At 65.8% G+C, this 57,671-nt stretch carries 40 protein-coding genes (2 of these 40 cut by a window edge); 19 read left to right on the top strand and 21 right to left on the bottom strand.

Annotated elements, in window-relative coordinates:
* The 4 genes from VGN62_RS21310 to VGN62_RS21295 all read left to right on the top strand — a co-directional run.
* A protein-coding gene (locus VGN62_RS21310; protein WP_327457746.1) for a TonB-dependent receptor crosses the window boundary here: on the top strand, positions 1 to 231 show its final stretch. The gene continues 2,085 nt to the left of window position 1, outside the view; 231 of the gene's 2,316 nt are visible here — the last part of the coding sequence; its start codon lies beyond the left edge, outside the window; it ends in the stop codon at positions 229 to 231.
* Positions 232 to 285: 54 nt separating this feature from the next.
* Positions 286 to 1,494 (top strand): MFS transporter, encoded by a 1,209-nt coding sequence (locus VGN62_RS21305; protein ID WP_327457744.1) that lies wholly within the window; start codon positions 286 to 288, stop codon positions 1,492 to 1,494.
* Between the two features lie 130 nt (positions 1,495 to 1,624).
* Complete coding sequence (locus VGN62_RS21300) at positions 1,625 to 2,818, top strand: amidohydrolase family protein (RefSeq protein WP_327457742.1); 1,194 nt, start codon at positions 1,625 to 1,627, stop codon at positions 2,816 to 2,818.
* Between the two features lie 96 nt (positions 2,819 to 2,914).
* Entirely contained in the window at positions 2,915 to 3,820 is a 906-nt protein-coding gene (locus VGN62_RS21295; protein ID WP_327457739.1) for a LysR family transcriptional regulator, read from the top strand.
* Here VGN62_RS21295 and VGN62_RS21290 read toward each other — a convergent pair.
* Positions 3,817 to 5,349, bottom strand: a complete 1,533-nt coding sequence (locus VGN62_RS21290; protein WP_327457737.1) for an MFS transporter — start codon at positions 5,347 to 5,349, stop codon at positions 3,817 to 3,819. The genes VGN62_RS21295 and VGN62_RS21290 overlap by 4 nt on opposite strands.
* 125 nt (positions 5,350 to 5,474) lie before the next feature.
* Between VGN62_RS21290 and VGN62_RS21285 the strand changes: the two genes are divergently transcribed.
* The 7 genes from VGN62_RS21285 to VGN62_RS21250 all read left to right on the top strand — a co-directional run bounded on the left by VGN62_RS21285 (position 5,475) and on the right by VGN62_RS21250 (position 11,427).
* Positions 5,475 to 6,350 (top strand): LysR family transcriptional regulator, encoded by an 876-nt coding sequence (locus VGN62_RS21285; protein WP_327457776.1) that lies wholly within the window; start codon positions 5,475 to 5,477, stop codon positions 6,348 to 6,350.
* A 155-nt stretch (positions 6,351 to 6,505) separates the two neighbouring features.
* Positions 6,506 to 7,516: a Rieske 2Fe-2S domain-containing protein gene (locus VGN62_RS21280; protein ID WP_327457734.1), complete on the top strand. Its 1,011-nt coding sequence runs from the start codon at positions 6,506 to 6,508 to the stop codon at positions 7,514 to 7,516.
* Between the two features lie 68 nt (positions 7,517 to 7,584).
* Positions 7,585 to 8,385 (top strand): acetoacetate decarboxylase family protein, encoded by an 801-nt coding sequence (locus VGN62_RS21275; protein ID WP_327457732.1) that lies wholly within the window; start codon positions 7,585 to 7,587, stop codon positions 8,383 to 8,385.
* Positions 8,385 to 9,254 (top strand): SDR family NAD(P)-dependent oxidoreductase, encoded by an 870-nt coding sequence (locus VGN62_RS21270; RefSeq protein WP_327457730.1) that lies wholly within the window; start codon positions 8,385 to 8,387, stop codon positions 9,252 to 9,254. The genes VGN62_RS21275 and VGN62_RS21270 overlap by 1 nt, the downstream gene beginning before the upstream one ends.
* Positions 9,248 to 10,585: an MFS transporter gene (locus VGN62_RS21265; protein WP_327457728.1), complete on the top strand. Its 1,338-nt coding sequence runs from the start codon at positions 9,248 to 9,250 to the stop codon at positions 10,583 to 10,585. Before VGN62_RS21270 ends, VGN62_RS21265 begins: the two co-directional genes overlap by 7 nt.
* 254 nt (positions 10,586 to 10,839) lie before the next feature.
* Positions 10,840 to 10,977, top strand: coding sequence for a hypothetical protein (locus VGN62_RS21255; RefSeq protein WP_327457726.1), 138 nt, complete (start codon positions 10,840 to 10,842; stop codon positions 10,975 to 10,977).
* Between the two features lie 3 nt (positions 10,978 to 10,980).
* Positions 10,981 to 11,427 carry a nuclear transport factor 2 family protein gene (locus tag VGN62_RS21250; protein ID WP_327457724.1) on the top strand — a complete coding sequence of 149 codons (447 nt, stop codon included), beginning with the start codon at positions 10,981 to 10,983 and terminating at the stop codon, positions 11,425 to 11,427.
* A 248-nt stretch (positions 11,428 to 11,675) separates the two neighbouring features.
* On the opposite strand, the gene VGN62_RS21245 is transcribed toward VGN62_RS21250, so the two are convergent.
* Positions 11,676 to 12,818 (bottom strand): helix-turn-helix transcriptional regulator, encoded by a 1,143-nt coding sequence (locus VGN62_RS21245; RefSeq protein WP_327457722.1) that lies wholly within the window; start codon positions 12,816 to 12,818, stop codon positions 11,676 to 11,678.
* Positions 12,819 to 12,979: 161 nt separating this feature from the next.
* On the opposite strand from VGN62_RS21245, the gene VGN62_RS21240 reads away from it, so the two are divergent.
* Positions 12,980 to 14,536: a FadD3 family acyl-CoA ligase gene (locus tag VGN62_RS21240; protein WP_327457720.1), complete on the top strand. Its 1,557-nt coding sequence runs from the start codon at positions 12,980 to 12,982 to the stop codon at positions 14,534 to 14,536.
* A 151-nt stretch (positions 14,537 to 14,687) separates the two neighbouring features.
* On the opposite strand, the gene VGN62_RS21235 is transcribed toward VGN62_RS21240, so the two are convergent.
* The 13 genes from VGN62_RS21235 to VGN62_RS21175 are packed head-to-tail and all read right to left on the bottom strand — an operon-like array spanning position 14,688 to position 26,871.
* Complete coding sequence (locus VGN62_RS21235) at positions 14,688 to 15,152, bottom strand: MaoC family dehydratase (protein ID WP_327457718.1); 465 nt, start codon at positions 15,150 to 15,152, stop codon at positions 14,688 to 14,690.
* Positions 15,149 to 15,931 carry an SDR family oxidoreductase gene (locus tag VGN62_RS21230; RefSeq protein WP_327457716.1) on the bottom strand — a complete coding sequence of 261 codons (783 nt, stop codon included), beginning with the start codon at positions 15,929 to 15,931 and terminating at the stop codon, positions 15,149 to 15,151. Before VGN62_RS21230 ends, VGN62_RS21235 begins: the two co-directional genes overlap by 4 nt.
* A 12-nt stretch (positions 15,932 to 15,943) precedes the next feature.
* Positions 15,944 to 17,125 carry an acyl-CoA dehydrogenase family protein gene (locus VGN62_RS21225; RefSeq protein ID WP_327457714.1) on the bottom strand — a complete coding sequence of 394 codons (1,182 nt, stop codon included), beginning with the start codon at positions 17,123 to 17,125 and terminating at the stop codon, positions 15,944 to 15,946.
* On the bottom strand, positions 17,122 to 18,186 hold the full coding sequence (locus VGN62_RS21220) for an acyl-CoA dehydrogenase family protein (RefSeq protein WP_327457712.1): 1,065 nt from the start codon (positions 18,184 to 18,186) through the stop codon (positions 17,122 to 17,124). Before VGN62_RS21220 ends, VGN62_RS21225 begins: the two co-directional genes overlap by 4 nt.
* Before the next feature lies 1 nt (position 18,187).
* Positions 18,188 to 19,090 carry an SDR family oxidoreductase gene (locus VGN62_RS21215; protein ID WP_327457710.1) on the bottom strand — a complete coding sequence of 301 codons (903 nt, stop codon included), beginning with the start codon at positions 19,088 to 19,090 and terminating at the stop codon, positions 18,188 to 18,190.
* A gap of 5 nt (positions 19,091 to 19,095) precedes the next feature.
* Entirely contained in the window at positions 19,096 to 20,247 is a 1,152-nt protein-coding gene (locus VGN62_RS21210) for an acetyl-CoA C-acetyltransferase (RefSeq protein ID WP_327457707.1), read from the bottom strand.
* A gap of 11 nt (positions 20,248 to 20,258) precedes the next feature.
* A complete protein-coding gene (locus tag VGN62_RS21205; RefSeq protein ID WP_327457705.1) occupies positions 20,259 to 21,272 on the bottom strand; it encodes an acyl-CoA dehydrogenase family protein in 1,014 nt (337 codons plus the stop codon).
* Positions 21,273 to 21,279: 7 nt separating this feature from the next.
* The gene (locus tag VGN62_RS21200) at positions 21,280 to 22,431 is read right to left on the bottom strand and encodes an acyl-CoA dehydrogenase family protein (RefSeq protein WP_327457703.1); all 1,152 of its coding nucleotides are present in this window, start codon (positions 22,429 to 22,431) and stop codon (positions 21,280 to 21,282) included.
* Positions 22,431 to 23,186 (bottom strand): enoyl-CoA hydratase family protein, encoded by a 756-nt coding sequence (locus VGN62_RS21195; protein WP_327457701.1) that lies wholly within the window; start codon positions 23,184 to 23,186, stop codon positions 22,431 to 22,433. Before VGN62_RS21195 ends, VGN62_RS21200 begins: the two co-directional genes overlap by 1 nt.
* 3 nt (positions 23,187 to 23,189) lie before the next feature.
* A complete protein-coding gene (locus tag VGN62_RS21190; protein WP_327457699.1) occupies positions 23,190 to 24,269 on the bottom strand; it encodes a nitronate monooxygenase in 1,080 nt (359 codons plus the stop codon).
* Positions 24,269 to 25,177, bottom strand: coding sequence for an enoyl-CoA hydratase (locus VGN62_RS21185; RefSeq protein ID WP_327457697.1), 909 nt, complete (start codon positions 25,175 to 25,177; stop codon positions 24,269 to 24,271). The genes VGN62_RS21190 and VGN62_RS21185 overlap by 1 nt, the downstream gene beginning before the upstream one ends.
* Positions 25,178 to 25,181: 4 nt before the next feature.
* Positions 25,182 to 25,982: a ketoacid CoA transferase gene (locus VGN62_RS21180; RefSeq protein ID WP_327457695.1), complete on the bottom strand. Its 801-nt coding sequence runs from the start codon at positions 25,980 to 25,982 to the stop codon at positions 25,182 to 25,184.
* A gap of 13 nt (positions 25,983 to 25,995) precedes the next feature.
* Positions 25,996 to 26,871, bottom strand: a complete 876-nt coding sequence (locus VGN62_RS21175; RefSeq protein WP_327457693.1) for a CoA transferase subunit A — start codon at positions 26,869 to 26,871, stop codon at positions 25,996 to 25,998.
* Positions 26,872 to 27,022: 151 nt separating this feature from the next.
* Between VGN62_RS21175 and VGN62_RS21170 the strand changes: the two genes are divergently transcribed.
* Positions 27,023 to 27,787, top strand: coding sequence for an SDR family oxidoreductase (locus VGN62_RS21170; protein WP_327457691.1), 765 nt, complete (start codon positions 27,023 to 27,025; stop codon positions 27,785 to 27,787).
* 128 nt (positions 27,788 to 27,915) lie between these two features.
* On the opposite strand, the gene VGN62_RS21165 is transcribed toward VGN62_RS21170, so the two are convergent.
* From VGN62_RS21165 to VGN62_RS21140, 6 genes are all read right to left on the bottom strand, one after another.
* On the bottom strand, positions 27,916 to 29,997 hold the full coding sequence (locus VGN62_RS21165; protein ID WP_327457689.1) for a beta-glucosidase family protein: 2,082 nt from the start codon (positions 29,995 to 29,997) through the stop codon (positions 27,916 to 27,918).
* Position 29,998: 1 nt separating this feature from the next.
* Entirely contained in the window at positions 29,999 to 31,417 is a 1,419-nt protein-coding gene (locus tag VGN62_RS21160) for a glycoside-pentoside-hexuronide (GPH):cation symporter (RefSeq protein WP_327457687.1), read from the bottom strand.
* A 76-nt stretch (positions 31,418 to 31,493) separates the two neighbouring features.
* Positions 31,494 to 32,153 (bottom strand): TetR/AcrR family transcriptional regulator, encoded by a 660-nt coding sequence (locus VGN62_RS21155; protein ID WP_327457685.1) that lies wholly within the window; start codon positions 32,151 to 32,153, stop codon positions 31,494 to 31,496.
* A gap of 73 nt (positions 32,154 to 32,226) precedes the next feature.
* Positions 32,227 to 33,603, bottom strand: a complete 1,377-nt coding sequence (locus tag VGN62_RS21150) for a sulfatase (RefSeq protein WP_327457683.1) — start codon at positions 33,601 to 33,603, stop codon at positions 32,227 to 32,229.
* A complete protein-coding gene (locus VGN62_RS21145) occupies positions 33,603 to 35,858 on the bottom strand; it encodes a TonB-dependent receptor (protein ID WP_327457681.1) in 2,256 nt (751 codons plus the stop codon). The genes VGN62_RS21150 and VGN62_RS21145 overlap by 1 nt, the downstream gene beginning before the upstream one ends.
* 143 nt (positions 35,859 to 36,001) lie before the next feature.
* Positions 36,002 to 36,499, bottom strand: coding sequence for a PilZ domain-containing protein (locus VGN62_RS21140; protein ID WP_327457679.1), 498 nt, complete (start codon positions 36,497 to 36,499; stop codon positions 36,002 to 36,004).
* 540 nt (positions 36,500 to 37,039) lie between these two features.
* Here VGN62_RS21140 and VGN62_RS21135 point away from each other — a divergent pair.
* The 6 genes in view from VGN62_RS21135 to VGN62_RS21110 are tightly spaced (at most 55 nt apart) and all read left to right on the top strand, a layout consistent with a single transcriptional unit that may run on beyond the window.
* Complete coding sequence (locus tag VGN62_RS21135) at positions 37,040 to 52,075, top strand: DUF5801 repeats-in-toxin domain-containing protein (protein WP_327457677.1); 15,036 nt, start codon at positions 37,040 to 37,042, stop codon at positions 52,073 to 52,075.
* Positions 52,076 to 52,130: 55 nt separating this feature from the next.
* A complete protein-coding gene (locus tag VGN62_RS21130; RefSeq protein WP_327457674.1) occupies positions 52,131 to 52,850 on the top strand; it encodes an OmpA family protein in 720 nt (239 codons plus the stop codon).
* On the top strand, positions 52,850 to 54,244 hold the full coding sequence (locus VGN62_RS21125) for a TolC family protein (RefSeq protein ID WP_327457672.1): 1,395 nt from the start codon (positions 52,850 to 52,852) through the stop codon (positions 54,242 to 54,244). The genes VGN62_RS21130 and VGN62_RS21125 overlap by 1 nt, the downstream gene beginning before the upstream one ends.
* A gap of 37 nt (positions 54,245 to 54,281) precedes the next feature.
* Entirely contained in the window at positions 54,282 to 56,429 is a 2,148-nt protein-coding gene (locus VGN62_RS21120) for a type I secretion system permease/ATPase (protein ID WP_327457670.1), read from the top strand.
* On the top strand, positions 56,426 to 57,517 hold the full coding sequence (locus VGN62_RS21115; protein ID WP_327457668.1) for a cell wall hydrolase: 1,092 nt from the start codon (positions 56,426 to 56,428) through the stop codon (positions 57,515 to 57,517). Before VGN62_RS21120 ends, VGN62_RS21115 begins: the two co-directional genes overlap by 4 nt.
* Before the next feature lies 1 nt (position 57,518).
* Positions 57,519 to 57,671 carry the 5' end (the start) of an HlyD family type I secretion periplasmic adaptor subunit gene (locus VGN62_RS21110; RefSeq protein WP_327457666.1) on the top strand. It continues 1,107 nt past the right edge of the window, so the window shows 153 of its 1,260 coding nt (coding positions 1–153); it begins with the start codon at positions 57,519 to 57,521; its stop codon lies beyond the right edge, outside the window.

Here is a 57,671-nt window from a genome sequence, read left to right as displayed (position 1 = left end):
TCGATCACCCCCGACCCACTTGCGAAGATGCCGTCCTACGGGCTGCTCGACGGGCGCATCGCGCTCGCGGGGATCGAGCTTGGCGGCGGCACCACGGCCGAACTCGCGCTGTGGGGCAAGAATCTGACCGACAAGGAATATAAGGTCAGCGCGATCAACCTCGGCGTGCTGACGCTCGGTCAGTATGGCGATCCGCGCAGCTTCGGCGGAGAGCTGCGTATCCGCTTCTGATCGGGCGGTCCGGTGCCGGCGCTTTCGTCCCCGTCGTCGATGGGGTCACGATGGGTGCTGCCCTTTCTGGGGGCGGTGACCTTCCTGACCGCCATCGGCAACATCGGCCTCGTGTCGGTGATGCCGGCGATCGGCCGGATGCTGCGCATCCCCGATTTCCTCGTCGCGGGCATTTTTTCGGTCTCGGCGCTGACCTGGGCGGTCAGCTCGCCCTTCTGGGTGTCGCGGATCGGGCGCGCGGGGCCGGCCTTCTATATTCGGGCCGGCCTCGTCGGCTTCGTGCTTTCGATGGGCGGCTGTGCGCTGGCGGTCGAGCTCGGCCTGCTGGCCATCCTGCCGCCGCTTGCGACCTTCGGCTGCTTTGCCGTGCTGCGGTCGATCTATGGCTTGCTGGGGTCCGCGGCGGCGACGGCGACGCAGGCACTTGTCGCGGCGCGGACCGAGGGCGCGCAGCGCACGCACGCGATCGCCGGCCTCGCGGGCGCGCTCAGCCTCGGGACGATCATCGGTCCCGCGATCGCACCGGCGCTGATGATCGACCCCTTGGGGCCGCTGGGGCCGATGCTCGGCTTCGCGCTGCTCGGCGCGCTGGCGCTCGCGGGATCGTGGCTTTTCCTACCCGCCGCCTCGCCGGTGACCGCGGCCGCATCGAGCGACCCGAATGCGCCGACCATGTCCGATGTCTGGCGCAGAAAGGCGATCGGGCGGCACCTCAATTTCGGGCTGCTCCTCTGCTCGGCGCAGGCGATCAACCTCTATACGATCGGTTTCGTGATCATCGACCGGATGCCGCCGGGCGCCGCGGCGGCGCAGCAGATGATCGGCATCGCGATGACCGCGGGCGCGATCTCCGCGCTGCTCGCGCAATGGGGGCTGGTGCGGCTGCTGTCGCTGTCGACGCGGACGATGATACGCGCGGGCGTGGCGCTGGCCTGCGCCGGCAATGCTGCGGCGATGCTCGGCGGCGTCTGGGCGGCGGCGGCCGGTTTCGCGCTCGCGAGCTTTGGTTACGGGCTGGCGCGGCCGGGCTTCAGCGCCGCGGCGTCGCTCGCGGGATCGGCGAAGGAGCAGGTCGGCATCGCCTCGGCGATCACGTTGATCGCGGGCGCGTCGATCACGCTGCCACCGATTCTCGCGTCGATGGCCTATCAGGTTTGGCGGCCCGCACCCTTCGCGGTCGCGGCGGCGATCTGCGCGGCCTTGCTGCTTGACCATCTGGCCCGGCCGTTATCCGACCCGGCCATTGTTCATGACGAGCGATAGTGCGTTGCCGCCGGACCGCTTTTTCCCGCGCGCGAAGCGCATAGTGTCGGACCATCGTCATGCGCCCGATCCGATCCGCGAGAGCGGCCGGGCAGGGGATGCATTGTAAAGAATGAAGCGGAGAGGAAATATGGATCGTTACCTTGTCATTTCGTCGGACGGCCACGTCGGCCTCCCGCCCGAGCGTTATCGCGACTATCTCGAATCGAAATATCACCAGCAGTTCGACGAGACCGTCCAGCTCGAGATCAAGGCGCGCGAAGAGCATGAAAAGCGCTTCCTGATCGACGACTTCAACACCAAGTGGCGCGCGCGCGTGGGCGACGGGCTGGAAGGTGCGTGGGACGGCACGATCCGCAACCGCGTGCTCAATCAGGACGGGGTCGCGGCCGAGGTGCTGTTCCCTGACGGCATCACCGAACGCAACGCGCCGCCGTTCGGCGCCGACATCGGGCTGAAGCCCAATGCCGCACGCGCCGAGCTGCAATGGGCCGGCGCCCGCGCGCACAATCGCTGGCTCGCCGAATTCTGCCAGGACGATCCGCACCGCCGCATCGGCCTCGCGGTCATTCCCGCGCTCTACGATCTCGACGAAACCGCGAAGGAGATCGAATGGGCACGCAAGAACGGCCTGAAGGGCGTGTTCTTCCCTGCGGTGACCGAGGGGTACGACCTCTACAACCACACCAAATATCACCGCATCTGGGCGATGCTCCAGGACTATAACATGCCGCTGCATTTCCATTCGGGCGGTGCGCCGGCCTATGACACGACGCAGCCCGGCTGGATCGGCACCTATTTGTGCGAATTCGCCTTCTGGATGACGCGGCCGCTGTGGTCGATGACCTTTGGCGGGGTTTTCGAGGAATATAAGCAGCTCAAGGTCTGCTTCACCGAGGCGGGCGGCGAATTCTGGTTCCCGTGGGTGATGCAGCTGATGGACATTCGCGCGTCGGCGAAGCACACGAGCGGCAAGCTCGGCGATTATTATGCCAATATGAGCATGAAGCCGAGCGAGTATTTCGCGCGCAACGTGTGGGTCGGCTGTTCGGCGCTGCCCGACGAGGAAACGACGCAGGCCTATTACGACATCGGCGTCGACCGCATCCTGTGGGGCACCGACTATCCGCACCCCGAAGGCACATGGCCGAGCACACTCGAAAAGATGACGGTCAGCCTCGGCGGCCTGCCCGACGACGATATCCAGGCGATGCTGGGGATCAACGCGCTCGATGTCTATGACGTCGATGCCGACGCGCTGTGGAAGGTCGCGGGCGAAATCGGCCCGCGCCGCGAACTGTTCGTCAAGCAGGCAGCGGAATGAGCGAGACGAGCCCTTCCCCTTAGGGGGAGGGGCTTGTAGTCAATTGCACTCGGGCGCCTGCTTGATAGAGCATCCCGGCCTTTTGGGGATGGGATGATGTCGAGCTGGCGCGGAATCGAGGAATTTCTGGCGGTTGTCGAGCAGGTCAGTTTCACTGCCGCGGGCGATCATCTGGGGGTTTCCAAATCCTATATCAGCAAGACGGTGCACGAACTGGAAGAGCGGCTGGGGGTCCAGCTGCTCGTCCGCACCACCCGCCGCCTGTCGCTGACCGGCGCGGGCGAAAGTTTCCACCGCGAATGCGCCGACCTGCAGACGCGCCTCAGCGAAGTCGAAAAGCAGGTCGGGCGTTACAGCACCGAACCCGTCGGGCGCCTGCGCGTGGGACTCAGCGACATCTTCGGGTCGGACTTCATGTCCGCGCTGCTTGCCGAATTCAGCACCGACCATCCGGGCATCGTGATCGAGCCGATCGCCTATCTCAACGAGAATGAGATCGTGCAGGAGCGGTTCGACGTTGTCATCCGCTATGGCATCCTGCCCAATTCGAACCTGCGCGCACGCACCTTCGGCTATCTGTCCTATTGCCTGTGCGCCGCGCCCGAATATGTCGCCGCGCGCGGCTGGCCCGAAACCCCGCAGGACCTGCTCGAACACGACTGCCTGACCGACCTCAGCGCGACGATGAGTTTCAACGACGACGTCAGCGTCAAGGTGGGGCCGCGCTGGATGAGCAACAGCGGCATCGCGCTGCGCAGTGCGGCGCGCAAGGGGCTCGGCATCGCGAGCCTGCCGGTCAGCATCGTGCGCCAGGACCTCGCCAGCGGCGGGATGCTGGCGCTCGATGCCGAATGGTCCTTTTACGACCGCAAATGCTGGGTCGTCTATTCGCCGGGAATCATGTCGGTCGCGACGCGCGCCTTCATCGACTATCTGGTCCGCCAGTTCAGCCGCGTGAAGGTGCGACCGTCGATGGCGGCGTCGCTCGCGGCGCGATATTAGAGCGCATAGCCGCTACCCGTTCCGTCGTCCGGGCAGAGGCGAGGGGCCTGCCGACCTGACCGGAAGAGGACGAGGCTCAAAATCGCCAGTATCAGCGCCGCGACACCGCCATAGATCATGACGAGGCCGAAGCCGGCGGTGAGTCCATGCTGTATGGCGCCCTCCGGCAGGTTGCCGATTACTGCCTGACCGGCCGCGATTGCCTCTGCCACCGTCCGCAACTGGATCAGCCCTGCACCCGTCGGGGCGGCGCGTTGCAGCGCCGCGGCGATTCCTTCGACGAGAATGATGCCCATGAGCGCAATGTTCACGGCGAGCGTGATCAGCCGCGCGCTCATGTCGATGCCCGATGCCATGCCGGCCCGGCTCGGGAGGACCGATGCCGTCGTGGTGTTGGTCACGGGGGTATTGGTGATGCCGATCCCGATGCCCGCAAGAAGCAGGCCGGGTAGCATCGTCAGCCAACTGGGCTGCGCCGCGATGCTGCCGAGCTTCATGGCGATAAAGCCAAGCCCGATCGTGGCGAGGCCCGACGGAATGACGGCGCCCGGCCCGTATCGCAGCGACAGGCGCTCGCCCAGCGGGGGAAAGATCAGCGCGGGCAATGTATAGGCGAGCAGGCACAGGCCGGTCGCGAGCGTGTCGTAGCCGAGGCCGGTCTGAAGGTAGATCGGCAGATAGATCATGAAGGGCCAATAGCTGACGTTCATCGCGATGCAGCCGAGGATCGCGCCCGAAAAGCTGCGGTTCCGAAAGACCGAAAAATCGAACATCGGATGCGCCTGGCGCCGCTCGGAAAACAGGAATGCGGCGAAACAGATGGCCGTGGCGGCAGCGATCGCGACTGACGTCGGCAGGCCAAGCGTCGCGCCCTGCGTGATGAGATAGACAAGTCCGAATACCGCCAGCGAAAGCGTCAGGATTCCCGCCGCGTCGAGGTGGCTCGCGTCGGGGTCGCGCGATTCGGCTATCGTGCCCGCCGCGATCGCCAGCGTCACCAGCGCGAGCGGAAGGTGGACAAGAAATATCCATTGCCAGCCGGCCAGCGCGATCGTCGCGCTCCCGACGAGCGGACCGAAACCAAGCCCGATTCCCGAAACGACACCCCAGATCGCAAAGGCGCGGCCCCGTTCGCGCGCATCCTGAAACTGGTGCGAGAGAAGCGCAATCGAGCAGATCAGCATCGCCCCGCCGGCAAGGCCCTGAAGCAGCCGACCCGCGATGAGCAACGTCATATTGTCGGCGAGGCCGCACAGCGCCGAGGTGGCGCCGAAGGCTGCCACGCTGATCATGAAGATGCGCTTGCGGCCAAAGCGATCGGCCAGCGTGCCGGTGGCCATCAGCACGGTCGTGCAGGCGAGCGTATAGGCGTTCATGACCCACTGCAGTTGCTGGAAGTCGCCGTGAAGCACTTTCTCCAGGCTTGGGAGGATCACCGGGACGCTTGTGATTTCGAGGCCGAACATCAGCGCGCCGAGGCACATGGCGAACAGGGCCAGCGTGTTTTTGCGGGCGGGGGAGTGGGTCATGGGCGGCACCTTTCGAACGTCCGGGCCCGTTTGCCCGGCAGGTGCGCTATCTGGGGAGGGGCAAGAAATTACAGAAATGATTTTATTTTCTGGAATCTATAACTAATCATAATTAATTGACCGTCATGGACATCGATCCGGTCCTACTGCGCGCATTTGTCGCGGTCAGCGAGACGGGTGGCTTCACGCGGGCCGCGCGTCGGTTGAATCTCACCCAGCCCGCAGTGAGCCACCAGATCCGGCGTCTCGAGGAGCAGGTCGGACGCGCGCTGATCCGCCGGACGACACGGCGATTGATCCTGACCGACGATGGCGAGGACTTCCTGCTGCACGCGCGCCAGATCCTCGCCAGCCTCGACGCGCTTGCGCAACGCTTTCGCCCTTCGTCGGTGACTGGTGCCGTGCGTTTCGGCGCTCCGGAGGCGTTCATGGGCGAGCGATTGCCGGCGCTGCTCTGTCAATTCTCGCGCGCCTTTCCCGCGGTGCGGCTCGATGTCCATGTGAGCACCTATCTCGACCTCAGCACGATGATCGCGGCCGAGGAGCTGGACCTTGCCGTCGTGCTCTCGACCGCCGGGGGTGAGAATGGCGGAATCCCTCTGCGGCGAGCGGAGTTCGGGTGGGTCGCGGCCGACAATTTCCTGTTGTCCGACGGCGCGTCGCTGCCGCTCGCCTTCCATCCCCCGAATTGCATCAACCGGCTGATGGGGGTTGCCGCGCTCGAAGCGACATCGATCGATTGGCACATCGCCTTTACCTCGCCGAGCGAACAGGGCCTGCGCGCGGCGGTCCGATCGGGATTGGCGGTCGCGGTGCTGACGCGCGGCGACCTCGAACCCGGAATGCGCCTGCTCGACGGCGATTATGGCCTTCCCGCCCTGCCCAGCGCCGATTTCATGCTGATCCGCAGTGGGGGCGCGGCCTCCCCGGCGGCGCGCGCTTTCGGCGAAATGCTCGTCGCGATGGAGGCGCCGGGGGTAGCAGTGGACAACGGGCTTTGATCGGCCGCGAATAAGGGGTTCGGGCGCCGACCCTGCTTCATTGTTCGTCACGACGCACAAACTGTGCGCCATTTGGGTCTTACCTCGCGCGGCGCAATCGATACACTCGCCCGACAAGAGCCGCCCGGAAAGGACGGCCATCCGGGAGACTGACAGTGCCACAGGTTGAACGCTTTCCGATGCCCATCCCCTATGGCTGGTTCGGGGTCGGCTATGGTGCCGAGCTGGGTGTCGGCGATGTCCGGCCGGTTCATTATTTCGGGCGCGACCTCGTCCTGTTCCGCAACGAGAGCGGCGAGGCGGGGCTGCTCGATGCCTATTGCCCGCATCTTGGCGCGCATATGGGGCACGGCGGCACGGTCGAGGGCGACAGCCTGCGCTGCCCCTTCCATCACTGGGCGTTCCGTCCCGACGGCTTTTGCAGCAAGATCCCCTATGCCAAGGCCTTTCCGCCGCGCGCGAAGCGCGAGCCGCTGGCGAAATCTTACCCGGTGACCGAAAGCAGCGGCGTGATCTGGGCCTGGTACCATCCCGACGATGTCGCGCCGATGTTCGACGTCATAGACTATCCCGAATTCACCGATCCGGCTTTCGCCGAGCCGGTCAAGCGCGAATGGCGCTTTGCCAGCAACCCCCAGGAAATTGCCGAAAACGGCGTCGATGTCGCGCATTTTGCCTATGTCCACGCGATGGACGCGGTACCCGAGGGCGAGACCGACTATGAGGGCGTGCGCCGGCGCAGCGTCGCGCGCGGCCACCGCACGATCGACCTGCCGACTGGCGAGCGCAAGCAGCTCCCCTATTCGGTCGAGACGGTCCAGAACGGTGCGGGGCAGAAATTCACGCGGCTGAGCGGGCTGGTCGAGCTGTCGCTGCTCGTCATCGCGACCCCGGTCGAGGCTGACGATGTCGAGCTGCGCTTCTGCTTCACCCATCCGAAGGTCGCGCCGGGTTCGCCTGAGGAAAAGGCGATCGAGGCGGCGATCGAGAATACGTGCGGGCAAAAGGGCGTCGAGGGCGACATTCCGATCTGGCACAACAAGATCCATCGTGCACGGCCGTACCTGTGCGACGGCGACGGCCCGATCCTGCGTTTCCGCCGCTATTTCGAGCAATTTTACGCCGACGGGCCCGACGGAAGCCGCCTCGTCGAAGCGGCCGAATAACAGCCCATTTTCGTTTCATGCGGATCGATCCGCTTATTGCGCCCGCGGGCGCCATCGGGAGAATTGCGATGTCGAGATTGCGTTATGTCCAAGGGCCCGTCGAAACGCGCGCACCGGGGATGCTCAAGAATACTGTCTATGGCATCCGCGCCACCTATGAGACCGATCCCGAAGTGATCGCGGCGCTGCTGCCGCAGCCGCTCGTCGCGGTCGAACGCCCCGAAATCTGGCTGCAGATGGTCCATGTCGCGATGCACATCACCGAAACCGACACGGTCGAGATCGGGGCGCTGACGGTGGGCGTCAACTGCACCCATGAGGGCGCGCCGGGCGCCTATTGCTTCCACATGGCGATGGAGGGCGAAACCGTCGTCACCTCGGGCCGCGAACGTTTCGGTGAGCCGAAGAAGATCGCCGAGACGCATTTCGAGCGCAACGGCGACCATCTGCGCGCAACCTGTTCGCGCCACGGCGTCGCCTATTTCGAGATCGAGGGCACGATCGGCGAGGCGATCGACGCGCCGCTGACCTTCGAGGAACATCTCTTCTGCTACAAGGGCATGCCGTCGATCGACACGCCGGGCGAGTTCGACGGTGACGTCTTCCTCACTCGCCTCAACTGGCAGCGCAATTACAGCGGGCGCCGCGCCATGACGGGAACGATCACCTTGCGTGAATCGGCGTACGACCCGCTCGCCGACATCCCCGTCCGTCGCCTTGTCGGCATGGAATATGTCGAAGGCGGCACGGCGACCGGCGGCACGCTGCTGCGCAAGGTGCCGGGCGAATGGATCGCGCCGCACTGGGTCGGGCGCCACGACGACCCGCGCAACACCGGCTTCGAACTCGGCGCGCGGAAGGCCGCCTGATGCAGGATTTTTCTGGCCGGGTGGCGGTGGTTACCGGCGGGGCGAGCGGGGTCGGCAAATGTCTGTGCGCCGACCTCGCGCGCGCCGGCGCGCATGTCGTGATCGCCGACATCGATCCGGCGCGGCTCGAAGCGGTACGCGCCGAGATCGACGCACTGGGCAGCGGGGAGGTGCTCGCGATCGCGTGCGACGTGACGAAAGAAGCGTCGGTACGCGCGCTCGCCGACCGGGTCTTCGAGAAGTTCGGCACCGTGCACCTGCTCTTCAACAATGCCGGCGTCGGATTGGGCGAGGCGCAGCGCAAGATCTGGACGCTGCCGCTCAGCGACTGGCGCTGGGGGATCGACGTCAATGTGCTCGGTGTCGTCCACGGGATCGCGGCGTTCGTGCCGCGGATGATCGAGGCGGGCGAAGAGGGGGTGGTGATCAACACCAGCTCGACCAACGGCGGACTCCGCTCGCTTCCCAATACGCCGATCTATGCCGCGACCAAGGCCGCGGTCACCAGCATCTCCGAAGTGCTGCACCAGCAGCTCTTGCGCGAAGGCGGCAAGCTGCGCGCGGCCGTCCTCTTTCCCGGTCCGCACACGGTCAACACCGCGATCATGGCGTCGGGCGAAGTGCGTCCCGCCGACTATGTGGAGAATGAGGCGCAGACGAAGGTCGCGTACCGCACGATGGAGGATCTGGTCCGCACCACCGGGCTCCAGCTCAAACTCACCGAGCCCGGCGAAGTTTCGGCCTTCGCGCTTGACGGCGTGCGCGCGGGGCGCTTCTGGCTGCTGCCGGAGAGCGGGGAGAATGATGTGCTGATTGCGGCGCGCACCGAACAGATATTGGCGCGGCGGGATCCGCCCTCGGCATGGTGAGCGCGGCGGCGTCCGACGCGCCGGTGGTAGGCGCTGCGCCCTCTCGCGGCGTCTACCGCTGGTTCGTCGTCGCGATTCTGTTCATCGGCTATTGCTTCAGCGCGATCGACGCGCGTGTGCTGACCTTGATGGTCGAGCCGATCCAGCGCGACCTGAACCTCAGCGATTTCGAAATCAGCCTGCTCCAGGGCTTTGCCTTTTCGCTTCTCTACAGCATCGCCGCGCTGCCCATCGGCCGCTTTGTCGATCGCACCAAAAGGCGCGCGACATTGATCGTCTGGGGGGTGCTGTTCTGGTCGGCGATGACCGCCGCGTGCGGCTTTACCAGCAGCTTCATCGGCCTCTTCCTCGCGCGCGTTGGCGTCGGGGTGGGTGAAGCGACGCTCAGCCCGACCGCCTATTCGCTGATCAGCGACTATTTCGAGCGGCGTCGGCGGGCGCTCGCGATCAGCTTCTATGCGATCGGTTATCCGATCGGCGGCGGCCTCGCGCTATTGATCGGCGGCTGGCTGCTCGCGCGATTCACCAAAGCCGGCGGCGCGACACTGCCCTGGCTCGGCAGTTTCGAACCGTGGCAGATGGTGTTCCTCTGTGTTGCGGTACCCGGATTGATCGTCGCCGCGCTGATGATGATGATCCGCGAGCCGGCGCGGCAGGAGCTGGCGGCGAACCTGTCGGTGCAAAGCAGCCTGCGCGAAGGATTCGACTATATTTCCGAACGCTGGGCGCTGTTCGGCTCGCTGATCGGTTCGCTCGCCCTGATTGCGCTTCTGGCGATCGGCACGGCGCTGTGGTTTCCGACCTTCCTGATCCGCAGCTATGGCATGAGCCCCGCCGAGGTCGGCATGTCTTACGGGATGATCATGCTGACCTGCGGCACGGTGGGCACGCTGTCGGGCGGCTGGCTCGCAGGGCGGTTGATGCAGGGGGGGAGGGCCGACGCGAATATGCGCGTCGTGCTGATCGCCACCGTGCTGAAAGGCGTGCCGCTGATCATCGCGCCGTTGATGCCGACGGCCTTCCTGTCGCTGACGATGATGGCGATCGGCACGTTGATCGGGCAGGCGTCGCAAGGGGTGATGCTGACGGCGATCCAGGATGTGACGCCCAATCAGCTGCGCGGACAGGTCACCGCCATCTCGCTCTTGTGCGTCAATCTGGTGGGCATGGGACTCGGTGCCAGCGTCATCGCGGCGATCACCGATTTCGGTTTCGGCGATCAGGCGGCGCTCGGCTATTCGATCGCGATCGCCGGTGCGGTCGTCCTGCCGTTGATCGTCGCATTGCTGCTGGTCGCGCTGCCGCACTACCGCCGCGCGGTCGAAGGCTGACGCGCGCGGCAGCGTGTCGCGATATGGTCCGTTTGAGTGATGTGGGCTCCGCTCGGGCCGCTTAAGGCCTGGGACCCTTGGATCAGAGCCAGAAGAGGACGGCCGCGGCAGGGGCGATGGCAGAGAAGATTCTGGGCCATCGGTCGTAGCGCGTAGCGACACGCCTCCAGCCATATGCGGCTTCGATGCGTTGCGGCCCTGGTAGCGACGCCCGTCGTATTCAGCGGTCCTATTTCGCATTTTCCGGCCGGGGGATGGCCGGGTCGATCGAAGCCAGCAAGCGCGAAGATCGCGCGCCGCATAAATATGCCCTTGAAGATTTCGGTCTGGTCCGCTCCGATGTCGAACAGCGTTTCGCGGCCTATCGAGCCGCCTTCCTGGAGGGGAATTGAATCATGACCGAAGCCGTCAATCTCGCCGCGATAGAAGAGATCAGGCTGCTCAAAGCGCGTTACCTGCGCGCGCTTGACACCAAGGACTGGCCACTGCTGCGCAGCCTGCTCACCGATGACATGGTCGGCGACTTCCGCGAGATGCCGGGTGAAACCGACGAAGCCTTGCTGACGACCGGCGCCGACGCATTCGTCGCTGGGGTCACTGCGGCGCTCGAAAATGCCACGACGGTCCATCATGTTCACAGCTTCGAGATCCGGTTCACCGGCGCGCGCGACGCCGAAGGGATATGGGCGATGGACGACCATTTCTGGGCGGGCGAAGGAAGCGACCTTGCCGGCCGTTCGCGCCACGGATTTGGACATTATCACGACTGTTACCGCAAGGCGCGCGGGCGCTGGCTCATCGCCAGGACCCGGCTCAGCCGCATCCGCGTCGAGCGCGACTGACGCGCTCTCCGGCTCATCCTGGCATCGGCGGATAGCTGGCGGGGAAGCCCGCATCGGCGATGATTTCCTGCCCGTTGATCCGGCCCGAGCGCGGGCTAGCCAGAGGCCGCAGCATGCCTCGGCGGGGAGCGCCAACGCGCCGGCAGGCTGGATCAGTGCAGATTCGGTCGCGCCGAGGATCATGGGCGGCGCCCCGTTGGGGGGCTGCCGGCGAGCCTAGGGGATCGCCCAATTGGACTAGATGGCGATCAGCCGAGAACCGCGACACTGCGCAGGATCAGGCGGACGAGGTCGGCCTGGCGCCCGACGCCGGTCTTGCTGAGGATCGTCTTGCAATAGCTGCGTACGGTATTTTCGGTAAACTCCAGCTTTTCTGCCGCTTCGGACAGGCTGAGGCCCGACGCGAGCAGCGCCGCGAGTTGCGCTTCCGACGGGGTCAGGTCGAAAATCTGCGCGACGAGCCCCTCGAGCGGCTGGCTGTTGTCGAGCCCCGAGACATAGACGACCGCTGCCGGCCCCGCTTCATTGCCATAATGCGATCGCGCCTCGATTGAGCGGACAAGGATGCCGAGATGTCCGTCGAAATCGGCCTCGACGCGCAATCCCTCGGCGAAGCTGCCGCCGTCGCGGTGCGCGGCGACGGCATGGCCGATCAGTTTCTGGAGCTGCGTGTTGCCTGACTGGTTGGCGAGTGCGAGCCGCTCGCCCGCGGTGCGGAGGCCCTTGTTCGCCCGCGCGAGCGTGCGGCCCGCGCTGTTGCTGCGCAGGATGCGGCCCGCGCCGTCGAGGATGAAGGTGCATAGCGTCAGCCGGTCGAGTGTGTCGATCATCACCTGCACCTCGGTCTCTTCGCGCCGGAGGCGGGCGAAAAGCGCGAGCGACAGTTCGAGGTGCGGGCGCAGCGCGATCAGCATCGCCTTGTCGTCGTCGGAAAAATCCTCGCCGTCGGGGCCGTCGGTCAGCCCGACATTACCCTCCCACCCGCCGGGTTCGGAAATATACATGCCGAGCTGATATTCGATGCCATAGGGTTGCAATATTTCGGCATAGAAACGGCTGGCATGGAGGGCGTCGGGCGAGACGATCTCGCTCAGTCGGTAGATGTCGCCGGGCCGCGCGAGCGCGTTGCGCAGCGGGTCGAGGTCGCCGAGTTCGGCGTGGATGCGATGGATGCGGCGCGCTTCCTGCTCGCCGATCGGCGGCGGAGGCGCCCAGATGATGAAGGGAGGCATGCCGGGGCGGCTGAGGCGCAACGTGATCGCGGCACTCTGCCGCTGCATCCGCCGGTTGAGCGCCTCGAGGAAGCTTTGCCAGGGCGTTTCTTCGAGCGCACCGCGATAGATCAGCGTCACCAGCTCGTCGACTTCGGCAACAGGCTTGTAGCTGGGCATTCCGACTCCGTTCCCCCGATCCCCGTTCCCACTCTATAGGCTGCCTCCTTGGCGCGGCAACATCGACGCCGAAGCCCCCGAATAGGGGTTGTGGCGCGGCGCGCGGCGCGTCACCGGAAGCGATGGAAACATGGCGTGCGACGCGCGCGAACGGAGAGACGATGGCCGTGTCCGAACCGAAGACGACGATCCCGCACATGATCCTCGAAGCCGCGGCCGCCTATGCCGATCGCGTCGCGATCCGCGGCGAGGACGGCCGGGCCGTCACCTATGACGATCTGCCGTCGCTGATCGGTACCAGTGCTCGCGCCTTCATCGCCGCAGGTGTATCGGCGGGCGACCGCGTCGCGATCTGGGCGCCCAATTCGGTGGAATGGATCGTCGCCGCGATCGGCGCGCAGGCGGCCGGCGCGGCGATCGTGCCGCTCAACACGCGGCTCAAGGGGCGCGAGGCCGGATATATATTGCGCGCTAGCGGGGCGAAGCTGTTGCTGACTGTCGCCGAATTCCTTGGCACCGCCTATCCGGCGCTGATCGCGGACGAAGAATTGCCCGACCTTGCCGGCATCGTGCTGCTCGACGGCGAAGCGGGCGGCCAGCCGTGGCAGGCGTTTCTGGAGCGTGGCGCGGAGGTCGCCGAAGACGAGGTCGCCGAACGGCTCGACGCGCTGGACGAAGATGATGTCTGCGACATCCTCTTCACCTCGGGCACGACGGGGAATCCCAAGGGCGCGGTGACGACACACGGCCAGAATGTCCGGCTTTACCGTGCCTATGGCGGCGGGCTCGGCTATGGACCCGATGACAATTTCCTGATCATCAACCCCTTCTTTCACAGCTTCGGTTACAAGGCCGGCTGGCTCGTCGCGCTGATGCACGGCGCAACTGTGCTGCCGCACGCGGTGTTCGACACAGAAATAGTGCTGAAGCGGATCGAAGCCGAACGCGTGACGCTGCTGCCGGGGCCGCCGACCATTTTCCAGAGCCTGCTCGCCGGACCCTATGAAGCCCATGATCTGTCCTCGCTGCGCGTGTCGATCACCGGCGCGGCATCGGTTCCGGTGACGCTGATCGAGGAGATGCGCGGCAAGCTCGGCATCGATATCGTGCTCACCGCCTATGGGCTGACCGAGACGTGCGGGGTCGTGACGATGTGCAGCGCGGGCGACGATGCGGAGACCGTTGCGAACACCGCCGGGCGGCCGCTCGCCGGAATCGAGGTCCGGCTCGTCGATCGCGACGGGGCCGATGTCGCGACGGGTGAAGCGGGCGAGCTGCTGGTGCGCGGCCCCAACGTGATGCGCGGCTATTTCAACGACCCCGGCGCCACCGCTGCCGCGATCGACGCCGAAGGCTGGCTGCGGACGGGCGACATCGCGGTGCGCGACGCGCGCGGCAATGTGAAGATCACCGACCGCGCGAAGGACATCTTCATCGTCGGCGGCTTCAACGCCTATCCCGCCGAGATCGAGGGCCTGCTCGCGGCGCATCCCGCGGTACTGCAGTCGGCGGTGATCGGCGTTCCCGACGAACGGCTGGGCGAGGTGCCGATCGCGTTCGTCGTGCTGCGTCCCGGCGCCGTGGCATCGGCGGAGGAGATCGTCGCCTGGTGCCGCGAGAATATGGCGAACTACAAGGTCCCGCGGCGGGTCGAGATATTGGACGCGCTGCCGATGAACGCCGCGGGCAAGGTGCAGAAGTTTTTGCTGCGGGGGTGATCGGGGCGGGGCGTTTTCGACTGGAGGCCGACCTCCCGATAATCGTCACCCCGGACTTGATCCGGGGTCCATGACTTCAGCGCCGCGCGATCCCGGATCAAGTCCGGGATGACGAAAATGGGGGAAGGCAGCTTCCCACCCCTACGGCAACTCACTTTTCCGGGTAAAAACGGCTGATTGTGTCTACGACGCACGCGGGCTTTTCGACGCCCTCGATCTCCACCGTCACACGCACCACCGCCTGCACGCCGCCCTTGGCTTCCTCGGCCTTGACCAGTTCGCCGACGCCGCGGATGCGGCTGCCCGACCGGACGGGGTTCAGGAAGCGGAGGTTGTCGGTGCCGATGTTGATCCCCATCGAAACGCCGCGCACTTCGACAAGCGCGGGAAGGAAGCGGTTGACGAGGCTCATCGTCAGATAGCCGTGCGCGATCGTGCCGCCGAACGGGCCATCCTTCGCGCGCGCGGGGTCGACGTGGATCCACTGGTGATCGTCGGTCGCCTTCGCGAACAGGTTGATGCGGTCCTGCTCGATCGCCACCCAGTCGGTCGGGCCGAAACGCTCGCCGACGGCCGCCAGCAGCGCCGCGGGGGTTTCGAAGACGCGCGCGCTCATGCCTGCTGGCTCGATACCGAAACGACTTCGCCCGCCATATAGGAAGACAGGTCGCTCGCGAGGAACAGCATGACGTTCGCCACTTCCCAGGGCTCGGCATAGCGGCCGAACGCCTCTTTTTCGGTCAGCTCCTCGAGCAAGCCCGGCGGCGTCACCTTCGACAGCGAGGCGTGCATCGCGAGGCTGGGCGATACGGCGTTGATGCGGACCCCCTGTTCGGCGGCTTCGAGCGCCGAGCAGCGCGTGAAGGCCATCACCCCGGCCTTGGCCGCGGCATAATGCGCCTGCAGTTTCTGCGCGCGCCAGCCGAGCACCGAGGCGTTGTTGACGATCGCGCCCTTCTGGCGTTCGTACATGTGCGGCAGCATAGCGCGGGTCATACGGAACACGCTGGTCAAGGTCACGTCGAGCACCTTGTGCCACTGATCGTCGGTCATCTCGACGACGGGCGCCGCGCCGCCCAGCCCGGCATTGTTGATCAGCACATCGACATGGCCCATCGCGCCGATCGCGCCCTGCACAAGCGCTCGAACCTGCGCCTCGTCGGTAACGTCGCAGACGAGCGTGCCCGGCCGCGCGAAGCCCAGGCCCGCGATGCGGTCGGCGGTCTCGCCGAGCCGGCGCTCGTGCATGTCGGAGAGGAAGAGGGTCGCGCCTTCCTCCGCCGCGCGCTGGGCGACCGCGCCGCCGATGCCGCTGCCCGCAGCGGCGGTGATCAGCACGGTCTTGCCCTTCAGGAGGCCGGTGGGGGTGGGGTATTCGGGGGCGGGTCGTGCCACGCTTGAATTCCTTTACTTGAGGTCGCCGCGCGGCTCGCGCGGAAGGCCGAGTGCGCGCTCGGCGATGATGTTGCGCTGGATCTCGTTGGTGCCGCCGTAAATCGTGTCGGCGCGGCTGTAGAGGAACAGGTTGGGCAGTGCCGGGAAGGCATAGTCGCCGCCCGCGATGGTCTCGCCCGCCTGACCGAGCACATCCATCGCGAGTTCGCCAAGGTCGCGGCGCCACGTCGCCCACTGGATCTTGTAGGTGAGCGCGGCGAGGTTGAGCTTGCCACCTTGCGTCTCGCTGAGCATCCGGAGCGCGCCGTAGCGCATCAGCCGGAGGCCGATTTCGGCCTTGGCGATGCGCTGGCGGATCAGGGGATTCTGCGCCTCGCCATTGGCGCGCGCCGCAGCAATGACCGCGTCGAGTTCGTTGCGGAACCCCATCTGCTGCGCGAGCGTCGACACGCCGCGCTCGAAACCGAGCAGCCCCATCGCGACCTTCCAGCCGTCGCCCGGTGCCCCGAGAATATTTGCCGCGTCGGTGCGCGCGCCGTCGAAGAAGGTCTCGTTGAATTCGGCCTCGCCGGTGATCTGGTGGATCGGGCGGACGGTAACGCCGGGCTGATCGACGGGGACGAGCAGGAAGGACAGGCCCTTGGGGCCCTTCGAGCCGTCCTCGCTGCGCACGATGACGAAGATCCAGTCGGAAAATTGCGCGAGGCTGGTCCAGACCTTCTGCCCCTCGATCACCCACTCGTCGCCCTCGCGCCACGCGCGCGTGCGGACGTTGGCGAGGTCGGACCCCGCGCCGGGCTCGGAATAGCCCTGGCACCAGATTTCCTCGCCCCTCGCGATTTTGGGCAGGAAGTGCGCTTTCTGATCGTCGGTGCCAAAGGCGAGGATCGTCGGGCCGGCGAGTTCGATGCCGATATGGTTGAGCCGCGGCGGCGCGCCCGCACGCGCATATTCCTCGGCGAAAATGACCTGCTGTGCGAGCGTCGCGTCGCGGCCGCCATACGCCTTGGGCCAGCCGACGCAGCTCCAGCCGGCTTCGCCCAGCCGTTTTTCCCAGTCGCGGCGGCGTTCGGGCATTTCGGTGAGGCTGGTCAGCCCGCGGACATCGGCGAAGGGACCGCTCAATTCGGCGTTCAGCCATGCCGCGGCGTCGGCGCGGAAAGCCTCTTCGGCGGGAGAGAATCCAAGGTTCATGCGGCGTCATCCAGTCCGGCGAGGGCGGCGATCTGCTCGCGGTGCCAGTCGGGGGTGCCGAGCAGGCCGCGGTTGCTGCGCGCGCGCTTGAAATAGAGGTGCGCGTCATGCTCCCAGGTGAAGCCGATGCCGCCGTGGAGCTGGATCATCTCGCCCGCCGCGTCGCTATAGGTGTCGCAGGCGAAGGCCTTGGCGGCGTGGACCGCGAAGGCGGCCTCGTCCGATCCTTCGTCGATCGCGCACGCGGCCCAATAGACCGCCGAGCGGGCCTGCTCGACCGCGACCATCATGTCGGCAAGCCGATGCTTGACCGCCTGGAAACTGCCGATCGCGCGGCCGAACTGGACGCGTTCGCGTGCATAGGCGACCGTGCGGTCGAGACAGGCTTGCGCGCCGCCCAAGGCATCGGCGGCGATGACGAGCGCGCCGGTGCGGCGCGCGGCGACGAGGGCTGCGGCAGGGTCGGCGAGCGGCTCCGCCGACACCGCGCCGAAATCGAGCCGCGCATAGGGGCGCGTCTGGTCCATGCTGGTGAGCGGCGTGACGGTGAGGCCGGGTGCGTCGCGCTCGACAAGGACCGCGCTTTCGGCGACCGCCACCACGAACAGATCGGCGCGCGCGCCGTGCGGAACGTGCAACGCGGCGCCGGTCAGGGCGCCGTCGATCCATGTCGTGCCGGGCGCGGCCTCGGCGAAGCTCGCGACCAGGTCGCTCGCGGCGAGGCGGGGGAGGAGGCGCGCCTTGTGTCCGACGCTGCCCCCGGCGAGGATCGCGGGGACGGCGAGGCCGATGCTGGCAAGCAGCGGCAGCGCCGCCACGTGCCGCCCCGCTTCTTCGGCAAGGATGGCGAGTTCGACCATACCGAGCCCGACGCCGCCCTCGCTCTCGGGCACCGCGACCCCGGCGAGGCCGAGTTCGGCGGCGAACGCCTGCCACAGCGCGTCGTCGGCACCCGTCCGCGCCATCGCGGCGCGCGTGCGTTCGCTCGTCGCCTGCTCGGCGAAGAACGCCTTCGCCGTCTCGGCGATCATCGCCTGTTCGTCGGTGAAGGCGAAACGCATCCTAGCTGCCCCAGACCTTGCGCGGTTCGGCGCGCTCGGACAGCAGCTTATCGACCGCGCCGCCAACGTCGGCGGGGACCCATTTGGCTTGCTTGTCGACCGTCGGGCCGAGCTTCCAGCCATCCTCGATCGTGATGCGGCCGCCTTCGAGTTCGAAGACGCAGCCGGTGACGTGGCGCGACTGCGCCGAACCCAGCCAGACGACGGTGGGCGCGATATTGTCGGGATCCTGCACGTCGAAACCGCTTCCGACCGCCGCCATCTTGTCGGCGAAGGCGCCTTCGGTCATTCGCGTGCGCGCCGCGGGGGCGAGCGCGTTGGAGGTGATGCCATAGCGGCCGAGTTCGGCCGCCTGTACGAGCGTCAGCGCGGCGATGCCGCCCTTGGCGGTCGAATAGGCCGCCTGCGCGATCGAGCCCTGAAGGCCCGCGCCGCTGGTGGTGTTGATGATGCGCGCGTCGACGGGATTGCCCGCCTTCTGCTGCGCACGCCAATAATCGACCGCGTGGCGGCTGACGCAGAAATGACCGCGCAAATGGACGTGCATCGTCGCATCCCATTCTTCGGGGGTCGCCGAGACGAACATGCGGTCGCGGACGATCCCGGCATTGTTGACGACGATGTGCAGGTCGCCGAACGCTGCGACCGCGGCATCGACGATCCGCTTTGCGGCATCCCAGTCGGTGATGTCCTCATAATTGGCGATCGCGTTGCCGCCCGCCGCCTCGATTTCGGCGACGACATCATCCGCTGCCGAGGTGTCGCGGCCTTCGCCCGACAGGCTGGTGCCGATGTCGTTGACGACGACATTGGCGCCCTCGGCGGCGAAGGCGAGCGCATAGGAACGCCCAAGCCCGCGCGCCGCGCCGGTGATGATGACGGTCCGTCCGTCGCAGATACCCATGGGTCTTACAGCCTTTCGATGATGGTGACGTTAGCCTGACCGCCGCCTTCGCACATGGTCTGGAGGCCGTAGCGGCCGCCGGTGCGTTCGAGCGCGCCGAGCAAGGTGGTCATCAGGCGCGCGCCGGTCGCGCCGATCGGATGGCCGAGCGCGATCGCGCCGCCTTGCACATTGACCTTTTCGTGCGGGACGCCGAGTTCCTGCATCCACGCCATCGGGATGCTTGCGAAGGCCTCGTTGCATTCGAACAGGTCGATGTCGCCCACCGTCATGCCCGCCTTTTCGAGCGCGTATTTCGTCGCGGGGATCGGGCCGGTGAGCATCCACACCGGATTGTCGGCGCGCACCGACAGGTGATGGATGCGCGCGCGGGGTTTCAGGCCGTGCGCCTTCACCGCCGCTTCGCTTGCGATCAGCAGCGCGGCGGCGCCGTCGCAATTCTGGCTGGCTATCCCTGCGGTGATGACGCCGTCCTCGTTGACGGTCTTGAGTGTCGCGAGGCCTTCGGGAGTCGTCTGCGGGCGGACGGTTTCGTCCTGCTCCAGCCCCTCAAAGGGCGCGATCTCGGCCTTGAACCAGCCATTGTCGATGGCGGCCTGCGCACGGCGGTGCGATTCGGTGGCAAAGGCTTCCATCGCTTCGCGGCTGATCTGCCACTTGTTCGCGATCATCTCGGCCGACTTGATCTGGTTGATTTCTTGCGCGCCATAGCGTGCGTCCCAGCCTTTCGCGCCGATGAAGGGGCTGTCGAAGCCATAGGCCTGCCCCGCGTACATCGCCGCCGAAATCGGAATCGCGTTCATCGCCTGGCTGCCGCCCGCGACGACCAGATCCTGCGTCCCGCTCATCACGCCCTGCGCGGCGAAATGCACCGCCTGCTGCGACGATCCGCACTGGCGGTCGATCGTCGTGCCCGGAACATGCTCGGGAAGCCCCGCGACGAGCCATGCGGTGCGGCCGATGTCGCCCGCCTGCGGGCCGATCGTGTCGCAGCAGCCCCAGACGACGTCGTCGACTTCGGCTGCGTCGATACCGGTGCGTTCGACGAGCGCCAGAATCGGATGCGCGGCGAGGTCGGCGGGGTGGACGGCGGCGAGGCTGCCCTTCTTGCGCCCGATGGGGGTGCGGACGGCGTCGATGATATAGGCTTCAGCCATATTCTTGTTCCTTATGCGAAGCTGTGGCCGGGGCCGATCGGCAGCGTGCCGCCGATGACGGCGGCGTCGATGCGCGCGAGGTGGAAGGCGCGGTCGCCCCATGCACCGGCGAGCGCCCAGGCGCGCTTCATCCAGAAATGCAGGTCGACTTCATAGGTGTAGCCCATGGCGCCGTGCGTCTGGATCGCGGTCTCGCTCATCGCCCAGGCGGCGTCGGCGGCGGCGAGCTTGGCATGGCTGACATGGACGGACGCGCTGGCGGCCCCCTCGAAGAGCGCGACGGCGGCACGCTGGATCACCGGCTTGGCGAACTCGATCTTCACGACCGCAGTCGCGAGGTGATGCTTGACGGCTTGGAAGGCACCGATCGGCTGACCGAACTGGCTGCGGTTCTTCGCATAGTCGGTCGCCTGTTCGAGCATCGCGTCGGCGACGCCGACCAGCTGTGCGGCGGCGATCAGTGCGGCATGATCGAGGAGGGCGTTGGCCGAACCGACTTCTGCGCCCGTGGGTGCAACGGGCGCATAGAGGCGGCGGAGCGGGTCGACGCTGTCGATCAGCTCGGCGGCGCCGCTCCTTTCGGCGAGCAGCAGCGCGCCGTCCTTGACCGACAAGAAGTGCATTGCGCCGTCGAGGTCCGCGACCCACGGATTGGTTGGATGCTGGAGCGCGACCTTTGCCTCACCGGCGGCGATCGCGGAAAGCAGCGCGCCCTGACCGCCGGCCTTGGCGAGCAGCGGCGCGGCGACGAGCGCGGTGTCGGCGAGCGGCTCGGCGACCCCGGCGCGGCCGAGTTCGGCGGCGATCAGCACCGCGTCGAGCAACGACAGGCCGAGCCCGCCCTGCGCCTCGGGGACGAGCAGGCCGGGCAGGCCCATTTCGACGAGACCCTGCCAGACGTCGGTCGAGCGGCGGCTTTCACTGACGTCGAGCGCGCGCAGTACTTCGGGCGTGTGGACGCCCGCCAGATAGTCGCGCACGCCCTGTGTCAGCGTCGCCTGATCTTCGGTGATGGTGAAATCCATGACCCGCTTACCTCGGCAGACCGAGCAGGCGCTCGGCGATGATGTTGCGCTGAATCTCGTTCGACCCGGCGTAGATCGGGCCCGAGAGCGAGAAGATATAGCCTTCGAGCCACGCGTTGAGTGCGCCGCCGTCGAGGTGACGCAGCTCGGCAGAGGCACCGAGGATCTGCATCGCGGTGCGATGCGCGGCGCGGTCGAGTTCGGACCAGAAGATCTTGTTGAGGCTCGCCTCGGCGCCGATATGCCCGCCCGCCATGATCTTCGACGCGACGGCATAGGTGTTGTAGGCATAGGCTTGGGCATCCATCCACGCCTGCATCACCTGTTCGCGCGCGGCAGGTGCCACCTTGGCCTCGTGCGTGCGGAACAGTTTGACGAGGCGTTCGGCGGCGGCCTGAAAACGTGCGGGCGAACGCAGCATCAGCCCGCGCTCGAAGCCCGCGGTCGCCATCGCGACGTTCCAGCCTTCGCCTTCGCCCGCGATGCGGTTCTCGACCGGCACGCGCACTTCGTCGAAGAACAGCTCGGCAAAACCCGGATCGCCGTGAAGCTGGCGGATCGGGCGGCGCGTCACGCCGGGCGCGTTCAGATCGAACAGGATGAAGCTCAGCCCCTTGTGCCGCTTCGATTCGGGATCGGTACGGAACAGGCCGAAACCCCAGTCGGCAAAGCTCGCGCGGCTCGACCAGGTCTTTTGGCCCGAGATCACATAATGGTCGCCGTCACGGATCGCCTTCGACGTGATCGCCGCCATGTCCGACCCGGCATTGGGTTCGGACCATGCCTGCGCCCAGATCACCTCGCCCTTCGCCATCGGGGTCAGGAAGCGCGCTTTCTGCTCGTCGGTGCCGAACTCCATGACGGTCGGGCCGAGCAGGAAGATGCCGTTCTGGTTGACGCGCAGCGGCGCGCCGGCGCGGTAATATTCTTCCTCGAAAATCAGCCACTGGATCAGGTCGAGCCCGCGCCCGCCATAGGTTTCGGGCCAGGTCACCATGCCCCAGTTGCCGCTCGCGAGTTTCCGCTCCCATTCGACATGCTGGTGGTAGCCGTCCTCGCGCTCCAAGGTGACGAGCGGTTCCTTCGGGACGTTCGCTTCCATCCACGCACGCACTTCGGCGCGGAAATCCTGTTGTTCGAGGGTGTAGGCGAGGTCCATCAGAATTCGGCCGCCTTGCCCGTCTCGACGAAGGCGTCGCGCGATTTCTGGCTGTCTTCGTGCATATACATTTCGAGCGTGAAGCCCTGTTCCCAGCGATAGCCGCGGTCGACGTCGCGCGCTTCGAGGCCGTTGAGCGCCTCCTTCGCGATCACCAATGCCTTGCGCGACTTGCCTGCGATCACAGCGGCGAAGGCACGGGCCTCGTCGACGAGCGCCTCGCGGGGCACGATCTTTTCGACCGCGCCGAGCCGGTATGCTTCCTCGACCGGGATATTGCCCCCGGTGAAGAAGGCCGCGCGCACCTTGTGCAGCGGCAGCATGCGCGAGAGGTGCGAGGCGCCGCCCATCGCGCCGCGATCGACCTCGGGCAGCGAGAAGAAGGCGTCGTCGGCGGCGATGATCGTGTCCGACGCGCCGCAGATGCCGATGCCGCCGCCGATCACGAATTTGTGGACGGCGGTCACGACGGGCACTTCGCAGTCGCGCACCGCCTTGAAGGTCAGATAATTGCCGCGGTTGAGCAGGGTGATGCGCTCGGGATGCGCCTGCATCTCCTTGATGTCGACGCCGCCGCAGAAGCCGCGCGCGCTTTCGGCCGCGCGGATCAGCACGACATTGACCTCGGGGTTCTGCCCTGCTTCGCGGATGATCGCGGGCAGGCTGTTCCACGTTTCGCTGTCGAACGCGTTGACCGGCGGCACGTCGAAGACGATCTCGGCGATGCGGTCCTTGATCTCGGTATGGATCGGCATGGGTCAGGCCCCCGTTTGCGATGAAGAGGAAAGCGCGGCGAGGCGCGCGCGCGCGTCGCGCTCGATATCGCCGAGCAGGTCGGCGCAGCTTGGCAGATCGTCGAGGCGCCCGGCGACGAGCCCCGTCGCCATCAGGCCATGATCGGGGTCGCCCTCGACCACCGCCTTCTGGATCAGCATCGGGGCGGAGGCGGCCATCATCGCCTGCGGCAGGGTGAGGCCGCCGTGGCTCGTCATGCCCTTGGCGGCGCGCAGCAACTCGCCGAACGAGGCGCCCGTCTGGCGTTTCATCGCGAGCCCGCTTTCGACCGCGCGGCGCCAGACGCCGATCCCCGTCGAGCGTTCGATGCGGTTCAGCAGCGCATTGCGGATCATCCGCTGCGGCAGGCCATCGACCTTGGTCGAGACGAGAATATCGTCGGTGCCCGCCCTCACGTAACGCGCCTTGGTGAGGTCGGGAATCGGGCTCTCGCGCGTCATCAGGAAACGCGTACCCATCGCGATGCCGACCGCGCCGAACGCCAGCGCCGCCGCGAGCCCGCGCCCGTCGCCGAAGCCGCCCGCCGCGATCACCGGCACCTTCACTGCGTCGAGCACCTGCGGCAGCAGGATCGTCGAGGCGACCGAGCCGGTATGCCCGCCGCCTTCGCCGCCCTGAACGGTGACCATGTCGACGCCCAATTGCACCATTTTCTGCGCATGCTTGACGGCGCCGACGGTCGGTACGCAGAGGATGCCGGCATCCCTGAAGCGCCCGATCATCTTCGCATCGGGGCCGCGCCCGAAGCTCACCGCGCGGATCTGGTCGCGGTGCTTCAGGACGATCTCGACGATCTCCGCCGCGCCCGGCTGGAACATGTGGAAATTGACGCCGAAGGGCTGCTTCGTGCCCGCCTTGACCGCGAGGATCGCGGCTTCGAGCTCGGCGGGCCGCATCACCGCGCCCGCGAGGAAGCCGAAGGCGCCCGCCTCGCTCGACGCGATGACGAGCCCCGGCGTCGCGATCCAGCCCATTGCGGTCTGGATCACCGGCAGCCGGCAACCGAGCCGTTCGGTCAGGATGGTGGCGAGCGGATCGGCCATCAGCCTTCCTGCGCGTCCTTCTTGTTCGCCGCGGCCATCTTCTTGCCGTCGAAGCCGGCGATATAGTCGCCCTTGACGAGGCTGTTGTTGGCGTGCGCGAAATGATGATAGCCGAAAGCCGCGTCGATCCCGGCGTTCTTGCCCGCCAGCGTCTCCATATGGTTGCACGCCTGCTTCGCGAGCTGGAGCGCGAGGCGAGGCTGCGTCGCGATCCGTTCGGCGATGCGCTGCACTTCGCCCGCCAGTTCCACGCGCGGCACGACGCGGTTGACCATCCCCGCCTCGCGCGCGCGTTCGGCGCTCATCCGCTCGCCGAGGAACAGGAATTCCTTTGCCAGCCGGACGTTGAGCTCATGGCAATGCGCGAAATATTCGAGGCCCGGAAAGCCCATTTGCAGCACCGGATCCTGAAAAAAGGCGTCGTCCGATGCGATGATGAGGTCGCACACCCATGCGAGCATCAACCCGCCGGCGATGCAACCGCCGTGGACCTGCGCGATCGTCGGCTTGGGAATGTCCCGCCACCTTTTGCACATGCCCAGATATTGCTCATGCTCGCGGGCATAGGCCTTTTCTGCGCCGGCCTTGGTCGAGTGATCGTACCACATCAGGCGGCGTTCGACCGGCGAATGAAAGTCGCGGCCCGGCGTGCCGATGTCATGGCCAGCGCTGAAATGCTTGGCGTCGGATTTGAGGACGATGACCTTGACCGCATCGTCGTCGACGGCGCGGAAAAAGGCGTCATCGAGCGCGTAGGTCATCTGGCTGTTCTGGACATTGTGATATTGCGGGCGGTTGAGCGTCACCCACGCAATGCCGTCGGCGGCCTCATAGAGGACCGGCGTATCGGTCTCATAGACCGGGGTTTCCTCGACGCGCGGGACCAGCCCGTCATTCTGATCGCTCATGGCCTCAGCTCCTCTTGCCCGCGGGATTGTCCTTGAGCACCCCGGCGCGCAGACCATGCGGGTCGAGCCGCGCGATGATCGCGAGTTGCTCGGCGGTCGGAGCGGGAGTGGTCCTGATTTCGTCCGCGGCTTCGAGCGCGAAGCCGGTGGCTTCCCGCACCTGATCGAAGGTCACGCCGGGGTGCAGCATGACGACACGGATCGCATTGTCCCTGCCGCCGAAATCCATCACGCAGAGGTCGGTGACGATCAGGCGCAGGTCGACGCGGCTGAAATTTGCGCCGGGGGTGCGGCGCGCCGGATTGTAGCCGACGCTCGACACCATATCGACCTCGCCCTCGACGAAGACACGCTTCGAATGCGCGGGGACGAACATCGAATTGATATGGCAGATGCTGTTGCCCGGAAAGCCGCGCGCGCCGAGCATCTGCACCTTCGGCTGGTCGTAGGTGCCGCCGAGGTACGAGATGTTCGTCTGGCCGAAGCGGTCGATCTGGCTCGGCGTCACCATCGCGTGACGCTTGCCCGACCACACCGCGGCGTCGAAAAAGCGCGAGAAGGGAAGGTAGCCCGCCGCCTTGCGGTCGTCATAACCGCGCGCGCCGAGCGGAACCGGATCCTCGACCAGATACGCCTCGCCGTCGGTCATCATCAATTCGGGGGTATGCGTCAGCTTGGCGAGGCCGGCGGCGAGGCGCGGCGCGGGGCCGATGCCGGTCGCGACGAGTTCGCCATTGCTGCGCCACGCCTCGGACGCCGCGACGATGAGCTGTTCGCAAAGGGTGAATTCGGGTGCGGTGGTCATGGTATCAGCCGCCTCAGAAAATGGGAAGGGGGAGGGCGGTGAGGGCATCCTTGCCGCCGACGCGGTCGAGATAGCCCGCCTCATCGGCACCGATCGTGTCGGCGAAATAGCGGTCCCAGCCGCCATCCTCGCGCGCGCTGTCGGCGTAGGATTTGAGATGCTTCATGTCCCATCCGTAAGACGGCGGCATCGAGGTCGGATGCGCACCGAGCGGTGCGGCAATCACGCCATGGACGAAGCAGCGCTCGACGATGTTCGCGCGGGCATCCCCGGGATAGCTGTGGTCCATCCGCTCGACGACTTCTTCGGCCGAAACGAAGGTCTTGTCGGCGGCGCGCGCGAACCATTCGTCATAATAGGTGTCGGGCCCGAGCGCCTGGATATTGCCGAGCTTGTCGGCGCGGTGGACATGGAGCAGCGCGGCGTCGAGCTTGAGCGCGGGCATCGCGAGCAGCACCTCACCATCGTCATAGGGCGACTGGACGGTCTTGAACCCGCCATGCGTCATGACGTCGGTGCCGAGCCCGACATGCGTCGGCAGGAAGGGCAGGCGGAACGCTGCGGCCTTGAGACCCCATTGCAGCATGCCTTCGTCGAGCTCGAGAATGTCGAGAGTGCCCGCCTCGCGGGCCTTGCGGAAATAGGGTTCGAGCGGGATCGCGTCCATCGAGACGAAGCCGAAGATGACCTTCTTCACCTTGCCCGCGGCGCAGAGCATTCCGATGTCGGGGCCGCCATAGGCGACGATGGTGAGGTCGGTGAGGTCCGAACGCAGGATAGCGCGCACGAGCGCCATCGGCTTGCGGCGCGGACCCCAGCCGGCGATCCCGATCGTCATCCCGCTTTTCAGCGAGCCGACGAACTGCTCGATGGTCAATTGCTTGTTCAACCCGCTCTCCAGTGATCATGCGACGGACGGCATGTGCTCCCGCCATTGTCCGATCCGATTAGGGAGTCTGGCGGCGGGTCCGATACCGCCATATGGGGGGAGACTTTCCCCCGGCCGGAGCGAAGAGATCAGGCGCATGATGGAGGCGGACATGACGGACGGAAAAGAGCGCGTCGCGCTGGTTACGGGCGGCGCAAAGGGCATCGGCCGCGCGATTGCCGAGCGTTTGCTCGCCGACGGGTTCGACGTCGTCATCTGCGGCCGCAATACGCCTGCCGAGCTTCCGTCGAACGCGGGGCGCGCCGCCACCTTCCAGGCGTGCGATGTCCGGTCGGCGGACGAGGTGCAGGCGATGGTGGGTCGCATCGAGGCGCAACATGGCCGGCTCGACCTTGTCGTGAACAATGCGGGCGGCTCGCCCGAGGCCGATGCCGCGACCGCATCGCCGCGTTTCTCCGAACGCGTGCTCGCGCTCAACTTGCTGGGGCCGCTCCATGTCGCGCAGGCGGCGAACCGGATCATGCAGCGCCAAGCCGAGGGCGGCGCCATCGTCAATATCGCCAGCGTGTCGGGCGTCCGGCCCTCGCCGGGAACCGCGGTCTACGGCGCGGCGAAGGCGGGGTTGCTCAGCCTCACCGAATCGCTCGCGATGGAATGGGGGCCGAAGGTGCGCGTGAACGCGGTCATCGTCGGGCTGGTCGCGACCGAAGCCGCCGCCGACCATTATGGCGGCGAGGAAGGCATGAAACGCATCGATGCGATGCTGCCGCTCGGCCGCATGGCGCGCGGCGCGGATATTGCCGGAGCCGTGAGTTTTCTCGCGTCCGCCGACGCCGCCTATGTCAGCGGCGCGAAGATCGAGGTGCACGGCGGCGGCGAGCGGCCGTTGTTTTTGACGCTGGCGAGCGGCGGCTAGATAAAGTTGCAAATACCGAGTTCGTCATCCCGGCGAAGGCCGGCATCTCATCGTGGCGACCTGACGCTCCGTCGTCATCCCGGCCCTGGTTACCCACGCATCGTATCGCCTTGATTTGTGGCGACCTTCTATAGCCGAACCGATGCGCGCAGCTCGCTTTCCGCGCCGTCGGACAAGATGATGTCATAGTCGCCGGGTTCGAACCGCCATCCATGCGTGCGTGCGTCGCGATAGCGCAGGTCGTCCAGATCGATGGTCATCGCGACCGTGCGCGCTTCGCCGGGCTCGAGCGAAACGCGTGCAAAGGCCTTGAGCGCGCGCGGCCAGCGTTCGACCTGGCCCGGATAGCCGACATAGCAAAGGATGCTTTCGTCGCCTGCGCGGTCGCCGATATTGGCTACCGTCACCGAGATGTTCAGCGTCCTGTCGTGGGCGGTGACGCGCAGCGCTCGGCGCGCGAAGCGCGTGTAGCTGAGGCCATGGCCGAAGGCATAGCGCGGCTGGACGCCGTCGCGCGCCAGCTTCGCATAGCCGTGCCAATAGTCATAGGTGATCGCGTTGGCGTCGCGATCGAAGAACGGATAGTCGGCGGGGTCGCGAGCGACGGTGAAGGGGAGGCGCCCCGACGGATTGACCGCGCCGAACAGGATGTCCGCAAGCGCGGCGCCGCCCTCCATGCCTGAATAGAAGGTCTGGAGGATCGCCGACGCCTGTTCGCGCCAGCGCTCGACAAGCACTGCCGAGCCCGCGACGATCGCAACGACGACGGGCGTGCCGGTCGCTGCGACGGCTTCGATGAGCGCGACCTGCTCCGCGGGCAGGTCGAGCGACAGCCGGTCGCCGCCGATCGCGGGGCGACCGACGCTGCCATCGCTTTCCTGTCCCAGCGTGATGTCGCCCGGAATATATTCGCCTTCTTCGCGCGCGGTATAGCCCGCGACGACCAGCGCGACGTCGGCGCCGCGCGCCGCCGCGACCGCAGCGTCGATATTATCCTCGTCGCCCGTCGCAATCGCGTCGGCGCCAAGCATGGTGCGCAGGGCTTCAAGCGGCGTAACGACATGGGGCGGGCGCACGCGGCTCGATCCCATGTCGCCCGTATTGGGGAGACTCGCCAGACGCCCGAGCACCGCGAGACGGCGAAGTTTGCCGCGATCGAGCGGCAGCAGGCCGTCATTTTCGAGCAGCACGATCGACTTTTCGGCGGCTTCGCGGGCGAGCGCGACATGTTCGGGCGATGCGACCAGTGCGATGGGGTAATCGGTCAGCGGATCGGGCGCACAGGCAAAGCGATATTGCGTGCGCAGGATATTGCGGCACGCGCGGTCGATTACAAAGGGCGCGAGATGTCCCGCCTCGACCGCGGCAACGAGCTTGTCGCCGAGGATCTGCGGTTCGGGATTTTCGATATCGAGCCCCGCCGCGACCGCATAGGGCTTGTAGAGCCCCATCACCCAGTCCGAATGGACGAAGCCCGAAAAGCCCCATTCGCCGCGCAAGATGTCGGTGAGCAGGCCGTGGTGCTGGCCGCAATATTCGCCGTCGAACTTGTTGTAGGCGCTCATCACGGTCGCGACGCCCGCATCGAGCGCCGTCTTGAAATGCGGCAGATAGATTTCGTGAAGCGCGCGTTCGTCGACCTGCACGTCGATCTTGAAGCGCGCATTTTCCATCGAATTGAGCGCGAAATGCTTGACCGTCGCCATCACATTCTGCGTCTGGATGCCAAGGCCGAGCGCGGTCCCCATTGCGCCGAGATGATGCGGGTCTTCGCCATAGGTTTCCTGCGCGCGGCCCCACGCGGGATGGCGCAGGATGTTGATGCAGACGGCCCCTGACAGGTCGCAATCCTGCGCGCGGATCTCCTTGCCCATCGCCTCGCCGATCCGCATCTCGAGGTCGGTGTCGAAGGTCGCGCCGCGCGCCATCGTGCAAGGGAAGCAGGTGCTCTGGCCGCGCGCGACGCCGCGCGGGCCGTCGGTGAACCACAGGGGCGGCACGCCGAGCCGCTCGATCCCGCTGCCGGCGCGATAGGGACGCGCGCCCCACAACCGGTCGTCGGCCATGAATTCCTGGAAAAAGCCGCGGCCCGACAGCATGCCGACCTTTTCCGCGAGCGTTGCATGCTCCATGATCGCGTCGATCGTTTCGGCGATCCATTCGTCAGAGGCGCCGCGCCGGGGTGCGAAATCAAACTGCTGGTCGGTCATGTCATATGTCCATGCTTTGGGTGGAAGAGGCCCGGCCGTTGCGGCGCGCATTGCGCCAACCGATCGCGCGGACGAGGCGCGCGTGGGTGCGGGTGTCGAGCGGGTAGAAATAGATGAAAAGGCCGGCGCCGATCGCCATTGCTGCGGGCGCCAGCGTGGCGAGGCCGCGGATGTTCGCCAGCGCTTCGGGGGTCTGCGCGACGTTGGGGACATAGCCGATGAGATCGAGGAGGATGCCGATCAGGCCGGTCCCGATACCGAGGGCGACCTTCTGGGTGAAGGCGAGGAAGCCGACGAGCGCCCCTTCGGCGCGCAGCCCGGTCTGCCATTCGCCGACCTCGACCGTGTCGGGCAGCATCGACCAGAAGGTCAGCACGAAGGCGGCGTTCCCGACGCCGCTGAGCGCGAGCAGGCTGTAGAGCGTCGGCCCCGCCTTGGGTGCGAGCGCGAAGATCAGGATGTTGGCGGTCGCGCTGATCGCGATCCCGCTGAGCCACACGGCACGTTTTCCGATGCGTTGCGTCAGTTTGACCCACGCCAGCATCGACAGCGCAGCGGCGGCGAGCGACACCGTCAGCCCGATCGTGATCGTCTCTTCCGACCCCGCATAATATTTCATGTAATAGAGGAGCGCTTTGCCGCCCATCGCGTAACCGACCGATCCGACAAGCGTTGCACCGAGCAGCAGCAGGAACACGCGGTTCGACCGCACCGCGGCAAGCATCGCACCGAAGGTCGGATGCGCGTCGGGCGCTTCGCCGATCGCCTCGCGCGTACGACCGAAACAATTAAGCAGGACGAGCGTCGCGACGGCTGCATAGAGTACGGCGACCCAGAGGAATCCTTCGCGCCCGCCGCCGAAACGGGCCACAAGCGGAAGCGTCGCGGCGGCGAGGAACAATCCTGTGAGGATCGCGAACAGCATGCGCGCGCCGGCAAGGCGCGACCGCGCGAGCGAGTCGGCGCTCATCCGCGCCGACAGCGCGACGAAGGGGATGTTCACGACGGTGTAGACGGTGCGGAACAGGATATGCGTCGCAAGGCAGAAGGCGGCGAGCGCATTGTCCGACAGATCGAGCGGCAGGAACATCGCGATGAACGCGAAGGCCAGCACCGGCGCGCCGAACAACAGATAGGGGCGATAGCTGCCGAACCGGCTCCGCGTCCGGCTGGCGATCACGCCCATCGCGGGGTCGGTGATACCCTCCCAGACGAGCGCGGCCATGATGATCAGCCCGGCGATCGAGGCCGAGAGGCCAAGCACGTCGGTATAGAAATAGAGGAGGAAGAGCGAGCAGAAGGTAAAGTAGAGATTGAAGGCGAGATCGCCCGATCCGTAAGCGATCACCTGTCCGGTCGGCAGGCGCGGTTGCTCCATGGACGCGGGGCGTATCGCCGTCCCGCCGCTGACATCGGCCATCCTTGTCTCTCCCTCTTATCGAGGGAGCTTATCGCAACGAAATTCGCCTGTCTCTAATTTTTATCCAGATGGATAATTATTTTTTCCTGGCGGCTTCGGCCGTTTTCAGGCCGGGCATGAACAGCGAAACGATCGCGTCTGAATAGGCCTCTATCGTTTCGTTCGACAGCGCGTCGATGCCGTGCGTCAGCTTGGCTTCGGCGGCGAGGTTGAAGATCGACTGGGCGGCGCCGGTCATCGCATAGACCATCAGCGCCGGATCGACCCGCGGCATCGTCCCGTCGTCCATCAGTGCGTTCCATCGCGCGAAGATCCGGTCGTGGCTGGGGCGGATGAAGTTTTCGGACGCCCACGTGAGCCGTTCGTTATCGCGAAACGATTCCTGGACCATCAGCCGCGCATGTTCGGGGTGCTCGGCGCAGTAACGGACATAACGCCGCAGCGAGACTTCGAACGCCTTGTACGGTGGCAGATCGGCCTCGCCGGGCTCGGCGCGCAATATCTCGTTCGCTCGGGTGAACATCCGCCGGACGGCCTCGCGCCACAATTCGTCCTTCGTGCCGAAGTGATATTTGATCAGCCCGTGCTTGACGCCGACGCTCTCGGCAATTTCGCGTATCCCCACGCCGTCGAAGCCGTGGCGCGAAAAAAGCTGAAGCGCTTCTTCGGCAATGCGCTGCCGCGTCGCGACGCCGCGGTCCTGCGCTTTTCTTTTTGGTGCCGTTTTCGACTGCAATCTGTTTGCCCCGGACTGGATTCAACTCGATCCCGATACCAGCGACGAGCCGGCACAGGCAATGACCGATGGGTCAGGGCAGGGTTTTCCCGCCGGGAAGCCGGTCGGGCTCCTTCTTGCGCCCCAATGGTTCGAAAGTCCGGCGATATTGTTCGAAGCGTGCGCGCATGTCCTTCACGACATCTGGGTGGCGCGTCGCGAGGTTATAGTCCTCGCTGGGGTCGCTGCGGACGTCGAAGAGCAGGTTGGCGCCGATGCGCGCGAGCGGCAGATCATATTCGCGGTAATAGCTGCGCGCGACGAATTTCCAGCGGTCGGTACGGATCGCCGCGACCTTTTCATTGTCGAACAAGATCAGCGCGTCGTGCGGGCTGGGGTCGCCCTTTTGCCACACCGCGCTGATATCCTTGCCGTCGACGACCAGCCCCTTGGGAAGCGGCTTGCCCGCGAGCGCGGCGAAGGTCGGCAACAGGTCGAAATTCATCGTGATTGCGTTGCTGCGGCTACCCGCCGGAATGCGCCCGGGCGCCCAGGCGACGAAGGGGACGCGGTAGCCGCCGTCCCAGCCCGCGCCGCCCTTGCGGTCGCGGAGCGGACCCGCCGATCCTTCGAACCATGGGCCATTGTCCGATGTGACGATGACATAAGTGTCGTTCGCGAGGTCGAGCCGCTCGAGCTGTTCGCGCAGGCGGCCGAGTTCGGAATCGACCTCCTCGACGACGTCGCCATAATCGCCCGCGGGCGAATGGCCGGCATGTTCCTTGCTCGGGTGCAGCGGGATATGTGGCGCGGTGAGCGCCAGCATCAGGAAGAAGGGGCGGCGCTGGTTCGTTTCGACGAAGTCACCCGCACGCGCGAAGAAGCGCCGCGTCAGCGCCACCATGTCGACGTCTTCCTGCGTGAATTCGACGCCCTTGCCCGCAGTGTAGAGCGACAGCGGCTTCATGTCGTGGCTGTAGGGCAGGCCGAAGAACAGGTCGAAGCCCTGCACCGTCGGAGGCCAGTAGGGCGGGGTGTGGCCAAGGTGCCATTTGCCGATCAGCGCCGAGACATAATCGCGGCCCAGCACTTCGGGGATCGTGACCTCCTCTGGCGGCAGGCCGTTGGTGTCGTTTGCCTGGATCACCTGCCAAGCGAGGCCGGTGCGGATCGGATAGCGCCCGGTGAGGAGGCCCGCGCGCGACGGCGTACAGATATTAGCCGACGCATAGGCATCGGTCATCAGCAGCCCGTCGGCGGCGAGGCGGTCGATGTTCGGCGTGCGGATCGCGCGCGAGGCATTGGCGCCGATGTCGCCATAGCCAAGGTCGTCGGCGAGGACGACGATGAAGTTCGGCGGGCGCTTGCGCGCCGCCGGAGCTTTCGACTTCGCGAGCGCGAGGGTCGAAACCCCGCCGGCGCCTGCCAGCGCGATAGCGGCCATCAGGCTCCGGCGGTCGAGCGTTTTCATCAGAACCTATACTCCACGGTGGCGCCGAACTGGCGCGCGGCGGTCGAAGGGAAGAATTGCGACTGGCCGCCGGTGTCGAGCGGCGTGTCGTAGATCAGTTCGACAAAGCTCTTGTTGGTCAGGTTCTTGCCCCAGATCCACGCCCGCATCCGATCGCCGGGCAATGCGAAGCCCAGCTGCGCATCGAGCAGGCCATAGGCTTTCTGCACCGATTTCGGGTCGAGGTCGAGCGCGGTGAAAGTTTTGCCGCGATAGGCGTAGGAGAGTTGGCCGAAGACGCTTGCGCCCGCCGCCAAGACTTGGGTTTCGTAACGCGCGGTCGCATTCGCCGTGACCTTGGGCGCGTTTGCGAGTTCCTTGCCGGTCAGGTCCTGCCGCGATTGGCCGCCGGAGACAATACAGCCTTGCGCGACCGTCTGGCCGAAATAGCAGGGCGCGCCCCTGAAATCGGTATATTCGGCCTTGGTATAGGCTGCACCGCCCATCAGCGTGAAGCCGCCGCCCGCATTGATGTGGATGTCGGCCTCGACCCCGCGCGTGCGCAGCGAACCCGCGTTGATCACGTCGAACACCAGCGTTCCCGTGTCCGAAACGCCGATCGCCTGCGCCTGGAAATCGTCGAAGTCGGTGCTGAACAGGGCGATGTTGAAGCGCACGCGGCGATCGAACAATTCGGTCTTCGCGCCGACTTCATAAGAGGTCGGGATTTCGGGTTCGACGGTGCGGAGTATCGTTGAATCCTGCAGCGCGTTGAAGCCGCCGCCCTTGAAGCCGCGCGCGACGCTGCCGTACAGCGTGACCTCTTCGGTGGGGCGGAACTGCGCGCCGAGGCGCCACGTCCACGCGCCGTCGACGCGCTTCGACTTCTGGTCGACGCGGGGGCCGAGGAGGACGGTGTTCGGATTGGGGAAACGGCGGAAATGCGTGTTCAGCCGTTCGACGGTGTAGCGCAGCCCGCCGAAGACGTTGAACCGGTCGCTGAGATGCCAGGTCGCATCGGCAAAGGCGGCGAAATTCTGCGTGTCATTCTCGACGAAGATCGCGCGCGACAGCTGGATACCGGGGGGCAGCGGCTGGTCGAACGTCCCCTGCTGCGAATTGCCGAGTTCATAGTCCTGATTGAACAGGAACAGTCCGCCGACCCATTCGAGCGGCTGGCCCGAGGGCGAGGTCAGGCGCAGTTCCTGCGTGAACTGGCGCTGGTGGCTGTCGCCATTGTTGATGTTGAGCGCCGGCGTGGGGCGCTGGTCGGCGTCGTTATTGTCGACGGCGTCCCACCAGCGCATGCCGGTGATCGAGGTGAGGGTGATGCCGCTGGCGCTCTCGACGTCGACCTGCACCGAGCCGCCATAGGTTTCCTGCCGGATGAAGGTGTCGCCGTCGAGCGCGACTTCGCGATTGTTCGGACCCGGGACGATGCCCGCGGCGGTCACCTGCGTGCGGACCCGCGCATTGTTGCCGAAGCTGCGGATCGTCCACATGCAGCATTCGGCGTCGCGCGACGAATAATCGCCCGCGACGAGGACGCGGATATTGTCGGCGGGTTCCCACAGAAGCTTGGCGCGGCCGCCCCATTCGTCGCGGTTGTTGAGCTTGCTGTCGTCGAGGACATTGCGGATATAGCCGTCGCGCTTGGTCAGATAGGCCGAGGCGCGGAAGGCGAGGTTCTGCGTGATGCCGCCGGTGACCGTCCCGCGCAGCACAAACTCGTCGAACTCGCCATAGGTCGCCTGCACCCGGCCGCCCCAAGAGTAGCTGGGATCGGTGGTGACGATATTGAGTACGCCCGCCGACGCATTCTTACCGAACAGCGTGCCTTGCGGACCGCGCAGCACTTCGACGCGCTGGATGTCGAACAGGTCGGTCATGCCCGCGCCCTGGCGCCCGATCGGCACACCGTCGATGACGATGCCGACCGAGCCTTCGATCGCAGAGGAGAAATTGTTCGTGCCGATGCCGCGGATCGCAATCCCCGCGCCGCGCGGGTTGTTGCTGCCCTGGAAGGAGAAGTTCGGGGTGGTCGTCTGAAGCTGCGAAATTTCGGTGATGTTGCGATCGCTGAGTTGTTGGCCGCTCAGCACGGCAACCGACAGCGGGACATCCTGCAAAGACTGTTCGCGCTTCTGCGCGGTCACGACGATCTCGTCGCCGCTGGCTTCCTCTGCCGCAGGGGCGGGCGAGGCGGCGTTATCCTGCGCATAAGCGCCGGTTGCGAGCAGCGTCGATCCCATCAACGCCGCGAAAAGGCTCTTCATCAACATCCTCCCGTTTATATTTATCCAAATGGATAATAATTTGAGGTCGTCGATGTCAAGCGCGAATTCGGATGCGGCAAATTGCGCGCGCGCCGCGGGTTCTGCGTCGCGCCGGGGCTTTGCCAATTATGGGTTAAGGCGTTTCAGTCGGCCGAAAAATTCAGCGTCGCGAGGGCGACGATGAACAACAGCGCCGTTGCGGCGAACAGCGCGGTCAGGACGGTGAAGAGCAAGGCGCTGGTCGGCCGCGCGGCGACGAAATCGTCGGCATCACCCATCGCGAAGGCCTCGGCGATCGCTTGGGCTTCGTCGTCGTCATGCGGCGCTTTGAGCAATGCCGCGCTGATTGCGCTCGCGGGGACGGGCGACAGGAATTCGCACCCGAAGGACTTGCCATCCTCGCGGACGACGCGCGCCGGCGCGGCACCGAGTTCGGGCAGGATAAGAATGAAGGTTTCACCAAGCGCAAAACCGGCGTCGCTTTCGATCAGCAGGCCGGTTCGCGACAGGTTGCGGATCACGACCGCCGTTTCCTGCGTCGACGAACGCGCCGCGACGTCGAGGCGGAGCGTCCGGCGTTCGGTGCGCCGGCGGTCGGCCGTCTCGGCCGGATTCGCAATATGTGCCAGCAAGGATATCACCGCTGCCTCCTTGGGGGCATCTATGGGCGAACAAGCTTAATATTGAATTTCCATATCGGCAGTCGGGCGCATTCCGGGCCATGATGGCTTCCCGGCGGAGCGCGAGTTTTGGAATCTTCTTGCATAGTAAGGTTCAATTGTTTCCGGTTTGGCCAAGTAAGGAATCAGTCGAGGAACACTAAGACTCGCGTCGATCCTCGCTCTTCGGCGCGAAAATTTACGACGAAGCGTTGGTTTTTGTGGTTCGGATCGGGACAGAATAGGCTGTCCTTTCGGCGGTTTTGATCGCCGTGGGTTTTCAGCATCATATTGAATTTTTTAAATATTCGCTTTGAATAAATGACGGAAATTCGTCGCTGTCTGCCCGCAAAATTCCGATATCTAAAAATGTGTTAACGCGCTTGCGGAGTCTGAAAGAACCATGCTCTCCTAAAGGGGTAGGGGAGTCCGAGTCGTCGGACTGATGGGTCGCACTGAAATTTGGGAGCTTTTGCTGTGCCGTTTTCGGCGCAGGGTGCGGCGTATTCGAGGGAAACTGACATGGATGCTTTTGACAATCCGGCCCGGGGTGGAATGGCGGGTTCGCAGCGCGATGGGGCGCCGACCGACCAGTCGAACCAGGCAGTTGGGGGCAGCGAATTTCTCGCCGCAGCGGCGAAGGTGACGGCAGCGGCATCGGCCGTTCCGCTGATGATTCAGGCAATCCTCGTTCCCGACGCGAGCGGGCGTATCGTTCTCCCCGCCGGCGCGTCGATCGACGATATCACGGTTTCGGGTACGGACCTGATCGTCACGCTGCCGAACGGGCAGGTGTTCATCATTCCGGGCGGCGCGGTCGACATTCCCGCGATCGTGGTCGACGGTGACACGGTTCCCGCCAGCACGGTGGCGCAGCTTCTCGAAAATCTCGACGACCTGAACCCCGAAGCCGGTACCCGCAGTTCGGGCGGCAACTTTGCCGACCCCGAAGGGGCGATCCAGGACCCTTACGCGCTGGGTGACCTGCTCCCTTATACCGAACTTGCCTTTCCGCAGCCCGAAGAGCGCGAGCTGCTGCCCGACGTTCCGGACGAAGAGCCGACGATTTCGATCGTCACCCCCGACCAGCCGGCCGGGTCGCTCGACGCGACCTCCAGCGTCAACGAAGCCGGACTGCCCGCGCGTGGCAACGAGCCCGCGGGCAGCAACAGCGCCGCGAACAGCGAAACGGTCACGGGGTCGATCGTCTATGACGCGCCCGACGGCCTGAGCTCGATCACGATCAACGGCACCGCCGTCACGGCGGTCGGACAGGTGATCACCACGCCGCTCGGCCAGCTGACCATCACCAGCCTGACGCCGGGCAACGTCGGATACAGTTATACGCTGACCGACAACACCAATGCGAACAACAACCCGACCGATGTGTTCAACATCGTCGTCACCGACCGCGACGGCGACACCGCGCCCGGGCGCCTGACAATTTCGGTCGTCGACGACGTACCGACCGCGCGCAACGACACCGACCAGCTCGCGGGCGGCACGCGCGGCCCCGAAACGGGCAACGTCCTGACCGGCGCGGGGACGACCAGCGGCACAGCCGGCGCCGACACGCCGGGCGCCGACGGCGCAACCCTGACCGGGATCCGCGGCGCGGGCAGCGAGGGCTTTTCGGCGCCCGGCACCGTGCAGGGCCAATATGGTACGCTGACTATCAACGCCGACGGCAGCTATAGCTATGTCCGGAATCCGGGCACGCCGGGCGGCGTCAACGACGTCTTCACCTATCGCATCACCGACGGCGACGGCGATACCTCGACCGCGACGCTGACGATCGCGATCGGCAACACGCCGAACCCCGCACCGCCCGAACCCGTCGTCGCGACCGTTTTCGAGGCGGGCCTGCCCGCGCGCGAAGGCGAATCGGCCGGATCGAACAGCGCCGCGACCAGCGAGACGGCGTCGGGCACGATGTCCTTCTTCTCGTTCGACGGTGTTGCCAGCGTCTCGCTCGCGGGAACCGTCATCACGCCTGGAAACCTGCCGCAGACGGTGTTCAGCGACGCGACGGGCCGACTCGTCGTGACGAGCTACAGCTATGACCCCGCCACCGGCCAGGGCTCGGTCGGGTTCAGCTATACTTTGCTCGACAACACGCTCGCCGATCCGAATGAATCGCTCGATTTCGGGCTGGTCGTCACCGATCTCGATGGCGGCGGTACCAGCCGCGACCTGCTGATCGATATCGTCGATGACGCGCCGACCGCGCGTCCAGATGTCGACAGCGTGACCGAAGACGGCGGCGCGGGGGAAAGTGCGCCGACCGCCGACGGCAACGTCTTGACCGGCGCCGGCGGCGCCGACGCGAACGCGACCGATGGTTTTGCCGATGTGCAGGGCGCCGACGGCGCGACCGTGACCGGGGTTACGGGCGGCACCGTAGGCGAGCCGCTTGCCGGCGCCTATGGCACGCTGACGCTGAACGCGAATGGCAGCTATTCCTATGTCCTGAACAATGCGGCGCAGCCGGTGCAGGGCCTTTCGGCCGGGCAGACGCTGACCGAGGTCTTCACCTACACGATCACCGACGGCGACGGCGACACGTCGTCGACGACGCTGACGATCACGATCAACGGCGCCGACGATGGCGTGACGATCAATGGTTTGGGCGTCCGGGGCGGCGAAGTCGTCGTCGACGAGGCGAATCTCGCCGACGGTTCGTCGCCGGACGCGGCGGCGCTGACCCAGCCGGGCAGCTTCACCGTGTCGACCCCCGACGGGCTCTGCAATGTGACGATCGGCGGCACGCAGGTCGTGACCAATGGCGTTTTCACCGCAGGCACCGCGACGAGCCCACTCGGCGTCGTCAACATCACGGGCTTCACGCCCGTTCTCGGCGCCGACGGATCGGTGATTGGCGGCACCTTCACCTATAATTACGTCCTTTCGGACAACACGCTGACGCATAGCGCGCAGGGCGAAGACAATGTCTTCGACAATTTTTCGGTTGTCGTGACCGACAGCGACGGATCGAGCGCGACCGACAGCCTCGACGTGCGCATTATCGACGATGTCCCGACCGCGCGCGCCGATGTCGACAGCGTGACCGAGGATAGCGGAAGCGGGGAAAGCCCCCCGACCGCCGACGGAAATGTCTTGACGGGCTTGGGTGGCGGCGACGCCAACGCGACCGACGGCGTCGCCGACACTCAAGGCGCCGATGGCGCGGCGGTCACGGCAGTGACCGGCGGCACGCTGGGCGAGCCGTTCGCGACCGCCTATGGTACGCTGACGCTGAACGCCGACGGCAGCTACACCTATGTCCTCAACAACCAGGCGCAGCCTGTGCAGGGCCTTGCGGCCGGCGAAACGCTGACTGAGGTCTTCACCTACACGATCACCGACGGCGACGGCGACACGTCGAGCGCGACGCTGACGATCACGATCAACGGCGCCGACGATGGCGTCACCATCAACGGGCTGAATGCCGAGGGCGGCGAGGTCGTCGTCGACGAGGCCAATCTCTCCGACGGTTCGTCGCCCGACGCGGCGGCGCTGACCCAGCCGGGCAGCTTCTCGATCTCGACCCCCGACGGGCTCGGCAATGTGACGATCGGCGGCACGCAGGTCGTGACGAACGGGGTCTTCACCGCAGGTACCGCGACGAGTCCGCTCGGCGTCGTCAACATTACCGGATTCACGCCCGTACTCGGCGCCGATGGATCGGTGATCGGCGGCACTTTCACCTATAATTATGTCCTGTCGGACAACACGCTGACGCACACGAGCATCGGCGAGGATTTCGTCGGCGACAGCTTTGCGGTTGTCGTGACCGACAGCGACGGGTCGAGCGCGAATGCCAGCCTCGACGTGCGTATCATCGACGATGTCCCGACCGCCAACCCCGACGTGGACAGCGTCAGTGAAGACGGCGGCACGGGCGAAAGCGCCCCGACCGCCGACGGCAATGTGCTGACCGGGACGGGCGGCAGCGACGCCAACGCGACCGATGGCGCGGCCGATGTGCGCGGCGCCGATGGCGCGAATGTTACCTCGGTCGGCTTCGGCCAGACCGCCGGCACCGTCGGGACGCCGCTTGCCGGCGCCTATGGCACGCTCACGCTCAATGCCGATGGCAGCTATTCCTATGTGCTGAACAATGCGGCGCAGCCGGTGCAGGGCCTCTCGGCCGGCGAGACGCTGACCGAAATCTTCACCTATACGATCACCGACGGTGACGGCGATCCGTCGCCGACAACGCTGACGATCACGATCAACGGCGCCGACGATGGCGTCACGATCAACGGCCTGAGCGCCGAAGGCGCCGAACTGCTCGTCGATGAAGACGACCTGCCGGTGCGCGCGGGCGAAGCGGCGGGTTCGGATACGACCCCCGACAGCCTGACCGACAGCGACACTTTCTCTGTCTCGACCCCCGACGGCATGGGTACGGTGGTGTTGACCAGTTTCAACGGCGTGCCGCTCGGTGCCCCGCTGACGCTCGTCGTCGCCAATGGCAATTTCACGCCGCAATCGGTTGCGACCGCGTACGGCACGCTCAACGTCACCGGCTTCACCCCGGTGACCGGGGCCGACGGATCGGTGATCGGCGGGACCTTTACCTACAGCTATACGCTGACCGACAACCGCACCGATCATCCCTCGCTCGGTCAGGACAGCCGCACCGACAGCGTCGGCGTAACGGTCACCGACATCGACGGATCGACCGCCAGCGCGACGATCGACATCCGCATCACCGACGATGTTCCCGACGCGATCGATGACGCCACGACGCAGACGATCGAGAATGCGCCGGTCACGATCAACGTGCTCGCCAACGATGTGCAGGGCGCCGACAGCGTCCAGCCGTCGGCGGTCCAGCTCGTCGCCGGCTCGCTCACCGGCACCGGCACGCTCGTCAATAACGGCAACGGTACCTTCACCTACACGCCCGGCGCGCAGGAAACCGGCAGCATCAGCTTCCAGTACCGCGTCACCGACGGCGACGGCGATACCGATATCGCTACCGCGACGATTACCCTCGTCGCCGATTCGGCGCCGCAGATCGGCAAGATTGCCGACGTCACCGTCGATGAAGACGGTCTCGCGGGCGCCAATGCCGACAATGGCCTGCCCGGCGAGGTGACCTCGACCGGCAGCGCGAGCGCCAATGGCACGATCACGGTCGATTTCGGCAGCGACGTCCCGGCAACACTCGCGGGCTCGCTCGTCCTCAATGACAGCGCCGCTCTCGACACGCATCTGACTGTCAACAATGTGCCGGTGACCTTCGCCAAGGTCGGCAACGACCTCGTCGGTTCGGTCGGCGGCAACGAAGTGATCCGCATCAGCCTGACGACCCCGACGGCCGGCCCCGGCGCGACGCAGGTCACCTATGGCTATACCGTCACCCTGTCGCAGGCGATCGATCAGGCGACCCCGGGCAGCGAGGACAGCGATTTCCTCGCGGGCATCGGCTTCACCGTCACCGACAATGATGGCACGACCGCGTCGGGCTCGTTCGGGGTCACGATCGTCGACGACCTGCCGACGCTCAACATTTCCGACACGCCGACCACCGTCGTCGAAGGCGCGACCGCGACCGGAACCTGGACGCTCGATCGCGGCGCCGATGGCGTGTCGTCGGTCAACGTCAGCTTCGGCAGCGGCAGCGCGACGCTGTCGCTCGCGCCGGGAAGCAGCGTTTCGATCACGCAGCCGACGGGCACGCTCACGGTCAACGCCAACGGTACCTTCAGCTTTGCCGCGGCCGGGAACCAGAACAACGCCACGAATCCGTCCGCCAGCTTCACCTTGTCGGCGGTCGATCGCGACGGCGATCCGACGTCGGACAGCCTGACGATCGCGATCACCGACGGCGCCAACCCGGTCAGTGCCACGCCGATCACGCTGACCGTGAACGAAGCGGCGCTCGCCGATGGCCGCACCCCCGCCAGCCCCGACGAAGTCGCGAGCGGTAACCTCAGCTTCACCGCGGGTTCGGACACGCTGTCGGGCTTCGCCTTCACCGGCGTCGCCGGGCTTGTCGCCAACCTCGACGGCGCGGGCACCGACATTTACTGGACGATGGCCGCGGGCGGACAGACGATCACGGGGTCGCTGACCCCGGGCGGCCCCGCTGCGATCACGATCAGCCTGACCGCCCCCGCCAGCATCGCGCCCGGCGCGACCGCGACGGCGACCGTCACGGTGACGCTCGCCGACAATCTGCCGCATGCGCTGGCGATGGCCGCGCAGACGCAGGCGCTCGGCACCGTTACGGTGCAGGCGAGCGATACCGACGGCGATCTCGCAACAGGCGTCGTCACGGTGCAGGTCATCGACGATATCCCGACGATCACCGCGGTCGCGGGCGGCGCCAATGCGCTGACCGTCGACGACAGCGATCTTGCCACCAACGCCACCGCCAATTTCGGCTTTGGACAGCCGGGCAGCCTGTTCAACGTTGCATTCAACGCCGACGGGCCGGCGGCGGTCAATTCGATCGTCTACGCGCTCGGCGTGAAATCGACCGGCGTTGCTTCGGGTCTTGTCGACACCATCACCGGCCAGTCGGTAGTGCTGACCAACGAGTCCGGCGTCGTTTACGGCCGCACGAGCGGCAGCGGGGAGGTGGTTTTCACCCTGTCGGTCGATGCGAACGGCACGGTGACGCTCGACCAGCAGCGTCCGATCTTCCACTCGCCCGATACGGGCGCTGACCAGGCGACGGGGCTCAGCGCCGCGGACCTGATCACGCTGACCGCGACGATCACCGACAGCGACGGCGACCCGGCGAGCGCGACGGCCAATATCGGCGGCGCGCTGACCTTCAAGGACGATGGCGTCAATATCGACATCAGCGTCGCGGGCGAGGCGAATATCCTGCTGACGACGCAGGACGGCGAAACGATCGGGGCCGCCAGCGACTTTGCGGTATCGACGGCGAATTTCAGCGGCGTCTTCGCTTTCGCCAACGCCGATTTCGGCGAGGATGGCGCGGGTGCGATCACCTGGAACTATGCGCTGTCGCTGTTCGGTGCCGATGGTGCCGATTCGGGGCTCGACAGCAATGGCGCGTCGATCTTCCTCTATAATGTCGCCGGCGTGATCACAGGTTCGACCGCAGCGAGTGCGGGCGCAGTCAATCCCGGCAACACCATCTTCACACTGGATGCGAACGCCGCGAACGGCACGGTCACGCTGACGCAGTTTGCGCAGATCGACCATGCCGGTCCGGGCGTCGACAGCAATTTCGAGAACCAGCTTGCGGTGCTTGCCGACAATCTGGTCCGCCTGACCGGCACCGTGACGATCACCGATCGCGACGGCGACACCGACAGCGCGACGCAGTCGATCGACCTTGGCGGCAATATCCGCTTTGCCGATGACGGCCCGGTCCTCGACGTCACGCTGAAGGCGGGTGCCGAACTGCGGATCGACGAGACCAACGGCGTCACCGCCGCGGGCACCGAAGTCGACCCCGACGCCACCGGCAACCTCGGTTCGGCGACGATCGCGATCGCCGACCTTTATACGGTCAATCTCGACGCGGGCGCCGATACGCCGGCCGCCTACAGCTATGCCTTTGTCCTTGGCGGCGCGAACCCCGCGAGCGGTTACCTGATTTCGGCGACGAACGAAGTCATCCGCCTCTACCAGACCGGCCCCGGCACGGTCGAAGGCCGCGGCGAAACCTCGGGCAATGTCGCCTTCACCTTCACGGTCGCCGCGAACGGCACGGTCACGATGACGCAGCTCATCGCGATCGAGCATGGCAATACCGCGAGCAATGACGAAACCTCGCCCGGAATGAATGCCGGCGCACTGCTGCTCCAGGTCACCGCGACCGACTTCGACGGCGATTTCAGCCGAGATACCGTCGATCTCGGCAGCGTCGTGCGCATCGAGGACGACGGCCCGTCGATCACCAATGTCGCGGGTTCGGGCAGCGTCACGCTCGACGAAACCGGCGGGCTCGACAGCAATGTTACCTCTGCCGCGGCGGTCATCACCGCGAACCTCAACTTCGGTGCCGATGGTGCGGCGACGACGAACAGTGTCGTTTACGGCCTGTCGCTGACCGGCAATGGTACGACACCCCTGACAACTGCAGTTGGCGATTTCGCCATCTCGCTCGTTGCGACGTCGGCGACGACGATCGTCGGCCGTTACACCGACGGCGGCGGCGTGGTCCGTGACGCCTTCACCGTCACGATCAACGCGAACGGCACGCTGACCGTGTCGCAACTTGTCGCGCTCGAACATTTGCAGGACGGCCAGTTCCAGTTTCACAACGATCCGCTGACGCTCGACAATCTGATCACCGCATCGGTGACGATCACCGACAGCGACGGCGACAGCGTGTCGGCGACCAAGCAGGTCGGCGGCCAGGTCACCTTCCTCGACGATGGCCCGTCGGCCAGCGTGGCCGCGACCGGCACGATCGTCCTGAACGACGAGACCGCGACGACCAGCCAGGTATCGACCCTCGACACCGGCATGATCGTCAAGGGCGACGATCCGAACGTCGGCGGCGCCGGAGCGATCAGCATCGCCACGTCGGGCACCGCGATCGTCACCGTGACCCCCAACTTCGGGACCGATGGCGCCGCAGAGACCGGTTCGATAGTCTATAATATGGGGCTTGCCTCTTCGGCCACGGGCCTCACGATCACCGACGGATCGCCGATTACCCTCGTCTTTTCGGGCGGTTCGATCGTCGGCCGGGTTGGCGGCAGCGGTGCTTTCGCCGGGCAGGCAGCCTTTGCGATCGCGATGGACCCGGCCACCGGCGTCGTCACCGTCGAGCAATATCTGTCGCTCGATCACCCGATCGGGACCGATCCCGACGACACGCTGCAACTGATCGCGGGTTCGATCCTTGTCGGCGTCACGGTGAAGGATAGCGACGGGGATACCCGCTCTTCGAACGTCATCGATATTTCGGGCCAGATCCGCTTCGACGACGATGGCCCGACGGTGAGCAATGTTGCGGGCGGCGCAAGCGTGACGCTCGACGAGACGGGCGGTTTCGATACCGTCACCTCGACGACCCCGGTGATTACCGCGGCCTTTGCTTATGGTGCCGACGGCCCCGCAACCACTGGTGCGACGACCTATGGCATCGAACTGACCGCAGGCGGCACAAGCGCGGCCAGTGGCCTCGTGACTGCGGCGGGCGACTTTGCGATCACCCTGGTCGAAACCTCGGCGACGACGATCGTCGGCCGTTATACCGATGGCGGCGGCGTGGTTCGCGATGCCTTTACCATTACGATCAACGGCGATGGCACGCTCACCGTGACGCAGCTTGTCGCGCTCGAGCATCTGCAGGACGGCGCTCTGCCGCTCCACAATGATGCACTGACGCTGACCGGCCTGATCAGCGCCACCGTCACGATCAAGGACGGCGACGACGACACCGCGACCGGCAAGACCGAGATCGGCGATCAGATCACCTTCCTCGACGATGGCCCGACGGCCAATGCCGATACGAAGACGGTCGCCGAGGGCGCGACCGCGAACGGCAACGTCCTGACCGACAACGCCGACAGCTTCGGCGCCGACGGCCCCGACGCTACGACCCCTGCGGGCGGCGTCGTCGGCGTTCGCGTTGCGGGTGCCGATACGACCACCCCGGTCGTCACCGGCACCGGCACTGCGATCACGACCGCGCTCGGCACGCTGACGCTGAATGCGAACGGCACCTATACCTATGTTGCCAAGCCGAACGTGGTGACCGGCAGCGCGACCGACAGCTTTGTTTATACGATCCGCGATGCCGACGGCGACACGTCGACGACGACGCTGACGATCACGATCAACGATTCCGGACTGGCGGTGTCGAACGACAATGTGATCGTCGACGAAGCGGCGCTGGCGACGGGCAGCAACCCGTCGGCGACGACCGAAGTCGCGACGGGCACGATTGCCGACAATATCAGCGGCGGCACCGGACCGTTCACCTATACGCTCGTCGGCAGCGGGACCGGGGCGTTCGGCACCTTCGTCCTCAACCCCAATGGCGGCTATACCTACACGCTGACCAGCCGGATCGACGGCGTGACCGCCGACAATGGCACGAACACCGTCGATAACGCCGAGACCTTCAGCGTCCTGGTGACCGACGCGAACGGCAACAGCGTCACGACGATGGTGACCGTCGACGTGATCGACGATGTCCCCACCGCGCGCGCCGATCCGGCGATTGTCGTCGCTGAGGATATCGCGGGAACGGTCGGCGGCAACCTGCTCGACGACGATACGCAGGGCGCCGATGGCGCGACCGTCACGTCGGTGACCATCGGCGCGACGACGACCGCGATCGCCGCGGCCGGTAACACCGTCGTCACCACGGCGAACGGCGTCTATACCTTCACCGCGACGGGGGCATGGACCTTCAACCCGAACCCGGTGAACAATGCGGCGGCGGTGAATGCCGGCTTCAGCTACACGATCACCGACGGCGACGGCGATACCGCGACGTCGACGCAGGCGATCAGCCTGACCGACGGTGCCAATCCCGTTGGCGGCGGGTCGATCACGCTGGCGCTCGACGACCAGAATCTGGCCGATGGTTCGACCCCGGCAAACCCCGATTTCGCCAGCGGAACGCTGAACTTCACCCCCGGCTCGGACGCGATCGCCTCGATCGTCTTCGCAAGCAGCGTAGCGGGGCTCGGCGGCGGGCTGACTTGGGTGCGCGTCTCCGACACGCAGATCACCGGCTCGGACGGCGCGCGGCTCGTCGTCACGCTCGACCTCGTTCGCAGCGGCAACAACGCGACGGTCACCGCGACGCTCAACGACAATTACGACAGCCACCCGACGATCAATGTCGACGACCTCGTGAACCTCGGTTCGGTCGCGGTTGTCGCCACCGACGCCGACGGCGATCAGGCGACTGGTACGGTCACCGTGACCGTTTCGGACGACCTGCCGACCGCGACGCTGACCGTGACGAACGAAAGCAGCGTGCTGCTGACGACGCAGGACGCCGAGACGATCGGAGCGGCGGTTTCGGACACCGCAACCTCGACGGCGAACTTTGGCGGCGCTTTCTCGCTGACGTCGGCCTATGGCGCCGACGGAGTGGGCACGACGACGCTCAGCTATGCGCTCAGCCTCGTGGTCGCGAACGGCAGCCTCGCAAGCCTTGCAAGCAATGGCGCCGCGATCCGCCTCTACACGCAGCCCGACGGCTCGATCGTCGGTTCGACCGCGACGACTTCGGGTGGTGTGAGCACTGCGAACATCATCTTCTCGCTCGCGGCCAATACGACGACGGGCGCAGTGACGCTGACGCAGTTCGCCGAAATCGACCATGCGACGCCCGGCAGCACCGCCGCGCCCTATGACAATCAGTTCGCGACGCTCGCGGATGGCCTCGTCCGCCTCAACGGGACCGCGACGATCACCGACGCGGACAACGATACGCGGACAAGCACCGCGTTCGTCGACCTTGGCGGCAATATCCGCTTTGCCGACGATGGCCCGTCGATCGCGGTCGGGGCGCCGCTTCCGACGCTGACCGTCGATGAATCGGACTTCACGACCAACGCCGTCAGCGCGGCCGTGTTCACGACAAACTTCGGCGCCGACGGTCCCGGAGCGGTGACCTACACGCTCGGCATCAATACCGGATCGACGGGTCTTGTCGACACGGCCACCGGTCAGAATGTGGTGCTGACCCTCGTCGGCAATCAGGTGGTGGCGACCGCCGGCAATGGTGGCCCGACGGTCTTCACGGTCTCGGTCAACGCCGGCGGTACGATCACGCTCGACCAGATCCGCGCGATCGCGCACGATACCGATGGCGGCCCCGGCGCGGCGCATGACGATGCGAAATCGCTCGCTGCGGCGAACCTGATCACGCTGACCGGCACGATCACCGACGGCGACGGCGACAGCGCGCAGGCGACGATCAACCTCGGCGACCGGCTGACGTTCAAGGACGACGGCCCGACGGTGACCGCCGATTCGGGTACGACGACCGAGGCGACGCTCGACTTCAACGCGGCCTTCGTGCTCGACTTCTCGGGCAGCATCGATACCGCCGAACTGAACACGATGCTCAACGCCGTGCGCGACGCCGGGCTGGCGCTGTTCGGCAGCTCGAGCGGCGATGTGTCGATCCGGCTCGTCGGCTTTGCATCGTCCGCGACAAGCTGGGGGCCGTTCACCGACCCGGTCAGCTTCATCCAGCAGCTCGATGCGCTCAATCCGTCGCAAGGCGGCACGCGCCCGCTCAATTCGAACACCAACTTCTCTGCTGGTATCAACGAGTTGCTGAATGTCTATTCGGCAGATCCGACCGCCAGCAATCAGGTCTTTTTCCTCAGCGACGGCAATCCGAACGAAGGGACCGGATCGGGCAATGCGCTCAATTCGGCGACCGCGACGGCGTGGAATAATTTCGTCAACAACAATGGTGTCAATGTCACCGCGATCGGCGTCGGCAACGGCATCAGCGACGGTCCGCTGCAGGATATCGACGTCGACGGCCAGGGCGCGGTCCTTCGCGCCGACGATTTCGACGACCTCGTCCAGACCCTGCTCGACGCGGTGGTTGCATTGCCGGTCAGCGGCGATCTTGACGCGAACGACAATTTCGGCGGCGACGGCGGCCGGATCCAGTCGATCACGGTCGGTGCCATCACCTATACGTGGGACGGAAACAACACCATCACACGGTCCAGCGGTGGGCCGCTGAGCGGCAACAGCTTCTCGGCCACGACGCCGCAGGGCGCGACGCTGACCCTGAATTTCGCGACGGGAATCTGGAGCTATGCGCCCGACGACACCCCGACCGCGGGATCGGAGGTGTTCAACTATACGGTGGTCGACCGCGACGGCGACACCGCGGGCTCGACGCTCACCGTGACGGTGGTCGACGGCGGCGGACCCGGCGGCGGGACGATCGCGAACCCCGATATCGTCATCACCAACGCCAGCGGTTCGGGCGCGGCGATCCAGATCGCCGAAGCCGCACTGCTCGCGAACGACCAGGCGGGGACGGTGATCACCGGGGGCGCCAGCAATGTCACCGATGCGACCAGCGTGACGCGCGGCGGCGGCAACTTCACCTTCACCGACAATGACGTCGATGGCGGCGGTTTCTTCTACTCGACCACGCCGACTGATACGGCGCGGGTCACGGTCAACCGCGCGCAGGCGGGCAACGCCACGCTCAACGGTACCAGCGCAAACGACATCCTCGTCGGTCGCGACGGGGCTGACGACACGCTCGTCGGCAAGAACGGCAGCGATTATATGTATGGCCTGGGCGGCAACGACACGTTCAATCTCGCCAACGGCAATTTCGGCGCGGGCGAATATATCGATGGCGGTGCGGGCACCGACACGATCGTCCTGACCAACCAGACCACGGTCAATTTCGCGACCGGCACGATCGTCGGCGTCGAAACGCTGACCGGCAGCGGCAGCAGCGACACGGTGACGATGTCGGCGCAGCAGTGGGCCGCGTTCAGCACGATCAACCTCGCCGGCGGCGGCAGCGACGTGCTGACGGTCAACGTCAGCGGAGCTGTCAATATCTCCGGCGCCGCGATCACGACGGTCAGCAACACCGAAACGGGCAGCCTGTCCGGTAGCGGCAGCGCAGACACGATCACCCTGACGGGGGCGCAGCTCGATGCGATCCTGATCGGTTCGGGCACGATCAATCTGGGCGGGGGCACCGACACGATCGCGCTTACCTCGACGTCGAATGACCTGAACGGCCTGAGCGACGCGGCCCTCACCAACGTCGAGGCGATCTCGGCAGCCGGTGCGGCGGCGGGCGTGAAGATCAATCTCTCGAACCAGAGCGAGGCCTTCACCATTACGGGTTCGGGCTTTGCCGATACGCTGGTCGGCGGCACCGCGAACGATACGCTGACCGGCGGCGCCGGGGCGGACCAGTTCCGGTTCCGCAGCACGACCAACGGGTCCGACACGGTCACCGATTACACCGACGGAACCGACAAGATCGGTTTCCTCGACACGGGGTCGACCGGTAGCGGCAGCGTGAATTTCGGTTCGACGACCGGGACTGCGGCGGGTGCTGCGCTCAACGCGGCCGACTTCGTCTCGCGTGCGGGGATCACCAGCATATTGGCGGCCGACGACGCGAAGGTGATCGCCATTACGGGCGGCCTGACGGAAGCGAATATCCTCGCCAATACGGGGGGCAATAACTCCCAGAATTCCTATATTCTTGTGTTCAACACGACGACGGGTCGCGGGGAGATCTGGTTCGATACCGACTGGGACGACAGCGGAAATCGCGTGAGGGTTGCGACGCTCAACAATGTCACGACGCTGGCGCAGCTTAACCAGATCGGGGCGGACGACATCGTCGTCTATAACAATGCCGCCGATCCGATCATCCTCGACCTGACCGGCGATGGCTATGCGTTCGGTGCATCGGCACTATTCGACATGAACGCCGACGGCATCGTCGACCGTGTGACATGGAATTCGTCGAACGACGGCATTCTCGCGGTCGATCTCGACGGCAACGGGACGATCGACAGCGGAAGTGAAATCTTTACGCCCGGCTTCGGCGGCGGCAAATTCGCCAACGGTACCGAGGCATTGGCGTCGCTCGACGACAATGGCGACGGCGTGATCGACGCGAACGACGCCGCTTTCGCAAAGCTGCTGGTCTGGCAGGATGCGAACGCCGACGGAGTGAGCGATGCGGGCGAGCTTTCGGGCCTTGCCGACCATGGCATCGTCTCGATCGCGACGGGCGCGGTTTCGACTGACGAAACGATCGATGGCCAGGCCGTGACGGCGCGCGGCAGCTTCACCCGGACCGATGGGTCGACCGGCGAATATATCGAAGCCCAGCTCGATACCCAGCTCGGAACTCGCAGCGCCGCGCGCGATGCAGAGGATGTCCAGCGCGCGCAGGGCAACCAGGCGCTGACCAGCTCGCTGGTCGCAGCCTCGCTGGTCGCAATGGTCCATGACGTCCAGCAGGATAACGGCACTGCGCCGAAATTCGCGGCGGAGGACACGTCGGTCGTTGCCTATACCGGAGCCAGCGTCACGCCGGCGACGGACGGCACACAGGTCGAGGTGCAATCGAGCCCGGCCGGCGACGTTGCGGCGGAACCGAAGGATGCCGCCGCCGCGGAGCATTCGACCACGTCGGACGCCGACGATGCAAGCGCGGCTGCGATCGCCGATGCGAACGACAGCGGCGCGGGCGAACCCGCCGACCAATCGGACGACGGCAGCGCGCCCGATGCGCTGTTCGACATCGTTGCCGACCATGGGCCGTCGGATGCGGGCGCGATGGACGGGCTGCTGGCGCTCGGCGAGGCGCCGGCTGCTGCCGCGGGCGGCGAGGCCGCAGCACATGATCCGGCGGCACAAGCGGTGCTCGCCGAGGTGCTGGAGGGTGGCAACGCCATCGATCACATCATCGATGCGGTCACGGGCGGCGCGCCGGTACAGGTCGCGGCGGGCGAAGCGCAGGGTTTCGACCTCGCGCAGTTCCTCGACCAGCAGGTGGCGTCGGGAGCGGCTTACGCGCCGATCCAGCCGCTGGAACAGGATCTTCACAGCATGGCGGCGGCCTGATCGGGCACTTAAAAAACCAGTGGATCAAAATTGCATAATGGGAGGGCGTAACAGCATGGCACATCAATCGGCAAAATGGGCAGCGGGGGCGATCGCCGCGCTGGCTTTCGCCCAGCCGGGGAGCGCGTTGGCGCAGGCGCTCGCCGATCGACCGATCGGCGAGCTCAAGACCGAGGTCCGGACCCGCTATGATGCGGCGCTGGCGCTGACGACCGATCGTTCGGTCGTGGCGGCGAACAGCAACGCTTATACCTGGGCTTCGGAAGCCAAGGTTCATTGCGGGATCGCGCTCGGCTACCTCAAGTCGAACACGAAGGACGCAGAGAGCCTGCGTCGCTGCGATTTCGCTTACGGCATGATGACCCGCGGGCCGCAGCCGGCGCCCGAAACCCCGCTGGTGCCGCCTCCGCCGCCGACGACCGAAAACTGCCCGCCGGTGGTTGCCTCGACATTCTATTTCGATTGGGATTCGACCGTTGCGCCCGCCGACGCGAGCCAGTCGGTCGCCTTCATGGCCGAAAACCGCGCGCGGTGCGGCTGGCGCAGCTTCACCGTCGTCGGGCACACCGACCGGTCGGGTTCCGACCAGTATAATGAGGGGCTCGCGCTCCGCCGTGCGCGCGTGATCGCCGACATGATGGGCGGCGCGGGCATTCCCGCCGACGCCATCGCGGTGTCGGGCATGGGCGAACGCAAGCCGCGTATTCAGACAGTGGATGGCCAGCGCACACCGGAAAACCGGCGCGTTGAAGTCGAAGTGAATGGGGGACAGTGATGAAAGCGCAACATAAGCTCGCAGGCTTTGCCTCGGCACTCGCCATATCCCTTTTCGCCAGCGCGGCCTGGGCCGAACCGACCACCATGCAAAATGTCATGGCGGTCGCGATCGATTCCAATCCGCAGATCAACCAGGCCGAAATGAACAAGCAGGCGATCGAGTTCGAACTCGAGCAGGCGAAGGGCCTGTACCTGCCGCGCGTGACGCTCGAAATGTCGGCGGGGGTCCGCCGGCTCGAAAATGCGACGCGCCGCAATCTCGGCATCGCCAATGACGAGCTTTATCCGGTCGAAGCTTCGATCCGCGCGGAGCAGACGCTGATCGACTTCGGCCGCCGTAATGGCGAAAAGCTCCGTCAGGCAGCGCGCGTCGACGGCGCGGCGCTGCGCGTGCTCGAACGGTCGGAGTTCATCGCGCTGCAGACCGCACGGCAATATCTCGATGTTCTGCTGCAACAGCGGGTCGTCGCGGCGGCTGAAGACAATATGAGCTTTCACAACGCCCTCGTGAAGGATTTGTCGGAAGGCGCGGCGAAGGGGTCGATCAGCATCGCCGACGTGCAACAGGCGCAGGAACGCGAAAAGGCGGCGAGCGTACGCGTCGCGGAAGCCAAGGAGGCGCTGGTCAACGCGAAGATCGAGTTGCTCGCACTGAGCGGCCTTCAGGTCGACGATGTGCAGATGCCGCCGGCGATGGCCGAAAAGCTGCCCGTCAGCCTGAGCGAAGCCGTTGGATTGACGCGGTCGCGGCACCCCAAGGTGCTCGAAGCACAGGCCGATGTCGATGCCGCCAACGCCGAGGCCAAGAAGGCGAAGGGCGATTTCGCCCCGACGATCGGCCTCGAACTGTCGGGCCGGATCGGCGACGATATCGACGCCTTCCGCGGCGAAACGAACGACCTGCTCGGCCGCGTCGTCCTGCGCTGGGATATTTTCGACGGCGGCATCAACCGCGCGAAATATCAGGAGATGGTCCGCCGCGCGAGCGAGAGCCGTTTCCGCCTCCATGAAACCGAACGCAATGCCGAGGCCGATACGCGCCGCGCGTGGAACAGCCGCGAAACGCAGACTGCGGTTTTCCGCGACCTCGTCGACCAGAGCCGGTCGACCGACGAACTTCTCAAATCCTATCGTGACCAATTCACGATCGGACGCCGTTCGCTGCTCGACGTGCTTGATGCGCAGAACACGCGTTTCAACGTGCAGGTGCGCGCCGAAACGGCGCGCTTCTCGGAGATGTTCGCCGTCTACCAGGTGCTGGCATCGACGAACAGCCTGCTTGAGGCGTTCAACCTGACCGCGCCCGAATCGCGCCGCGTCTATGCACGCGAGCAGGTCGGTTACGGCCCGCCGGCCCCGGCCGAGCTGCAACGTCGCCGTTACCCGCAATAATTTGTTAGTGGATTGATTCTAAGTAGAAAATTTCAATATGGTACAGGGTCAATCCTCCATTGCGCGTATCGGTAAAGAGGCGCCGGGCGATCCGCTGATCGCCTGCATCCTCTTTGTCGCGCAGCATTTCGGCCAGAATTTCCAGCGCGGCGCGCTCTCGGCGCTCGCGCGCGATGAAAGGGGCTTCCTCCCCTTTCATCAGGCCGAAGCCGCGCTCGACCTCTGCTTCATCAACAACGAACGGCTCCCCGCACGCAAGGTCAGGCAGCTCGCGCGCGACCTGCCGGCGATTGTCCGCCGCACCGACGGTAGCTGCGCGGTGTTGCTCGAGGCGAAGGACGAGCAATATCTCGTCTGGGAGCCCGGGGCCGACACCCCGGTCTGGGCCGACGAAGCGGCAGTCGAAGAAAGCTATGCCGGGCAGGCGGTGGGCGTCGCCGCCGATCCGACCGCGATCCGCGCCGAAGAAAGGCCGTGGGACGAACAGGCAAAGCGCCACTGGTTCTGGAGCGAGATCCGGCGGATGCGCCGCTCCTTCTATCCGGTGCTCGGCGCAGCGCTGATGATCAACCTGCTCGGCTTCGCGCTGCCGCTGTTCACGATGAACGTCTATGATCGCGTGATTCCGAACAAGGCGGTATCGAGCCTGTGGGTCCTCGCGGTCGGCGCGCTGCTCGCCTTCGCGGTCGAATTCACGCTCCGCCTCGCGCGCTCGACCTTGCTCGATGATCTTGGCCGCGAACTCGACGTCAAATTGTCCGAGAAGATCTTTTCCAAAGTGCTGAACATGCCGCTCGCCGACCGCCGCGGCAGCACCGGCATGCTCGCGCGGCGCGTCTCCGAATTCGAAACCATCCGCGACTTCTTCGCCTCGACGACGATCGTTCTAATCGTTGATGTCGTTTTCCTCGTGCTGTTCCTGATCATGATCGCGGTGCTCGCGGGCTGGCTGGCGCTCGTTCCGCTGTCGATCATCGCGGTGATGGGCATCGCCGGATATTTCCTCCAGCGCCGCATGGTACAGGCGTCGCTCGACAATCAGGCCGATGCGAGCATCCAGCATGCGATGCTCGTCGAAGCGATCGGCGGGGCCGAGACGATCAAGAGTTGCGCCGCCGAAGGGCAGGTTCTCGGTCAATGGCGCCGGATGGTCGATACCAGCGCGCGGACGCAGGCGACGATGCGCCGGACGGGCGCCGCGGCAATCAACCTCGCGACGCTGGGCCAGCAATTTTCCAGCCTTGCGCTCGTCGTTGGCGGTTTCTACCTGTTCGACGCGGGCAAGATTTCGATGGGCGCGATCATTGCGATCGTCATGCTCGCCGGCCGGTCGATGGCCCCGGTCGGCCAGCTCGCCTTCCTGATGACGCGCGGGCGCCAGGCGCTGACCACGATGGCGAGCATCCAGCAGATGATCGTCGCCGACGACGAACGCCGCATGGGCAGCAGCGCGCTGAACCTGACGATCGACAAGGGGCATACCGTCGTCGAGGGACTGTCCTTCACCTATCCGGGCGCCTCGGCTCCGTCGCTGACCGACATCAACCTCAAGATCGAGGCGGGCGAACGGATCGCGATCGTCGGCCGCGTCGCATCGGGCAAGTCCACGCTCGGGCGCCTTTTGTGCGGGCTCTATGCACCCGAGGCGGGCAATATTTTCATCGATGGGCTCGACAGCCGCCAATATTCGCCGATCTACCTGCGTTCGCAATTCCGCTTCGTCGGGCAGGACGCGGTGCTGTTCAGCGGATCCATCAAGCAAAATATGCAATACTGCGCGCCGGCGGCGTCCGACGCCGAATTGCTCGCGACGCTGCAATCGATCGGCGCCGACCGCTTCATGGGCCGCGACGAAACCGGGCTCGATCGCGGCACCGGTGAACGCGGCGGTCAGCTCTCGGGCGGCCAGCGCGGCTTCCTGACCATCGCACGCGCGCTCGCTTCGCCCTCGCGCCTGCTGTTCCTCGACGAACCGACGGGCGCGATGGACACGCAGAGCGAGCGGCTTTTCATCCAGGCGCTCGATAGCGCTGTCGCGAAATCGCAGACGGTCGTGATCGCCACCCACCGCGAGGCGATCCTCCAGATGTGCGACCGCATCATCGTGATCGACGGCGGCCGGATCGTCGCCGACGGCCCGCGCGCCGAAGTGCTTGCGCGATCGACCAAGGAACCGACATCATGATCCCAGAGCTCAACATCGGGCGCGACGGCGCCACCAGCGCCGATGCGCCATGGTCGGACGGACGGCAGGGTTCGCCGAAGAACCTCAAGCTCGTGCTGCTGGGTCTGGCGGTCGCAGCCGCCGCGATCCTCTTTGCGTCGACGAACGATCGCTTGGCGCGCTTTGTCGAAGGTGTGGTCGCGAGCTGGACCGCGGATCCCGCCGAAACCGCCAAGGCGGCAAAGAAGAAGGCAATCGCGAAGCTGATCACCGAGACCGAGACGGACTCGGTCGTCCCCGCTGCCGAGGGCGCCGACGCGGTCGCGCGCAATGCACTGCTGCCGGTTTCGACGCTGCCCGTCGAGGCGGCGCGGCCCTTCATCATGCCGACCATCTCGCTCGCCCAGTCGACCAATGCGCAGCGCTGCCTGACGCAGGCGATCTATTATGAGGCGGCGACCGAATCCGATGCGGGTAAGGCCGCGGTCGCGCAGGTGATCCTCAACCGGATGAAGCATCCTGCCTATCCGAACACCGTCTGCGGCGTGATCTATCAGGGCAGCTCGCGCCCCGGCTGCCAGTTCAGCTTTGCGTGCGACGGGTCGATGCGTCGCGCACCGGTGCCCGCGCTGTGGCGCCGCTCGGCCGAAATCGCGCGCGCCGCGCTGTCCGGCCATGTCGAGGTGAGCGTCGGGATGGCCACGCATTATCACGCCAATTATGTCCTGCCGCGCTGGGCGCCGAAGCTGACCAAGATTGAGCAGATCGGTGCGCATATCTTCTATCGCTGGCCGGGGTCGTGGGGAAAGCCGCGCGCTTTTTCCGATGCCTATGCCGGCGCTGAATTTATTCCCGCTTTCAGCCAGCTTTACCAGGGCGGCACGGCACTTGCGACGGTCCTGCCGGGCGAAGCGATCGCGGTCGAGGGCGTCCCGCCGCCGCGCGACCCGACCGATCATCGCGCCGACAATGACGTCGGCGGCCGTGTCGACGTCACCAAGGGCTGGGTGCCGAACATCCCCGACCCGACGCAGAGCAAATCGCGGTTCGACAGCCTGACCAGCCAGCAGGGCCCCGCCGTCACGCCCGAACTCCAGCCCGGAAAATAATATGTCGATCGTGAAATATTGGCAGCGCCTTCGCGGAAGCGAACAGATCATGGTGGCGGCTGCCGCCGGTTTTGTGTTGTTCCTGCTGTGGGCAAGCATCGCGCGCGTCGACGAAGTATCGCGCGGGCAGGGGCGGGTGATCCCGTCGTCGAAG

The sequence above is a fragment of the Sphingopyxis sp. genome, assembly GCF_035998905.1.
Lineage (GTDB): Bacteria > Pseudomonadota > Alphaproteobacteria > Sphingomonadales > Sphingomonadaceae > Sphingopyxis.
The sequence above is the reverse complement of the archived record's forward strand: the minus strand, read 5'-3'. Positions and strand labels throughout refer to the sequence as shown.

Bases quoted from the DNA above. Each gene is read 5' to 3' on its own strand.
- VGN62_RS21300 (WP_327457742.1), top strand. From the start codon at position 1,625: ATGGATCGTTACCTTGTCATTTCGTCGGACGGCCACGTCGGCCTCCCG.
- VGN62_RS21295 (WP_327457739.1), top strand. From the start codon at position 2,915: ATGTCGAGCTGGCGCGGAATCGAGGAATTTCTGGCGGTTGTCGAGCAG.
- VGN62_RS21290 (WP_327457737.1), bottom strand. From the start codon at position 5,349: ATGACCCACTCCCCCGCCCGCAAAAACACGCTGGCCCTGTTCGCCATG.
- VGN62_RS21285 (WP_327457776.1), top strand. From the start codon at position 5,475: ATGGACATCGATCCGGTCCTACTGCGCGCATTTGTCGCGGTCAGCGAG.
- VGN62_RS21275 (WP_327457732.1), top strand. From the start codon at position 7,585: ATGTCGAGATTGCGTTATGTCCAAGGGCCCGTCGAAACGCGCGCACCG.
- VGN62_RS21270 (WP_327457730.1), top strand. From the start codon at position 8,385: ATGCAGGATTTTTCTGGCCGGGTGGCGGTGGTTACCGGCGGGGCGAGC.
- VGN62_RS21265 (WP_327457728.1), top strand. From the start codon at position 9,248: ATGGTGAGCGCGGCGGCGTCCGACGCGCCGGTGGTAGGCGCTGCGCCC.
- VGN62_RS21255 (WP_327457726.1), top strand. From the start codon at position 10,840: ATGGCCGGGTCGATCGAAGCCAGCAAGCGCGAAGATCGCGCGCCGCAT.
- VGN62_RS21250 (WP_327457724.1), top strand. From the start codon at position 10,981: ATGACCGAAGCCGTCAATCTCGCCGCGATAGAAGAGATCAGGCTGCTC.
- VGN62_RS21245 (WP_327457722.1), bottom strand. From the start codon at position 12,818: ATGCCCAGCTACAAGCCTGTTGCCGAAGTCGACGAGCTGGTGACGCTG.
- VGN62_RS21240 (WP_327457720.1), top strand. From the start codon at position 12,980: ATGGCCGTGTCCGAACCGAAGACGACGATCCCGCACATGATCCTCGAA.
- VGN62_RS21235 (WP_327457718.1), bottom strand. From the start codon at position 15,152: ATGAGCGCGCGCGTCTTCGAAACCCCCGCGGCGCTGCTGGCGGCCGTC.
- VGN62_RS21225 (WP_327457714.1), bottom strand. From the start codon at position 17,125: ATGAACCTTGGATTCTCTCCCGCCGAAGAGGCTTTCCGCGCCGACGCC.
- VGN62_RS21220 (WP_327457712.1), bottom strand. From the start codon at position 18,186: ATGCGTTTCGCCTTCACCGACGAACAGGCGATGATCGCCGAGACGGCG.
- VGN62_RS21215 (WP_327457710.1), bottom strand. From the start codon at position 19,090: ATGGGTATCTGCGACGGACGGACCGTCATCATCACCGGCGCGGCGCGC.
- VGN62_RS21210 (WP_327457707.1), bottom strand. From the start codon at position 20,247: ATGGCTGAAGCCTATATCATCGACGCCGTCCGCACCCCCATCGGGCGC.
- VGN62_RS21205 (WP_327457705.1), bottom strand. From the start codon at position 21,272: ATGGATTTCACCATCACCGAAGATCAGGCGACGCTGACACAGGGCGTG.
- VGN62_RS21200 (WP_327457703.1), bottom strand. From the start codon at position 22,431: ATGGACCTCGCCTACACCCTCGAACAACAGGATTTCCGCGCCGAAGTG.
- VGN62_RS21195 (WP_327457701.1), bottom strand. From the start codon at position 23,186: ATGCCGATCCATACCGAGATCAAGGACCGCATCGCCGAGATCGTCTTC.
- VGN62_RS21190 (WP_327457699.1), bottom strand. From the start codon at position 24,269: ATGGCCGATCCGCTCGCCACCATCCTGACCGAACGGCTCGGTTGCCGG.
- VGN62_RS21185 (WP_327457697.1), bottom strand. From the start codon at position 25,177: ATGAGCGATCAGAATGACGGGCTGGTCCCGCGCGTCGAGGAAACCCCG.
- VGN62_RS21180 (WP_327457695.1), bottom strand. From the start codon at position 25,982: ATGACCACCGCACCCGAATTCACCCTTTGCGAACAGCTCATCGTCGCG.
- VGN62_RS21170 (WP_327457691.1), top strand. From the start codon at position 27,023: ATGACGGACGGAAAAGAGCGCGTCGCGCTGGTTACGGGCGGCGCAAAG.
- VGN62_RS21165 (WP_327457689.1), bottom strand. From the start codon at position 29,997: ATGACCGACCAGCAGTTTGATTTCGCACCCCGGCGCGGCGCCTCTGAC.
- VGN62_RS21160 (WP_327457687.1), bottom strand. From the start codon at position 31,417: ATGGCCGATGTCAGCGGCGGGACGGCGATACGCCCCGCGTCCATGGAG.
- VGN62_RS21150 (WP_327457683.1), bottom strand. From the start codon at position 33,603: ATGAAAACGCTCGACCGCCGGAGCCTGATGGCCGCTATCGCGCTGGCA.
- VGN62_RS21145 (WP_327457681.1), bottom strand. From the start codon at position 35,858: ATGAAGAGCCTTTTCGCGGCGTTGATGGGATCGACGCTGCTCGCAACC.
- VGN62_RS21135 (WP_327457677.1), top strand. From the start codon at position 37,040: ATGGATGCTTTTGACAATCCGGCCCGGGGTGGAATGGCGGGTTCGCAG.
- VGN62_RS21130 (WP_327457674.1), top strand. From the start codon at position 52,131: ATGGCACATCAATCGGCAAAATGGGCAGCGGGGGCGATCGCCGCGCTG.
- VGN62_RS21125 (WP_327457672.1), top strand. From the start codon at position 52,850: ATGAAAGCGCAACATAAGCTCGCAGGCTTTGCCTCGGCACTCGCCATA.
- VGN62_RS21120 (WP_327457670.1), top strand. From the start codon at position 54,282: ATGGTACAGGGTCAATCCTCCATTGCGCGTATCGGTAAAGAGGCGCCG.
- VGN62_RS21115 (WP_327457668.1), top strand. From the start codon at position 56,426: ATGATCCCAGAGCTCAACATCGGGCGCGACGGCGCCACCAGCGCCGAT.